The sequence below is a fragment of the Mesorhizobium sp. C432A genome (assembly GCF_030323145.1).
Classification (GTDB): Bacteria; Pseudomonadota; Alphaproteobacteria; order Rhizobiales; family Rhizobiaceae; genus Mesorhizobium.
In genome coordinates, this window is the sequence record NZ_CP100470.1 from 3,377,305 (window position 1) to 3,432,048 (window position 54,744).

A 54,744-nucleotide genomic window follows, 5' to 3' on the forward strand; every position below is an offset into this window, starting at 1 on the left:
CCCAACAGGACGAGGCTCTGAAAGCGGTGGCGCGCTGGCTGAAAGAGGGCCGGCCGCAGGTCTTCCGGCTGTTCGGCTATGCCGGCACCGGCAAGACCACGCTGGCGCGCTATTTTGCCGAGCATGTCGACGGGCAGGTGCAGTTCGCCGCCTTCACCGGCAAGGCGGCGCAGGTGCTGCGTTCCAAGGGCGCGGTCAATGCTCGCACCATCCATTCGTTGATCTACCGGCCGAAGGGCGAGGAATCGGTGTCGGACGAGGTGACCGGCAAGACCTCGATGTCGCCGACCTTCTCGCTCAACCGGCAAAGCCCTATTTCACGGGCGAAGCTGGTGGTCATCGACGAATGCTCGATGGTCGACGAGCAGCTTGGCCGCGACCTTCTGAGTTTTGGCACGCCGATCCTGGTGCTTGGCGATCCGGCGCAGCTACCGCCGATCTCGGGCGGCGGCTTTTTCACCGAGCATGAGCCGGATGTGCTCTTGACCGAAATCCACCGCCAGGCGCGCGACAATCCGATCATCCAGCTGGCGCTCGACGTGCGCGAGGGCCGCGAGTTCATGCGTGGCGACTACGGCACCGCGCAGGTCATCGGCAAGGAGGACGTCACCCAGGAGCTGGTGCTGAAGGCGGACCAGGTGTTGGTCGGCACCAACCGCACACGCCGCCGCTACAATCAGCGCCTGCGCGAGCTGAAGGGTTTCAATGCCGATTATCCGCAGGCCGGCGACAAGCTGGTCTGCCTGCGCAACGACCCCGCCAAGGGCCTGCTCAACGGTTCGCTGTGGAAGGTGATGACCTCGTCGCGCGAGACGGTGAAGCCGGGCATCAACCTTCTGGTCTCGCCCGAGGAGGACGATCCCGACCGCGGCGTCGCCAAGATCAAGCTGCTCAAGTCGGCTTTCGAGGATCCGGACGCCGATATCCCCTGGCAGCAGAAGAAGCGCTTTGACGATTTCGACTATGGCTACGCGCTGACCGTGCACAAGGCGCAGGGTTCGCAGTGGAACGACGTCGTTCTATTCGACGAGAGCTGGGCATTCAAGGAAACCCGCCAGCGCTGGCTTTATACCGCCATCACGCGGGCGGCAGAGCGGCTGACGATTGTTAGATAGCTGGCGTTAGATAGCCGGCGTCAGGTAGCAGCCGGCGCAGCAGGGCTGAGTGGCGTCGCGCCCAGCCATTGCCAGGCATCCGCTTCGTCCTCGGCCGCGAAGTGCCTGAACTCGATGGGTGGCGAAGCCGGAAGGAAGTTCCGCGCATCCGCTATCCAGTCGGGCTCACCGATCGTCGCGCACCGGGCGATATGCTCTAGCGCATGCACCGTACCTTGTTTCAGCGTCTCGTCGTCCATATCGATCCAGTCGACGCCCTCATGATCGACCAGCCGCACCAAGACGTCGATCCTCGGGTGCAGCGCGTAGGCAGCCTCCAGCAATCCAAACAGATTTTCGCCGTCGGCGGCCGAGACATGGCCGACGACGTCGATGGCGAAAAGGTCCTCACGGTCGGTTTCCAGGCGGCGGATCGCGGGCACGGATTGGAGAAAATTCATTGGCTGGGTTCCCCCTTGCGAGCAGATGTCACCACTGGAACACCCGAAAGCCCCTGTCTGTTCCCATCAAAGGCAGTATAGATGCGCTGCACAAACAGCCGGACCTCACGCCATGCCCGCGAAACTCTCGGTCAATCTCAACGCCATCGCCATGCTGCGCAACCGCCGCGACCTGCCGTGGCCGAGCGTCACCGGGCTCGGCCGCCTAGCGCTTGCCGCCGGCGCGCACGGGCTGACGGTTCATCCGCGGCCCGACGAGCGCCACACCAGGCATTCCGACCTGCCGGAGATCCGGGCGTTGATCGACGACGAGTTTCCCAAGGCGGAATTCAACATCGAGGGCTACCCGACCGAGGATTTTCTGGCGCTTGTGGAAAGGCACCAGCCGGAGCAGGTGACGCTGGTGCCCGACGATCCGGCGCAGGCGACATCAGACCATGGCTGGAACTTTGCCGCCGAGGCGGCGTTCCTTAACCCGATCGTCAAGCGTCTGAAAAAAGGGGGCTTCCGCGTGTCGCTGTTTTCCGATCCGGATCCCACCGGCGTCAATGCCGCGCGCGATACCGGCGCCGACCGCATCGAGCTCTATACCGGGCCCTACGGCAGCTACCATTCCGATTCCGCCAAGGCGCGGAAGGAGCTGGAAAGATTGGGAAAAACCGCGGATGCCGCACTCGCCGCCGGGCTCCAGGTCAATGCCGGGCACGATCTGGTGGTGAACAACCTTCCGGCATTGGCAAAGCGCATTCCGGCATTGGCCGAAGTGTCTATCGGACACGGGTTGACAGCCGATGCGTTGGAGTATGGCATGGCCGGCACGGTGGGGCGGTTTCTGAAGGCTTGCGGTTGGTAGCGGTGGAAGGCTCGTGTCGAAGGTGATATCGCATGACAGCAAGCAAGGCGCACCGCGCGGTGATCGGGGAGTAGTCGATGGCTCTTTCCAGCATCGGTAGCGAGGCTGAACCCGTCGAACAACCGAACCACTCCCACACTGAACAGCACAGCACCAAAGTTCTGATGCTGGGCGCGCTTGGCGTCGTCTATGGCGATATCGGCACCAGCCCGATCTATGCCTTCCGCGAGGCGCTTCACGCTTCGCCTGGTACCGACACGCGCATAGATGTCCTGGGCGTGCTGTCGCTGATCGTCTGGGCGCTGACGATTATCGTCACCATAAAATACGTCGCTTTCGTGCTTCGCGCCGACAACAAGGGCGAGGGCGGCACGCTGTCCCTGATGGCGCTGGCGCGCAGCGCCTATCCAAAAGGCGCCAAGCTTATCCTCGGCATCGGACTTTGCGGGGCGTCGCTTTTTTTCGGAGACGCTATCATAACTCCGGCCATTTCCGTGCTGTCGGCAGTTGAGGGCCTGGAAGTGGTGACACCGACGCTGGAGGCCTATGTCGTTCCGATCACCTTGGTCATCCTGGCATTTCTGTTCTCCGTGCAGCGCTTCGGCACGGGGAAGGTGGCGGCAGTATTCGGGCCGGTGACGGCGCTATGGTTCCTGGCCATCGGCGTTTCCGGGCTCTACCACCTGATGGATGATCCTTCGGTGCTGTTGGCGATCAACCCGTATTATGCGATCGCCTACTTAGCCGGCACGCCGACCGCCGCTTTCGTGACCGTTGGTGCAGTGTTCCTGGCGGTAACGGGGGCCGAGGCGCTTTATGTCGACCTTGGACATTTCGGGCGCAAGCCGATCGTGCTCGCGTGGTTTTCCGTGGTGTTTCCTTGCCTGCTGCTCAACTACTTCGGCCAGGGCGCCTTTGTATTGGCGAATGGCGGCAGGCCGACCAATCCATTCTTCGAGATGTTGCCGGATTGGGCGCTGATGCCAATGGTCGGCTTGGCAACGGCCGCCACCGTGATCGCCAGTCAGGCGGTGATCTCGGGTGCTTTTTCGCTGGCACGTCAGGCAGTGCAACTCAACCTGCTGCCCCGCATCGAGGTGCAGCACACGTCCGAAATGCAGAGCGGCCAGATTTATATGCCGCGCGTCAACCTGCTCATCGCCCTGGGAGTGATGCTGCTGGTTGTCGGCTTCGGCAGCTCGAGTTCGCTGGCTTCCGCTTACGGAATTTCGGTGACCGGCGAGATGCTGATGACAACCATTCTGCTGTTCGTTGTCATGCGCAATTTGTGGAAATGGCAGCTTGGGCTCGCCCTGGCATTGGCGCTGCTGTTCGGCACCATCGACATGGGTTTCTTCCTGGCGAATGTCGTCAAGATCGTGGAAGGCGGATGGGTGTCAATATCCGTTGCCTGCCTCATGGGGCTGATCATGACCACCTGGATACGCGGCAGCCGCTATCTCTTCGACAAGACCCGGCGCAACGAAATCCCGCTCGATTTCCTCGCCGGCAATCTGTTGAAGAAGAAGCCGCAGCTGGTGTCCGGCACCGCCGTGTTCCTGACCAGCGATCCGCAAAGCGCGCCGACAGCGCTGATGCACAGCCTGAAGCACTACAAGGTGCTGCACGAGCAGAACGTCATTCTGTCGGTGGTCACCGCACCGCAGCCGCTGGTGCCCGACAGCGAACGGGTCAAGATGGAGACAGTCAACGAGTTGTTCATGCGGGTGACGCTGACCTTCGGCTATATGGAGCAGCCCAACATTCCGCGCGCGCTGGCGATCTGCCGCAAGCAGGGCTGGAAGTTCGACATCATGACGACTTCGTTCTTCCTGTCGCGGCGCTCGCTCAAGGCATCGCCCAATTCCGGCATGCCGGTGTGGCAGGACAAGCTGTTCATCGGGCTCGCCCGCTCGGCGGCCGATGCGACGGAGTATTTCCAGATCCCGACCGGACGTGTGGTCGAGATCGGCACGCAGGTGGCGATCTGAGGTTTCCGGCAGCCTTTGACGCCACGCACCGGTCATTGCGGGGCAAGCCCTGCGCTGGGAACATGGTAGCCCTACCGTCACGGCACTTGATATTGCATCGCAGCAAGCGTAGAGCACCGCGCGCTTATCGGAGTGTCGTCCATGGCCCTTACCAATGCTGGTATTGAGGCAGAACCCGTCGAACAATCGAGCCATCCCGAAATCGAACAGCACAGCACCAAAGTTCTGATGCTGGGCGCGCTCGGTGTGGTCTATGGCGACATCGGCACCAGCCCGATCTACGCCTTCCGGGAAGCGCTTGTTGCGTCCTCCGGCGGCGAAATCGCCGAGCGCGGCGATATTCTGGGCGTGCTGTCGCTGATCATCTGGTCGTTGACGATTATCGTCACCATCAAATACATCATGTTTGTGCTCAGAGCCGACAACCGAGGCGAGGGCGGCGTGCTGTCGCTGATGGCACTGGCGCGCGGCAGTTTCCCGACCCGCTCGGCGATCATCCTGGCCATCGGTATTGTCGGCGCGTCATTGTTCTTCGGTGACGCCGTCATCACGCCGGCAATCTCGGTGCTTTCGGCGGTTGAAGGCATGAATGTCGTTACCCCGACCTTCCAGCCCTACGTCGTGCCGCTGACGCTGGTCATCCTTGCGATCCTGTTTTCGGTGCAGCGCTTCGGGACCGGCGGTGTGGCGCTGATCTTCGGGCCGATCACGGCGGTCTGGTTCCTGGCTATCGGTCTTTCGGGCTTGAACCACATCATCGCCGATCCCGAAATCCTGTGGGCGGTCAGCCCGCACTACATCGTCGCCTTCCTGATCAATTCGCCCGATGTCGCCTTCGTGACCATCGGCGCCATCTTCCTCGCCGTCACCGGTGCCGAAGCGCTTTATGCCGATCTGGGCCATTTCGGCCGCAAGCCCATCGTGCTCGCCTGGCTGGCCATCGTGTTTCCCTGCCTGCTGCTAAACTATGCCGGGCAGGGCGCTTTCGTGCTGGCGAAGAACGGTCACGTCGGCCACCCATTCTTCGAGATGAACGAAGGCTGGACGCTGATCCCGATGGTGGTGCTGGCCACTGCCGCGACGGTTATCGCCAGCCAGGCGGTGATCTCCGGCGCCTTCTCGCTGACCCGGCAGGCGGTGCAGCTCAATATGCTGCCGCGCCTCGAAATCCTGCACACGTCGGAACGGCAGTCGGGCCAGATCTACATGCCGCGCGTCAATGTTTTGCTGGCGTTGGCGGTGATGTTGCTGGTCGTCGGTTTCGGCGAGTCGAGCAAGCTCGCCTCCGCCTATGGCATCTCGGTGACCGGCAACATGTTGGTGACGACGGTGCTGCTGTTCGTCGTCATGACCCGCATCTGGAAATGGCGGCTGTGGGTGGCGGTCGCCATGACGGCGCTGTTCGGCTTCATCGACATCGGCTTCTTCGCCTCCAACATCGTGAAGGTGTTCGAGGGCGGCTGGGCGTCGCTTGCGGTGGCCTTCACCATCGTTCTGGCGATGTGGACCTGGGTGCGCGGCAGCCGCTATCTGTTCGACAAGACCCGGCGCAACGAAATCCCGCTCGATTTCCTCGCCGGCAATCTGCTGAAGAAGAAGCCGCAGCTGGTGTCCGGCACCGCCGTGTTCCTGACCAGCGATCCGCAAAGCGCGCCGACAGCGCTGATGCACAGCCTGAAGCACTACAAGGTGCTGCACGAGCAGAACGTCATTCTGTCGGTGGTCACCGCCCCGCAGCCGCTGGTGCCCGACAGCGAGCGGGTCAAGATGGAGGCAGTCAACGAGTTGTTCATGCGGGTGACGCTGACCTTCGGCTATATGGAGCAGCCCAACATTCCGCGCGCGCTGGCGATCTGCCGCAAGCAGGGCTGGAAGTTCGACATCATGACGACGTCGTTCTTCCTGTCGCGGCGCTCGCTCAAGGCATCGCCCAATTCCGGCATGCCGGTGTGGCAGGACAAGCTGTTCATCGGGCTCGCCCGCTCGGCGGCCGATGCGACGGAGTATTTCCAGATCCCGACCGGACGTGTGGTCGAGATCGGCACGCAGGTGGCGATCTGAGGGGTCTCGAAGGGATAAATCGTCGAGGAGGCTAATATGAGCGGCGAATTGGTGCTGGTCACCGGCGGGTCCGGCTTCCTCGGCGCTCACTGCATCCTCGAACTGTTGAAGGCCGGCTACCGCGTCCGCACCTCCGTGCGATCGGCCAGGCGCGAAGCCGATGTGCTCGCCATGCTCAAGGCAGGTGGCACGGAGCCCGGTGACGCCCTTTCATTCGCCCATGCCGATCTGATGGCCGACGCAGGCTGGCCGGCGGCGGTGGCCGGCTGCGATTACGTGCTGCATGTCGCATCGCCTTTTCCGCCCGGCGTGCCCCCGCATGAGGATGACCTGATCCTTCCGGCACGCGAGGGCGCGTTGCGCGTGCTGCGGGCGGCGCGGGATACCGGGGTCAGGCGCGTCGTGCTCACCTCATCCTTCGCGGCCGTCGGCTATGGCAAGATGCGCGCGGATGGGCAGCCTTTCAACGAGGAAAACTGGACCGATCCGGCAGGCAAGGTCAGCGCCTATGTGAACTCCAAGACGCTCGCCGAGCGCGCGGCCTGGGATTTCATCGCCGAGCAGGGCGGCGCGCTGGAGCTTGCGGTCGTCAATCCCGTTGGCATCTTTGGACCGGTGCTCGGCGCGGACCATTCGACCTCGACCGAATTTGTCCAGCGCATGCTGAACGGCGCCGTGCCTGGGCTGCCGCGCCTGTCCTTCGGCGTCGTCGACGCGCGCGACGTGGCGGATCTGCATGTTCGCGCCATGACCCACCCCGCCGCCAAGGGCGAACGGTTCCTCGCTGTCGCCGGCGATTTCATGACGGTGCGCGAGATCGCGCAGACCCTGAAGACGCGGCTCGGGCCGGCGGCGTCGCGCGTCTCGACGCGGGAGTTTCCCGATTGGCTAGTGCGCATCATCGGGCTGTTCAATCCGGAAGCGGCACAACTCGCAACGGAACTGGGCAAGATCAAGAACGCCACCAACGCCAAGGCGGTGCGCGTGCTCGGCTGGGCGCCACGCTCGCGCGAAGATGCTTTGATTGCCACGGGCGAAAGCCTGATCCGGCTGGGACTGGTCAAGCGACGTAAGTAATTGTGCGGGAGGCCGAACCTTAAGGGCTCGGCGTCCCGCAATGGCAGCTTTCAGCCGGCCAGTGCAGCCTTGTTCGTCTCCAGAAACTGCTTCAGCGGCACCGACTTTCGGCCGGAGAGTTTTTCGACCGCGTCGGTCACCATGCCGAGGTCACCGGCGCGGGCGGCGGCGTCGAATGAAACCAGCACCTTGGCGAAGGGTTCAGGCAGGCCGGCCGACTTCATTCCCTCGGTCAGGGCTTCGTCGGAAAGCTGGATGACCTTGATCGGCTTGCTGGTGACCTCGGTGACCAACGCCGCCACTTCGGCAGCCGTATACGCACTGGGGCCGGTGAGCGTGTAAGTCGCGCTTTCGCTGCTGTCCGAGGCGAGCCCCGCTGCGATCGCCGCCGCGAAATCGTCACGCGTGCCGTAGGAAATGGCGCCGTCGCCGGCGGAGGTGTACCACTGACCCGACGCCAGAACCTGCGGCAACGCCATGAACAGGTTCTCGTTATACCAGCCATTGCGGAATATCGTGTAGGGGATCCCGCTCGCCTTGATCGCCTGTTCGGTGTCGTAGTGGTCGGGCGCGAAAACAACCGGCGAACCAGGCTCGGGGTTGGGCATCGAGGTGTACAGCAGGTGGCCGACGCCAGCCTGTTTGGCCGCCGTCACCGCCGCAAGCTGCTGCTCGCGCCGCTTCCCCTGTACCTCAAGTTCGTTGGTCGAGATGACGAGTGCCCGGTCGGCTCCCGCGAAGGCCTCGGCAAGCGATTGCGGGTCGTTGAAGTCAGCGGCTCTGACGACGACGCCGCGCGCCGCCAGATCGGCAAGGTTGGCGGGTGTACGGGTGGTGGCGATGATGCGGTTTGCGGGGATCTTTAATGTGTCCAGCAGGTGGTTGATGACGCCGCGGCCAAGCTGGCCGGAAGCGCCGGTGACGAGAAGGGTTGCGGTCATGGGGGATCCTGAAATTGCGCCGGGTGGCGGGTGCTTCTGACAGTCTCAAAAAGAGACCAGCACTAAAATAAGAATTGACCGGCCACCGTAAAGAAGGCAGTTTTTAGGGAGGTAGGCACCGCCAGGGAACCAGCAGCCATGGACGGCAAGGTCGTCAATCTGAGAACCAAGCTCAATATATTCAAAGCCACCAGCGATGGCGCAAACATTGCCGATTGCCCGGTTCGCGACGTGATGCAGGGCGTGAACGGCAAATGGAGTTCGCTGCTGATGGCGGCGCTCGCCGAGCAGCCCTATCGTTTCGGCGAGTTGCGGCGCCTGGTGCCCGACATCTCGCAGCGCATGCTCACCCAGACGCTCCACGATCTGCAGCGCGACGGCTTTGTTCATCGCGAAGTGTTCCCGACCAAGCCGCCAAGCGTCGAATACAGCCTGACCGATCTCGGCCGTTCGATGTTCGGCGCCTTGCATCAATTGATCCTGTGGGCCGAACTCAACCATGGTGCGGTGCGCAAGGCGCGCGCTGCCTTCGACGCCGGTGGCTGATATTTTGGTCCATGCAGCAAAGGCTTGATTTGACAATGGCGCTGAAGGATTGTCCGGCCAGTAGTTGGGCGGGCAATGGAAAAATCTCTCGACATCGCGATTGCGGGCGCCGGCCCGGCGGGGCTCGCCACCGCGCTCTATCTCAAGCGCGCGGGCCACAACGTCACCATCTTCGAACGTTTCGAGGAACCCAAGCCCGTCGGTTCCGGACTGATCCTGCAGCCGACCGGGCTGAGCGTGCTCGCCGATCTCGGCCTGCTCGACGACATTCTGGCGCTGGGGAGCCGCATCGAGCGTCTGCATGGCGCCGATGCCTCGAGCGGCCGCACCGTGCTCGCCGTGCGCTACGATGCGCAGCCTGGCGGCCGTTTCGGGCTGGCGGTGCACCGGGCGGCGTTGTTCAACATGTTGTTTCGCGCCGCGCAGCGCCAAGGCATCGCCATCGAAACCGGTGTCGAGATCAGACGCTGGACGTCGGTGAGCGGGCGATCCTGATCTTCGACAAGAGCCGAACGGTGGGGGGCCGCAGGGCAGGGCCGTTCGATCTCGTGGTCGACGCCAGCGGCTCGCGTTCGAAGCTGCGCCGGTGCCTCAACGATCCGGCCCAGCCGCGGCAGCTCACTTACGGCGCGTTCTGGGCCTCGCTCGGTGGCGCCAAGGCTTCGACGAAAATGCGCTGCTGCAGCGCTACGACAAGGCCAGCGTGATGATCGGCGTCCTGCCGATCGGCCGACCGGAACCGGGCGGGGAAAAGATGGCGGCGTTCTTCTGGAGCCTGAAGCCGGCGGATGCCGAAAACGTGCGTGCGGCAGGGCTCGACGCCTGGAAGGCGAGACTGGTCTCGCTGTGGCCACAGTGCGAGGCGTTCACCAGCCAGATCGACAGCTTCGACCAGCTGTCGCTGGCGCGCTACGGCCATCACACGATGAAGCTGCCGGCCGGCCGCCGGCTGGCGGTGATCGGCGACGCCGCGCATTCGACCAGCCCGCAGCTCGGGCAAGGCGCCAACATGGCGCTGCTCGATGCGGCAGCGCTCAGCCATGCCTTGGCACAGACGGGCAACGTCGAGGCAGCGCTGGAAAGCTACGCCCGGGCGCGGCGATGGCACGTCCGGATCTTCCAACTGCTGTCGCTGGCGTTGACGCCGTTCTATCAGTCGGACGGCACGATGCTGCCCTTCTTCCGCGACAGGCTGGTGGCAACCATCGCCAAAATCCCGCCAGTGCCAAGCGTGCTTGCCTCGATGGTGGCCGGCACGCTGATCGATCCGTTCAGGCGGATCGGGCTAGAGGAGGTGCACTGGCCAGATCATCCGGCGGGATCAGGGTCGAGAGAAACGAATTTCTCGCACGCAGGAATAGACGCAGCCGCTGCGGATAGTCCGGCGCCACGGCACCCTTGATCGAGGCGCGTTCGCTCAACGCCTTGCGCCAGGCCTGGACCCGCAGCTTCCCGTCCAGCAGGCCGAAATTGCCGATCCGGTCGAAGGCGTCGAGATAGCGGAAGACCGGGCCGTAGACGGCGTCGACGAGGCAGAAGCGCTGGCCGCTGAACCACGGTCCGGCCTGGTCGGCCAATTCGTTCTCGACACGATCGAACATGGCTGACAGCGCTGCGGATTCCGCCAGGAAGGCGGCCTCCGTCGATGCCGAGTAGAACCGGCCGATGGCGTTCAATGTCGCCGAGCCGAACTCGATCCAGGCGCGATGCCTGGCGCGGGCGTAGGCGTCGGCCGGATGCAGAGGATTGGCTTGGGTCTCCTCGAGGAATTCGAGAATGACGGCGGATTCGAAGATCACTGTCTTCTCGCCGTTTGCGTGGACGATCAGCAGCGGCACCTTGCCCAGCGGCGAAATCGCCTTGAACCAGTCCGGCTTGTTGGCGAGGTCGATGGTGACGCGTTCGAACGGCACGCCCTTCTCAGTCAGCGAGATCGCGGCGCGCTGGACATAGGGGCATAGATGATGGCTGACGAGAATGAGCTTGCCAGTCATTTCATTCTTCTCAGGCATGTCACTCTCCCCAGACATAGTTCAACGCGCCGTCCTCGACGCGCGTCGACAGGAACATCAGTCGCGACGCTTTTGGCGCCGGACCTTCAAGCCGATCGCCGCTTTCCATATCGAAGGCGGCACCGTGCCATTGGCAGACCAGCTTGCCGTCCTTGCAGTCGAGCGGCCCGCCGAAATGCAGGCAGACATTGGCGGCGGCACGGACACGCTCGCCGCTGCGCCAGACATGGACCTCGCGGCCGAAGAACGGTGCGATCAGGCTGCCCGTCTGTGGGACGTCGGCGACTTTGCAAATTTCGTGTTTCATGGATCTTTCCCGGGTCGATGCAGTCGCATGCATATAGATGCAAGTGCATTGACCGTCAAGCTTGATGCAACTGCATCTACCGCCTAGGATGGGTCATGATCAAAACAACCACGCCTTCGCCCGAAGCCGTCAAGGCCTGGGCCCGTCTGATGCGGGTTTCGCGCCAGCTCATCGAAAAGGCGGAAGAGGCTTTGAAGACTAGCGGCTTGCCGCCGCTCGACTGGTATGACGTGCTGCATGAACTCGCCGAGGCGGGTGAGGGCGGGCTGCGGCCATTCCAGCTGACCGAGCGCACACTGTTTGCGCAGTATAACATCTCGCGGCTTCTGGCGCGCCTCGAGGCAGACGGACTGGTCGAGAAGCTCAGGGCTGCCGATGACGGCCGCGGCCAGACCATCTGCATCTCGGCCAAGGGCCGTCAGACGCGGCGACGGATGTGGGCTGTCTATGGACGGTCGATTGCGGAATTGGTCGGCGCAAAACTCTCCGCTGAGGAGCTGAAGATACTGGCGAGCCTGCTTGGAGAGTTGCGCCATCCGCCCGCCGATGATTGATCCGTCAGAATCTCGTGGTTTGCCCGGCGGCTCTCACGTCGACGATTTTTCTACCTGACCCCTTGCGTCGAGCACAGGATTGCGCAATATGCCGAACCGTAACGTACGGTACGCCGTTTGAGGCGATCCGGCGACCTCATCGAATGGGCAGGAAATTGTTGCAGGCAAGGGCCGAGATCGATACCAGCGAAGTGCTGACAGAGCGGCAAAAGGCCGTCCTGGACGCGGCTTTGCGGCTGCTGGTCGAGGAGGGCGACAATCTGACCATGACGGCGGTGGCGCGCCGCGCCAGCTGCTCGAAGGAAACGCTCTACAAATGGTTCGGCGACCGCGACGGACTGCTGACGGCGACCGTGCAGTGGCAGGCATCGAAAGTGCGCGTGGTGCCGGTCGACGGTGAGCGGCTCGATCTTGCCTCGCTGACGGCAAGCCTGGAAGGCTTCGCCTCGGACTGGCTGAAGGTGATTTCGAGCGATACCTCGATCGCGCTGAACCGCGTCGCGGTCGGCCATGCCGGATCCGGAAAGGACGATCTCGGCGCGATCCTGCTGGAGAATGGCCGTTTCGCGCTGGCCAGACGGTTGAAGCCGGTGCTGCTTGCCGGCAAGCAGGCCGGGCTGCTCGACTTTACGGACGCCGAAATGGCGTTCCGGACCTTTTTCGGGCTGGTCGCCCGCGACGTGCAGATCCGTCTGCTGCTCGGCGACAGGCTGGAATTGACTGAAGCGGCGATCGGCGGCGATGCCGCCCGGGCGACGCAGCAGTTTCTCGCTCTTTATGGAGCAAAAACCGGGCCGCAAGGCCTCTAATCTCTGTGGGAAGGAAGCAAAAGATGCGTGTCTATTACGATCGCGACGCCGATCTCAATCTGATCAAGGGCAAGAAGGTCGCCATTATCGGCTATGGCAGCCAAGGGCGGGCGCACGCGCTCAACCTCAAGGATTCCGGCGCCAAGGAAATCGCCATCGGCCTCAAGGCGGGATCGGCGACCGCCAAGAAGGTCGAGGCTGATGGCCTGAAAGTGATGAGCGTGGCGGACGCTGCCAAATGGGCCGATTTGATGATGATGGCGACGCCTGACGAATTGCAGGCCGACATCTACAAAAACGAAATCGCGCCAAACATTCGTGACGGCGCCGCGATTGCCTTCGCGCACGGCCTCAACGTGCATTTCGGCCTCATCGAGCCGAAGTCGACCGTCGATGTCGTCATGATCGCGCCGAAAGGCCCCGGCCACACGGTGCGCGGCGAATACCAGAAGGGCGGCGGCGTGCCGTGCCTGGTCGCCGTCAACCAAGATGCTTCCGGCAACGCGCTCGATCTGGCTCTGTCCTACGCCTGCGGCGTCGGCGGCGGCCGTTCGGGCATCATCGAGACCAATTTCCGCGAGGAATGCGAGACCGATCTGTTCGGCGAGCAGGTCGTGCTCTGCGGCGGCCTGGTCGAACTGATCCGCGCCGGTTTTGAGACGCTGGTGGAAGCCGGCTATGCGCCCGAAATGGCCTATTTCGAGTGCCTGCACGAGGTCAAGCTGATCGTCGACCTGATCTATGAAGGGGGCATCGCCAACATGAACTACTCGATCTCGAACACGGCCGAATGGGGCGAATATGTCTCTGGCCCGCGCATTATCACCGCCGAGACCAAGGCCGAGATGAAGCGCGTGCTGAAGGACATCCAGACCGGAAAATTCACCTCGGAGTGGATGCAGGAATACCGCGCCGGCATGTCGCGCTTCAAGGGCATCCGCCGCAACAATGACAGCCACCAGATCGAGGAAGTCGGCGCCAAGCTGCGCGCCATGATGCCCTGGATTTCCAAGAACAAGCTGGTCGACAAGGCCAAGAACTAACCCGCAGTCGTCGGGATTGGGAGCAAAGAGCCGGCGGAGCAATCCGCCGGCTCTTTCATGCCGGTTTATCGATCAGGACGCTCAGCCATAGTGCCAATGCGGCTTCGGCTCGGTGCCGGTGAACTCGACGCCGATGCGGTCGTCGCGGCGCCAGCGCACGATGGCCTTGTAGCCGATGCCGTCGACCGGCACATAGAGCAGGAACTCGTCCGGCACGCGCGCGTCTATAGACACTTTCAGCTCGGCGCCGCCGGCGTGCATGTTGCGCACCGTGCACTTGACCTCGGAATTGGTGAGGCCGGTCAGAATCGTCGCGCCTTTCAGCACGCGCTGCCGGTGTTTGTTTCGCAATTCGTTGTCGGCCATGACGGCACGTCCTTCGCGACCGGATCGGCGCGATCGTCAGATGGGGCACGATATCACGGATAGGCTGAGCCGATAAACATATGGTTAGCGGTGACCGAGACCAGCCGTCTTTCCCAAATGAAAACGGCGCCGCGATGGGGCGGCGCCGTCGTGTATTGTCGTTTATAGTTCAGCTGTAGGGCGACCAGCATTGCTGGCGCGGGCCACCATAGGGCTGGAACGTGTTGTCCCAGGCCCGGTAGGACCGATAGCGGTCGTAGCACCACTGTACATGGGCGCTGGACAGACGCTGCGTGCGGTAATAGCGGCGGGGCGCCGGCTGCACGTAATAGCCGTCATTGTAATTGCCGTTGTTGTAGTAGCCGTTGTTGTAGATGCTGCCGAGGCCGAGACCCAGGCCGAGGCCGAGAACTGCTGCGGCGCCGGTGTCAAAATCACGGCCGCGATGGTGGCGGTGATGGCGCCAGCGCCAGTTGTCGCCGCCGTTCCAGTTGCCGCCATTCCAGTTGCCGTTGTTCCAGTTGCCTGACCGGGCAAAGCGACGGCCGTCGTGGCGGCGCCACTGCCAATCGTTGAAGGAGCGGCGGTCATTGCCGCCCGCCCAGCTGTCGCGAACCGGTGTGATGTCAGACAATGCGGTGCTTGCCGGCACCGACAAGTCCGGCTGCAGGATCGGGCCCGCGGCGGATGGCGCCGTGAGACCCGAGAAAAGACCGAGCGCTAACAGCCCGGATTTGACTGTGGACGAAAAGAGCGAGCTCATTGCACTCTCCAAGTGATACAGGCCCCACGCCCGGATACCCCAGGGAAGTGGCCTATTGATGGACCTTGGCGTCTGAACGGAGGATGAACGGAAAGGTTCCATCAGCCATGACGAGCAGCCCTTGTTTTCATGGGCGCTTGCAGGCAAAGGTCAGCCCATGTCGCTGCGCCTCGCCACTTTCAATGTCGAAAACCTGATGAACAGGTTCGATTTCTCGGGCTTCCGCAACCAGCTCAACGAAGACCGCACGCTGGCGCTTTTCGACATCCAGAGCGAAGCCGAATACCGGATGCTGGAGCAGGCGCGCGCCATCGCACAGTCCGACGATACGCGCCAGTTGACCGCGCTCGCCATCGCCGCCACCCGCGCCGACATCATCTGCATGCAGGAGGTTGACAACATCGAGGCGCTGAAGGCGTTCGAGTATGGCTATCTCTTCAAGATGGTGGGCGAGGGTTACCGGCAGAAATACACCACCGCCGGCAATGATTCGCGCGGCATCGACGTTGCCCTGATGATGCGCAACGAGACAGCGCAAGGTCAGCCGATCGAATTCGTGCGCATGACCAGCCATGCCTATGTCACGTTCGAGCAGTTCGGATTGCACACGCCTGAACTCGAGGCGCTCGGCAACCTGGCCAATGAACGCATCTTCCGGCGCGATTGCCTGGAGGTCGACATCAAGGTCGGCGGCGTGCCACTGACGCTTTACCTCGTCCATTTCAAATCGATGGGCTCGCCGCGCAATGGGCTCGACGGCCGCGAGGCGACGATGCCGGTGCGCATCGCCGAGGCGCAAGCCGTGCGCCGCATCATCGAGGAGCGCTTCGGCAAAGAGCACGCAGCCGATAAAAACTGGGCGATCTGCGGCGACATGAACGACTACCGCCAGCGGGTGAAGATCGAGGGCGACGCTATCGACGGCTACCGCTTCCAGGTGATCGACGAGAGCCAGTCCTGTATCGATGTGCTCACCGCCGGCGGCTTTTGCGAGAATGTCGTCGAGCGGCGGCCGGAGATGGACCGCTGGAGTTTCTACCACACGCGCGGGCCGAAGGAGCGGCATCTGTGCCAGCTCGACTACATCCTGCTGTCGAAAGGGCTGGCGGCGAAGAATGCGACGGCGGTTCCCGACATCATCCGCAACGGCCAGCCCTGGCGCACCATCTTTCCGGCGGGACAGGCGGTGGAGCGCTTTCCGCGCGCCGGCTGGGACCGGCCGAAGGCGTCGGACCATTGTCCCGTCGCAATTACCCTGGACATGGCTTGAGCACGGTGAGCTTCGACCTGCCGCGCAACGTCATCCTGCCCGTCGACGAAATCGACGTCCGGCTCGACCCCGGCCCGCATCCGTTCGAGCGCGACAACGCGCAGGCGATCACTGACAACTGGCGGCGCGAGGTCACGGCCAATCCGGCGTTGTTCGACGGCACGGTGGTGCTGCTCTCGGCGCTCGCCTGGCGCGACAACCGGATCGTCGGGCGTTGTCACGCGGTGAAGTACTCGACCTTCCTGCTGTGGCGAAAGAACCGGCAGGGGACGGGCGCCGAGCATGCCTATGGCCACGCCATGCTGGTCGCCGGCGACAACGCCCTGGTGGCGATCCGCATGGGCGCGCACACGGTCCCGGCCGGCAGTGTCTACTTCGCTGCCGGCTCGTTCGAGCCGATCGATTTTCGCGATGGCCGCGTCGATGTCGATTTCAACATGATCCGTGAAGTGCGCGAGGAGACCGGGCTTGACCTGACAGGCGCTGCGCGCGGCAAGCGCTACCATGCGCTGTCGACTTCGACCGGCACGGTCCTCTTCCGCCGCTACCACGTCGATGCGCCGGCCGACGAGATTGCGCGGCGCATCGGCGCCTTCGTCGCGACCGAGACCGAGCCGGAGATCGAGGGGCCGGTGATCATCCGCCACGCCGCCGACCTGCCGGAAGGGCTGGCACCGCATATGAAGCCGCTGGTCGAGTGGCATTTTGGCGGTGGCGGGGGCTAACGGCGCGGATTGTTCTGCGCCGCCTTGCGGTCGTTGCGGGCGGCGACGAGGAACAGGATGACGCCGATGCCCAGCAATCCACCCATGACCATGCCCATCGTCTGGCCGACGACTGCCTGAAAATCGGCGGTGACACGATCGGGATTGGCCATGCCGTAGCGGGCGAGATACCACCAAAGTCCCGCAAGGGCGCCTTCGATGATCACCATCGTCAGAATCAGCCGCGCCTTCTTGCTCATTGCCGCTCCTTGACCAGATGCTTTGCTCTAAAATTAGCATCGCAGACCGGACGACAACAAGTATTGCCGATGTCGACAAGCACCCATCCTTGTGGATAGCGATTGGTTGCGGTGGAGCTGATCTGGCGCTTATTCGTGGCGCAGCGCGTCGATCGGGTCGAGCCTGGCGCCGCGCAGCGCCGGGAAGAAGCCGAACACCATGCCGATCAGCGCCGAAAAACCGACGGCGAGCAGGATGACCGCCGGGCTCGGCGCAAACGGTATGGCCAGCGTTGCCGAGGCGAGGCCGGCCAGCGCCAGGCCGATCAGGATGCCGATAATGCCGCCGAGCAGCGACAGCACCGTCGCCTCGACCAGGAACTGGATGAGGATGTGCTTTTCATGCGCGCCGATGGCGAGCCTGATGCCGATCTCGCGGGTGCGCTCAGTGACCGAGACCAGCATGATGTTCATGATCCCGATGCCGCCGACCAGCAGGCTGACGCCCGCGACGGCGCCCAGCATGCCGGTCATGGTGGTGGTGGCGCTGGCCATGGCGTCGGCGATCTGGGTCATGTCGCGGATCGAGAAATCGTCTTCGCGGTCCGGCGTGATGCGGCGGGTGTCGCGCAAAATGTCCTCGACTCGCGGCTGCAATTCGGTGGTCGGGGTGCGGTCGTCGGCGGCGACGTAGATGTTGTCGATGTCGCGGTTGCCGGCGATGCGGCGCTGATAGGCGGCAAGCGGCATCAAGACGACATTGTCCTGGTCCTGGCCGAAGCCGGTATAGCCCTTGGGTTCGAGCAGGCCGATGATCTTGCACGAGGTGCGGTTGACGCGGATGATCTCGCCCTCGGGTTCGCCGGCGCCGAAGAATTGCTGGCGCACCGTTTCGCCGATCAGGCAGACGCCGGTGCCGGAGCGTGTTTCCGAATCCGAGAACGGGCGGCCCGACACCAGCTTCCAGTCGCGGGCGTCGAGATAGGCGCTGTCGGTGCCGGTGACGCCCGAGGTCAGGCTCTCGGTGCCGAAAATGACGCGGACTTGTTTCTGCGACGCCGGCGCAATGGCGCGCGCTCCGGTCAGGTGGGCTACGAGGGCGGCTACATCCTTGTCGGCCAGAGGCCGTACCGCCTGGTCGAGCCCGCCTGGTCCGCCGGTGCCTGCCGGGCGGCCGGAACGGACGACGAGCAGGTTCGAGCCGAGCTTGGCGATGTCCGACTTGACCTTGGCCGTGGTGCCCGAACCGATGGTCAGCATGGCGATGACGGCGGCGACACCGATGACGATGCCGAGCAGCGTCAGGAACGAGCGCAGCACATTGCGGCGGATGGAGCGCAGAGAGAGGCGGACGGTTTCCCAGATCATGACGCCAACTCCGACTTGGCCGTGTCGGACGCGACGTGGCCGTCGAGGAAGCGGATGGTGCGCTCGGCATAATCGGCGACATCGGCCTCGTGGGTGACCATGGCGATGGTCAAGCCGAGCTCCCGGTTCAGCCGCGTCAACAACTCCATGATCTCATGCGTGCGGGCGGTGTCGAGATTGCCGGTCGGCTCGTCGGCGACGAGCAGCGTCGGCCTGGTGACGATGGCGCGCGCGATCGCCACGCGCTGTTGCTGGCCGCCGGAGAGTTCGGCCGGCGTGTGGTGTTCGCGCCCGACCAGGCCGACCTCCGCCAGCGCCTGCATGGCAAGATCGCGGCGCTCGCGGGCCGGCGCGCCGCGATAGATCAGCGGCAGCTCGACATTTTCCGCCGCCGTGGTGCGCGGCAACAGATTGTAGCCCTGGAAGACGAAGCCGATATAGAGATTGCGCAAAAGCGCCCGGCGGTTGCGGTCGAGCCGCCCGGCGTCGATGCCCATGAAGGAGTAGGTTCCGGCCGTCGGCGTGTCGAGGCAACCGATGATGTTCATCGCGGTCGATTTGCCCGAACCGGACGGGCCCATGATGGCGACGAATTCGCCACGCTGGATGGCGAGGTCGACGCCGGCCAGCGCATGGACCTTGGCTTCGCCCTGGCCATAGCTCTTCCAGACCGTGTCGAAACCGATGAGGCCCGCGGCCATGGCGTCAGCTCCGCAGCTGCGAGGTCGTGATAACCTCTGCACCTTCATCCAGCCCGGAGGTGATCTCGGTCAGTTCGCCGTCGGTGGAGCCGATCTTGACGTTGACCGGGTGCGGCCGGCCGTTCTCCAGCACATAGAGCGTGCGTGAGCCGTCGGTGGGCGCCTTCACCGGCTGGCGGCGGTTGCCGCCACGGCCCATGCGGCCGGTGAACAGATCGCTGAGGCTCCACGCGCGGGCAGCAGGTGCCGATGGCCGATAGCGAAACGCTGTTGAAGGCACGGTGAGCACGCTCTTGGCCTGCCTGGTGACGACCGAAACCGTGGCGGTCATGCCGGGCCGCAGCAAAAGCTCGTTATTGTCGACTTCCAACCGTGCATTGTAGGTGACGACGCCGTCGGTGGTGACCGAGGCGTAGGAGATGTCGCGGATCTCGGCGTCGAACGGCCGCTCCGGAAAGGCATCGACGGTGAAGCGTGCATGCTGGCCTGGTTTGACCGCGCCGATATCGGCCTCGTCGACCGCCGCCACCAATTCCATGTTCCTCAAATCGGCGGCGATGATGAACAGAACCGGCGCCTGCAGCGAGGAGGCGACCGTCTGGCCGGGGTCGACGGAACGCGTCAAGACGATGCCGTCGATCGGCGCATAGATGGTGCTCTTGGCAAGGTCGGTCTGCTGCGCCTTGAGATCGGCCTGGGCGATGGCGAGATTGGCCTGCGCACTATCGAGCGCCGCCTTGGAGCGGTCGCGCGTGGCAGTCGCCGCCTCGAGCGACTGATCGGTCGCCATGCCACGCCTGGTCAGTTCGGCCGCGCGGGTGAGGGCGCTTTCGTTCTCCTTCAGGGTTACCGTGGCGTCCTCGACATTGGCGGCAGCGGCCTTGGCCGAGGCTTCGGCGCGTTCGATCTGGACCTCGAGTTTCACCGTGTCGAGCGTCGCCAGCACGTCGCCCTTCTTGACCTGCTGGTTCTCTTCGGCCGAGACCGAGCGGATGATACCGGACAGCTCGCTTGAAATGTCGACCTGGGTGAGGGGCTGCAGCGTGCCGGTCGCCGAAACCGCGACGGTGAGGTCGGCAATGGTAGCCGGCGTGGTGGTGTAGTCGATCTTGGCCGGGGAGCCGGCAAACCACTGGTAGCCTGCCAACCCGGCGGCAAGTGCGATCAGCGCCAGCAGCGCGTAAAGCCAGCCCCGGCGGCGCGTCTTGCGCACGCCGCTCTGATCAAGCCCGAGCGCCGCCTCGATGGCGGAATCCGATTCCGTCTTTGGCAGATTGACAAGCTGGTCCACGCCGGACCCCTATGAAAGCGTAATGTCCCTAGTTGTGCACAGATCAGGCTTGGTGGTTCGAATATCAAATTAAATTTCGGCCATGTTCGGATTGAGGCGGAAGGTTTTTCAAGATGCAGACCCGCAATTACTTGCTCTACGATGTGTTTACGACGGAGCGGCTGGCCGGCAATCCGCTGGCTGTCGTGCTCGACAGCCAAGGGCTGGATACAGCCGCCATGCAGGCCATTGCGCGCGAGTTCAACCTGTCCGAATCGGTCTTCGTGCTGCCGCCGGACAATCCAAAACATCGCAACCGCATCCGCATTTTCACGCCCGACTATGAGATGCCGTTCGCCGGACATCCGACAGTTGGCGCCGCGATCGCGCTGGCCGAACTGACAGGCGAGGGCGACGCCGGCATTTTCGTGCTGGAGGAGAATATCGGCCCGGTGCGCTGCGCCGTCAGCCGGCACAATGGCGCCACCTTTGCGGAGTTCGACCTGGCCAAGCTGCCGGAACCGCTGAAGCTCGACGCCGATTCGCAAGCGATCGGCGCAGCCCTTGGCCTGGCGCCGCATGAGATCGGCTTCGAGAATCACCTGGTGTCGTTCTGGTCGGCAGGCGTGCCTTACGTCACCATCCCGGTCGCCAATCTGGAGGCTGCGGCCCGGGTCAAGCTCGACAACCAGGCCTGGTCGGAACTGGCGCCGCGCAAGAGCGAATGGGCTTTCGCCAGCCCGTATGTCTATTGCCGCCAGACGGTGAACCATGACAGCGCCTTCCATGTCCGCATGATCGTGCCGGGCACGCCGTCCTATGAAGACCCGGCGACCGGGTCGGCGGCGGCGGCCTTTGCCGGCGCCATCATGCAGTTCGATGGCCCGACCGACGGCATTTCGCAACTGTGGATCGAGCAGGGACTGGAGATGGGCCGCCCGTCACGTATCCGGCTCGAACTCACTGTCGAAGGCGGAAAACTGGCCTCCGCGCGCATTGGCGGCCATGCCATCAAGGTGGCGGAAGGCAGGCTGTTCGTGTGACCGCCAGCGGCAGTTCAGCGATTTGTCGGGAAATGATTCCGGCAGGGCTGGACAGGACCGGTATCGGCGGCTATATGCCCGCCAACGCCGGTTTTACCGGTCGAGTGGGTGCGTAGCTCAGTTGGTAGAGCAGCTGACTCTTAATCAGCGGGTCCACAGTTCAATCCTGTGCGCACCCACCAAATTTCTAGAAGAGTTGGTGGAAGACCTTGGGATGCCGGACGCGTTGACGCGCCTCGACATGCCTCAATCATGGGGCAGGTTTGCCTTAAAGTCGGCGGCCGGTAAGCCGGGTGCGCTATTTGGCGAAGGAGGGAAGGCCGCGCTGGATTAAGAAAGGCCCGGAAGCCGAAGCCGCCATCAATTAAAGCCAGTTTGAAACCACGGACTGGTGTCATACCCTAAGCGCGGACTATAATGATCCAGGAAGTTTTCGGCCCTATTTGACGGTCGCGCAACCACGGTGCCTGTCGATTTGCAATCCGGTTTCGCGGTCGGCTTGCTGCCAGCCTTCTTATGAGCTGTAGAACACGAGGTTGTAGCCTGAGCGGTGGCCACCTTTTTCTTCTCTTTCGCAACAGCTGCTCCGGTAACGGCCAATACTATTGCTACGCCAAAGACAACGAGTTTCATTGAAAACGCCCTCACCCTGCACAATCCGTAATGATTGCGCCTGGTCACCGTTACGTCAATCACATTTTGCCGGCAACGGCGGCGAATAGTGCCAGTAAAAAGAGCCTACCACAGAAGCAGCGGGCCAACCCCCAGGTGGGGAATCTTTCAGCGGCCGTGCTGTTCGAGCCACCAGCCCGGAATGCCAGTGACCGGCCCGACGATGGTCAGTGAAGGTTCGGGCCGGCGCCCTCCCGCCAAATCGCTCTAGCTACTTCTCCGAAACGCCAGCCTCGGCAAAGCTCGCCATCCTTACATGGCATTCCAGCGCCGAGCGGACGATGTTGACGGCGAGGCAGGCGCCGGAGCCTTCGCCGAGCCGCATGCCGAGGTCGAGCAGCGGTGGCAGGCCGAGCGCTTCGAGCAGGCGGCGGTGGCCGGATTCGGCTGAGACATGGGCGGCGATGGTGTGGGCGAGGCCTGAGGGGTGCAGTCGCGCCAGGGGTGCTGCGGCGGCCGTGCAGACGAAACCGTCGAGCAGCACCGGCACATTGTTGTGGCGGGCGGCGAGCGTGGCGCCGAAGATGGCGGCGAGTTCGCGACCGCCAAGGGCGGCGGCGATCTTCAGCGGGTCGGACAGCGCGTCGGCATGGCGCTTGAGGCCGGATTCAATGGCGGTGACCTTGCGCTTCAGCCCGGCATCGTCGACGCCGGTGCCGCGCCCGGTCCATTTTTCAGCGCCGCCGCCGAACAGGGCGGTCGAGATGGCGGCCGCCGGTGTGGTGTTGCCGATGCCCATCTCGCCGAAACAGACGAGGTCGAGGTCTTTCGTCACCGCGTCATAGCCAGCCGAGACGGCGGCGAGAAATGTCTTTTCATCCATCGCCGGCACGGCAGTGAAATCGCCGGTCGGATGATCGAGATCGAGCGGGATGACGTCGAGTTCCGCGCCGGCGATGCGGGCCAGCTGGTTGATGGCGGCGCCGCCGCCGGCGAAATTCGCCACCATCTGCACCGTCACTTCCGACGGGAAGGCCGACACGCCTTGCGCCGTCACACCGTGGTTGCCGGCGAACACGAAGACTTTGACGCGGTCGAGTTTCGGCATGTCGCGACCCTGCCAGCGCGCCAGCCAGGCGGCGAGAGTTTCCAGCCGGCCCAGGCTGCCTTGAGGCTTGGTCAGCGTGTCCTGGCGGCGGGCGACGGCGTTGGCGGCGGTATCGCTGCCGGCAGGCAGATCGAGACAGGCGGCGCGCAGTTCGTCGAATGATTTGAATGGCATGGGGAAGGAATCTCCGGGGAAGAATCAGGACAGGGAAACGGAAGCGACGAGCAGGACAGTGATCTCGCCCAGCTGCTGCAGGGCGCCGATCGTGTCGCCGGTGTGGCCGCCGATCTGGTTGAGGCAGAGCGCGCGCAAGGCGCTGAACACGAGAGCGAGCAAGGTCAGTGCGGCAAAGGCGCCGCCGAGCCCCAGGGTCAGAAGCGGGATGGCCCCGAGCACGGCGCCGAGAACAGCTGTCTGGGCCGAGACGGTCCCGGCGCCGGCAGACAGGCCGTCACTGCGCGCCGCCGGCGCCAGATGCATGAACGCGCCGAGCAGGCCGCGCGATGCGGCGTGGGCGGCGATCAGCGCCAAGAGCACGCCTGTCGGATTGGCCAGTTGCGACAGCGCGCTCCAGCGGATGAGCATCGACAGGCCAAGCGCCGAAGAGCCATAGGCGCCGATGCGGCTGTCGCGCATGATCTCCAGTTTTTTATCGCGTGTCTTGCCGCCGCCAAAGCCATCTGCGACATCGGAAAGCCCGTCCTCATGCAGGCAGCCCGTGGCGAGCAGGGTTGCTGCAAGCGCAAGGGCTGCTGCCGGGCCGGGGGCAAGGCCGAGCTGTACGCCCGCGGCGTAGACGACAGCACCAGCCACAGCGACGGCGAGGCCGGCGACAGGCGCCGCCCAGATCGCATCGGCCAGGCTGCGGCCACGAAGGTCGAAGACCGGCAGCGGCAGCCGGGTGAAGAAGACGAGGCAAAGCGCGACGTCGTCGAGCGCTTGCCGGGGCGAGGGCACGGAGGTCATGCACCCCTCGCAATGGCGTGGAAGAAGGTGCCGCTGACATGGCCGCGGCGATAGCCGGAGGCGCCGAGCGGATTGCCCTGGCCGTCGGCGAGATCGGCCAATGGCTCGTCATTGCCGGTCGCAATCATCTGCGCATAGTGGAATTCATGGCCGCGGATCAGCGCGCCTTGCGGCCCCAGCGGACAGGCGACGCGCAGGCGTGCCTCGCGGTAGCCGAGGTTCATCTTGCGCTTGGCAAAGCTGGTGGAATGGCCGAGCAGGCCAAGCATGGCGTGCGTCTCGCCGGCCGCGTCCTCCAGCGCTTCGCCCAGCACCATGAAGCCACCGCACTCACCATGGATCGGCTTGGTCTCGGCAAACCTGGCCATGCCAGCTCGAAAATTGGTTGCGGCCGCGAGGCTGCCGGCGTGAAGCTCGGGATAACCGCCGGGCAGCCAGCAGACATCGCAATCCTGCGCCGGTGCTTCGTCGGCGAGCGGCGAGAACGGCACGATCTCGGCGCCGGCCTGACGCCAGTGGCCGGCGACGTGCGGATAGAGGAAGGTGAAAGCGGCGTCTTCGGCGAGCGCGATTCGTTGGCCGGGCGGCTGCAAGGCATGTTCGAAACTGCCTGATGCCGGCGAAAACGGCGCGGCCAGCGCCATGATGGCGTCAAGGTCGAGGGATTTCTCGACCATGTCGGCGAGGCGGTCGAGATGCGTCATCAGGTCGGCATATTCGCCGGCCTGGACGAGGCCGAGATGGCGCTCCGGCAAATTGAGCGTGGGATCGCGCAGGATGGCACCGACGACCGGCAGGCCGAGCGTTTCGATCGCCTCGCTGCACAGCTTGCGGTGGCGCTCGCTGCCGAGACGGTTGAGCACGATTCCGGCCATGCGCACATCCGAGTCGTAGGTGGCAAAACCCTTGGCGACGGCGGCCGCCGTCGTCGACTGTCCCGAGACGTCGAGCACCAAAAGCACCGGCAGGTGGTAGAGCCGCGCCAGATCGGCGGCCGAGCCGGTGCGGCCTTGTCCGGCCGGGATGCCGTCGAACAGGCCCATGGCGCTTTCGAGGAAGAAAAAATCGGCGTCCTCGGTGGCATTGCCGGCCAACGCGTTGAGCAGGTCAGGCGACATCGCCCAGCTGTCCAGGTTGACGCCGGACAGGCCAGTGGCGGCGGTATGAAAACCCGGATCGATATAGTCGGGGCCGGACTTGGCGCCGCGCACCTTGATGCCGCGCCGGGCGAGCGCGCGCAAAATGCCGATGGTGACGCTGGTCTTGCCGGAGCCGGAACGCGGCGCGCCGATGATGATGGCGCGGGTCATGCATTACCCGCCAGTGCTGCGCGCATGGCGACGATGCCGCCGACGACAATGAGGGCCGGCGAGGCCAATTCCGCCGCGGCGGCCGCTTCGGAAATGGTGGCGAGTGTCGCGACGACGGTCCGCTCCTGCGGTGTCGTCGCCGAAACGATGACAGCCGCCGGCGTCGACGGCGCCAGCCCGCCTTCGAGCAGCGACGCGGCGATAACAGGCAGATTGGCCATGCCCATATAGATGACCACCGGCTGGCCGGTGCGGGCGATCGCGCCCCAGTCGAGATCGTCATCGGTGCCGGCGGCATGACCTGTCGCCAGAATGATCGCCTTGTTGATGCCGCGCATGGTTGCGGGAATGCCGGTGGCGGCCAGCGCGCTCAGCCCCGATGTCAGGCCGGGCATGACGCGGAAAGGGATTTTTTCGCGCGCCAGCGCCAGCGCCTCTTCGCCGCCGCGGCCGAAAATATAGGGATCGCCGCCCTTCAGCCGGACGACGCGGCGGCCCTCGCGTGCCAGCCGCACCAGCAAAGCGGTGATGTCGTCCTGCTTCATCGACGGCTTGCCGCCGCGCTTTCCCGCAAAGAACAGTTCGGCCTTTTCCGCGACAGCGACGACGTCGGGCGAGACCAGCGCGTCGTAGACCAGCGCATCTGCCTCGGCTAAAGCCGCCAGCACTTCCAGCGTCAGGCAGCCGGGATCGCCGGGACCGGCGCCGGCCAGCCAGACATGGCCCGGCTCAAGCCGGCGCGGCTTGAAGTTCAGCCGTGCAAGCGCCTGTTCGAGCGTCGGGTTTTCGCTTTTGGTCTTGCCGCTCACAATCCGTCCCGCCCGCGAAAACGCCGCTGGTAGTGGGCGTCGTACAATGAACTCTCGCCAAAACCTTCGGCTGCCAGCGAGCGGCCGACGAAGATGATCGCCGTGCGCTCCATGGGATCGGCGGCGAGCAGCGCCTCGATGGTCGCTAGCGTGCCGGTCAGCACGCGCTCGTCCGGCCATGAAGCGCGAAAGACGATCGCCACCGGGCAATCGCCGCCATAATGCGGCGACAATTCGGCGACGACGCGATCGATGGCGTGGATGGCGAGATGAATGGCCAGTGTGGCGCCGGTGCGGCCGAAGCCGGCCAGCGTTTCGCCCGGCGGCATTTTCGAGGCGCGGCCGGAGACGCGGGTCAGCACCAGGCTTTGCGCCACCTCGGGAATGGTCAGTTCGCGGCGAAGGGCTGCGGCTGCGGCGGCGAAAGAGGGAACGCCCGGCGTCAGCGTGTAAGGAATGCCGTGTTTTTCCAGCCGGCGGATCTGCTCGGCCACGGCGCTCCACACCGAGAGGTCGCCGGAATGCAGGCGGGCGACATCGTGGCCGGCCTGGTGGGCTGTCACATATTCGACCTCGATTTCGTCGAGTGACATCGGCGCCGTATCGATCAGTTTGGTCCCCGGTGCGCAGTGTTGCAGCAATTCCGGCGCGACGATCGAGCCGGCATGCAGACAGACCGGGCAGCTTGCCAGCAGCTTGGCGCCGCGCAGTGTGATGAGGTCGGCGGCACCGGGACCGGCGCCGATGAAATGCACGGTCATGGCGCGTCTCCGCTGATGGCGATGGCGCAGGTGACCGAGCCGAGCACGGTGCGCGGACCAAGCAGCTTTGCACCGGGGCCGGCAACGGCAAGGGCGGAGGCTTCTGAGACGGAGGGTGTGCCGGCGAGGTCTTGCGAGAGATCGGATTTGCTGAGTGCCTCCGACGAGACGGCCTGAAGTGCTGCGTCATCAACGATGATGACGGGAAGGTTGAGCGTGCGGCCAGCGGCAGAGATCGCTTCTTCGTCTTTCTTGAGCGCGGCGGTGGCCAAGGCCGACAGCGCCGTTATCGCCAGCCCGTGCGCTTCGAGGGCGGTTTCGATCGCCGCGAGCACGTCTTCGACGCTCACGCCCTTCCGGCTGCCGATGCCCGCCACCATCATGGCTTCACCCAGCTCCACTGGGTGACCGGCATGGCCGGGCGCCAGGCCTGCATCGAACCGACAGGAGAAGCGCGGGAAATGGTGATGCGGGTGAGGTCGCCGCCGCGCTTGATGTGCTCCGCGAGAAGCAGCGCCTCCATCTCCAGCGTCACCGCATTGGCAACGAGACGGCCACGGGATGGCAGCGCCTTGATGGCGGCGTTCAGTACGCCGGCGTCGCTGCCACCTCCGCCGATGAAGATCGCATCCGGCGTGTCCAGCCCGGCCAGTGCCTTGGGCGCCGACCCTTCCACCACGACAAGACCGGGCACGCCGCAATGCGCGGCGTTGCGGACGATGCGGGCGGCGCGGTCGCTGTTGGCCTCGATGGCGATGGCGCGCATCGAGGGATGGGCGAGCATCCATTCGATGCCGATGGAGCCGGAACCGGCGCCGATGTCCCACAGCAATTCGCCACGCCTCGGCGCCAGCGCCGCAAGCGTGATGGCGCGGATGTCGTGCTTGGTGATCTGGCCGTCGTGCTCGAACAGATGGTCGGCGCGGCCAACGGTCAGCGGCAGGATGCGGGCCTCTTGTGTCGATTCAAGCTCAAGCGCCAGCACGTTGAGCGGATTGATGTCTCTGAGATCGAAAGCGTCGGCACGTGCCGAGCGAAGCTTCTCGTTCGGTCCGCCCAGCGCTTCCAAAACCGTCAGCCGCGAAGCGCCGAAATCGAGCTCTACGAGCAGGCGCGCGATTGCTGTGGGTGCATCGCCGTCCGATGTCAGCGCCAGGATGCGCGCGCTGGGATGCAGCAGCGGCCGGATCAGGTCGAGCGGCCTTCCATGCAGCGAGATCGTCTCGATGTCCTGCAACGCCCAGCCGAGCCGGGCGGCAGCCAGCGAAATCGCCGATGGCGCGGGGATGACATGCATCTCTTCAGGCTTGACCTTGCGGGCAAGGGTGGCGCCGACGCCGTGGAAGAATGGATCACCGGAGGCGAGCACGCAGACGCGCCGGCCGGCCAGCGCCAGCACGTCAGCAATGCCGGCATCGAAGGGCACCGGCCATGGGCGCTGCTCACCCTTGATGAGCGAAGCTACCAGCGCCAGATGCCGCTTGCCGCCGAAGACGGTCTCGGCGTCAGCGATCTGCCGCTTGGCCTCGTCGCCGAGACCCGCTAAACCGTCCTCGCCGATGCCGACGAATGCAAGCCATTTTGGCGTGGGCTGTTTTTTTGACATGTCGCGCCGCCCCTCATCCGCCTGCCGGCACCTTCTCCCCGTGTAGTAATGGGGAGAAGGGAGACGCTCCGGCGCTGACGCCTCCCTCTCCCCGTTCTTCACGGGGAGAGGGTAGGGGTGAGGGGCAGCGCCGACGCTGTTCAACATGGTGCTCATGAAGAAGATTCTGATCCTTGGCGGCACGATAGAAGCGCGCCAATTGGCCGAAAAACTGGTGGAAGATTTCCGTGTCACCTTGTCGCTGGCCGGCCGCACCGAAAGCCCGGTCGCGCAAGGCGTGCCGGTGCGCAGCGGCGGATTTGGCGGCGCCGACGGGCTGGCCGCCTATCTCAGGGAGGCGGGCATCGACCTGCTGATCGACGCCACGCATCCCTATGCCGCGCGAATTTCCGCCAATGCGGCGCAAGCCGCGCAAATGACCGGCGTGCCGATCCTTGCTTTGCGCCGCCCTGGCTGGGAGCCTGTCGATGGCGACCGCTGGACGCAGGCCGATACGACAGGCGATGCGGTGCACGCGCTTGGACCGGCGCCGCGCCGTATCTTCCTGGCGCTTGGTCGCCAAGAGGTCGCGGCTTTCGAGGCGGCGCCGCAGCATCACTACCTCATCCGCAGCGTCGATCCGGTCGAGCCGAAACTGGCGGTGCCGGATGCGGCCTACCTTCCGGCGCGCGGGCCATTCCGCGAGGCGGATGAACGCGCACTGCTCGAGGAGCACCGCATCGATGTCGTCGTATCCAAGAACAGCGGCGGCGAGGCCACCTACGGCAAGATCGCCGCGGCGCGGGCGCTCGGTATCGAGGTGGTGATGGTGCGCAGGCCCTTCCTGCCGGAGGTGCCTTCGACCGAGACCGTCGATGAACTCGCCGCTCTTGTTGATAAATTTTGGGTCGATCATTTGCTCGACCCCGTCGCGGAGCGCGGCGTGTAGACCAGCGCCGGTTTGTCGCCGCGCTTGATGATCCGTGTTTCCGGCGAACCGATGATGATGCAGGTCGCCATGTCGGCCTTTTGCGCGTCGACATCGGCCAGCAAAAAGACCTCGATGCGCTCGTCCGGGCGGCCGGCGGCGCGGCCGAAGATGACCGGCGTGGTGCCGGGCAGGATGGCGCGCAGGCATTCGAAGGCACGGCCGAGCTGCCAAGGGCGCGCCTTGCTGATCGGATTGTAGAGCGCGATGACGAAGCCGGCGCCGGCGGCAGCGAGCAGGCGCAGTTCGATCAGCTCCCACGGTTTGAGATTGTCGGATAGCGAGATGGCGCAGAAATCATGGCCGAGCGGGGCGCCGATGCGGGCGGCGACAGCCAGCATCGCAGTGATGCCCGGCACGACGGCGACATCGACCGCGCGCCACTCGGCCGGACCGGCCTCGATCGCCTCACAGACCGCGGCGGCCATGGCAAAGACGCCGGGATCGCCGCCGGAAACGACGGCGACGTCATGGCCCTCGGCGGCCTTGACCAGCGCGTCCTTGGAGCGGGCGAGTTCCTCGCGATTGTCCGAGGCGACGCGGGTCTGGTCCGGGCGAAGATCAAGCCGGTCGAGATACGGCTTGTAGCCATAGAAGAACTTTGCCTCGGCGACGGCGCGGCTGGCTTGCGGCGTCACTTGATCGGCATTGCCGGGCCCAAGGCCGATGACGGTTAGGCGGCCGCTCATGGCTTGGCTCCCATGACGCCAGGCCGGCCGGACCAGCCGGCAACCAGCACGATGGCGAAATAGGGCGCCTTGTCGTCCGGCTTGTCGGCAAGCTTCATCGTGATGCTGCCGGCCATGGTGCCGCGCTCGACATAGACGGCGCGGGCGAGCTTGCCGGTGGCCTCCAGCGCCCGCCTGATCTTGGGCAGGTTGCGGCCGACCTTCATGATGACGGCGGCATCGGTGTCGGCGAGACGGCGTGTCAGTTCGAATTCGCTCATCGTGCCGGGCAAAACCGTCAGCACATCGTCGCCCTGGACGATCGGCACGCCGGTCTGCGACCAGCAGCCCGACATGGCGGTGACGCCGGGGATGACTTCGGTCGGGAAGCGATGGGCGAGGCGGACATGCAGGTGCATGTAGGAGCCGTAGAACAGCGGGTCGCCTTCGGAGAGCACGGCGACCATGCGGCCGGCTTCGAGGTGTTCGGCGACCTTCTCGGCCGACTCCTCGTAGAAATCGGTGATCTGCGAACGGTAGTCGTCGTGATCCTTGTCGATCTCGGTGGTGACGGGGTAGAGCAGCGGCAGTTCCAGCATATCCGGCCGGAAGCGCGCCTCGACGATGGCGCGCGCGTTGCTGTTGTTGCCGCGCTTGGCGAAGTAGGCGACTACATCGGCCTCGGCCAGGACGCGCGCGGCCTTCAGCGTCAGCAGCTCGGGGTCGCCAGGCCCCGTGCCGACGCCGACAAGACGGCCTTTTGCCAGATCTTCTTTGACGGCTGCGTTCACAGGCCAGGCCTCGCCAGCGAATTGAGCGCGGCTGCGGTCATGGCGCTGCCGCCAAGCCTGCCGCGCACGATGGCGTAGGGTACGCCATAGGAATTCTCGGCCAGCGCATCCTTGGATTCGGCGGCACCGACGAAGCCGACCGGCATGCCGATGATGGCTGCCGGCTTCGGCGCGCCGTCGCGCAACTTTTCCAGGAGATAGAACAGTGCCGTCGGCGCATTGCCTATGGCGACCACCGAACCGGCCATACGCTCGCCCCACAGATCGATTGCCGCCGCCGAGCGGGTGTTGCCGATCTCCTTGGCAATGTCGTGCGTGCGCGGGTCGCGCAAGGTGCAGATCACCTCATTGCCGGCCGGCAGCCGGGCGCGGGTGACGCCATGCGAGACCATTTCGGCATCGCAGAAGATCGGCGCGCCGGCCGCCAAGGCGCTGCGGGCGGCGGCGACGAAATCGCTGGAGAAAACAAAATGACTTGATGCTTCGACCTGGCCGCAGGCATGGATCATGCGGATGGCGACGTCGGCTTCCGCCTCGGAGAACCGGGACAGGTCGGCCTCGGCGCGGATGATGGCGAAGGAACGTTCATAGATCGCGTTGCCGTCATGGATGTAGTCGTAGGCGGCCATGCTCATTTCCGTTGTTCAGTTTGTCGGTAAGCCTTGGCGATTGCCGCCGGTCCGAGCCTTGTCAGGCAGGCGGCGGCGGTTTCACCTGGATATCGAGCGCTGCGGACCATCGCTGCGACGCGAACGATGCCGCGCGCGGCGTCATAGCCCGGCCTGTAGCCCGCAGGAAGGGCCTTTGCCGTCGCGTTCACGACAAGTCCGGCTCCGTTTTCGCCGCCGACCAATGTCAGCGCCGCCGGACCGGGGTGCGCGCAGCCCTTGGCGCAGCTGGAAATGTGCAGTGTGAAGTCGAGACTATCGGTCATTTCGGCGGCGATTGTCTCGGCGATGTCGCGCGTGGCGATTTGTCCGGATGCGCAGGCAGGAGTGCCGGGGCAGGCGGCGATGCGGGTGCGCGGGTCGGCGGCGGTGGTGACGAAGCCGAGGGCGGCGGCGGTGGCTCGCAGGGGGTGGTTTGCGGACGACGGTTGGCCGAGGAACAGCAAGGCGCGGCCGGGGGCGAGGCGGATTTCGGCGGTGCCGAGGGACAGGGCGCTTTGGGCGAGGGCGATGAGTTTTTCGGCCGGCATGCTGCCGAAGGGGAGGGCTATGCCGAGAGCGGTGGTGTCGTTGGATAAGGGGAAAAGACCGATAGGCCGGCGAACACCCCCCTCTGTCCTGCCGGACATCTCCCCCTCAAGGGGGGAGATTGCGTCTTCGTGGGCGATTTCGCCAATTTTCAGCGTCGAAAGTGGAGAGCCGCCGGCGACCCTGCTGATCTCCCCCCTTGAGGGGGAGATGTCCGGCAGGACAGAGGGGGGCGCGACGGAGTGCCAGCTTGCGAGAGAGGCCAATTGCCTCTCCGACAGATCCCTTGCATGCGCCTCACGGCCCTTTTCGGCAACCATCCGAAGCACTGCAAGGGCAATGTCGCGTGCGGCATCCGCGTCGACCGTCGCGAGCGGCTTCGCATTCTGTCCATCACCCGCGACAGACACCAGCCACTGAATTCCTGCGCCCACCCGCACCGCCTTCAGCCTGACATCAGCCGTCACCCCATCCATCGTCAACTGCCCGCCGCCATCGACAACCACCGAAACCTTCGGCCCTAGCCTTGGCGTCAGCCCAGCTTCCTCGACCGCAGCCCTGACCCGCTCAGCCAAAGATCGCGGATCGGCAATCTCCCGCGGATCGATGCCAGCCAGCGGCCCGGTCTCGACCGGCACGCCGGTACGCACTGCAATCCCCAGTGCATCGACCTCCGCCGCCAACAGCACCGCACTTTCCGCCGTCAGCCCGCGTATCTGCAGGCTGCCGCGCGCGGTCACTTCCATGATGCCGTTGCCGCGCTTCAAGGCGGATTCGCAGAGTCCGATCAGCGACTTGGGGGAAAGCCCTCCAGCAACCGGGTTGAGCCGCACCAGCAGGCCATCGCCGGTCTGCATCGGCGCCGAGAGAGTCGGACAGGCGCCGCGGCGCGAGAAGGCGTTCATGCCGCGACCCCGAGCGCCTCGGCCTCGGCGATCAGCGCCGCGAGATCGTCGTCGACCGAGTTGCGCAAGGGATGCCAGAGACCGCGCCGGCGCGCCGACAGGAAGCGCTCGGCGATGACTTTGGCAGCGGCCGGATTTTCACGCAGGATGAAGGCGCGGACATCGGGATCGCCGACATAGGCGTCATGCACGGCCTCGATCAACGCGCCCGAAATGGCGTGCGTGGTTTCGGCAAAGCTGATGAGGCGGTCGACGGTTTCGGCAAACTCGGAAGCGCCGCGCGGACCATGCCGCATCTGGGCGGCTATAAAGCGCGCATTAACGGCGCGGGCGCGCACCACGCGCGACACAGCCTCGCCGACCGAGCGCGGCTTGGGCTTCTGCGGATCCGTGGTGTCGAGCACGATCACGTCGGCATTGCGGCCCAGTGCCGCCAGCGCCGCCGAAAAACCGCCGATGAAAGCGACGTCGGCGGAGCCTTCAAGTATATCGCGGCCGGGGTCGTCACCGGTGTGGACGAGAAGATCGGCCTCGGCGACGCGGGTCTCGAAGGCACCGGGGGAAGCGATGCCTTCGCTCTTGGCGCCGCCATAGGCATGCGACGTCGCATCGAGATAGGCGCGGCCGATCTCTTCGCGCGCGGCCCAGTCGCCACTGGACAGCAGGTCCTCGACGCCGGCACCGTAGGTGCCGGGCGAGGTGCCGAAGATGCGCGGGCCGATCTTGCCATCGGCACGGGTTCTGGCGGCGAGCGGGTTTTCCGAATCGTCCTCGTCGCGCGCGGCAACGGCGTTGGCAGCGGCGTCGATCAGCGCGATCTGGGTCGGGAACATGTCGCGGAACAGGCCCGAAATGCGCCAGGTGAGGTCGACGCGCGGGCGACCGAGCGTGGCCGGCGGCAGCACTTCGATGCCGGTGATGCGGCCGGTGGCACTGTCCCATTGCGGCCGGCAGCCCATCAGCGCCAGGCCTTGCGCGATCTCCTCGCCGCCAGTGCGCAGCGAGGCCGAGCCCCAGAGGTCGATGACCAGCGAGCGCGGCCAGTCGCCATGCGATTGCATGTAGCCGCGCACGACTTCTTCCGCTGCCGATCGGCCCAGATCATAGGCGGTCGGCGTCGGCAGGGTGCGCGGATCGGAGGTGAAGAGATTGCGGCCGGTGGGCAGCACGTCGGAGCGGCCACGCGCAGGCGCCCCGGCCGGGCCGGCCTTGACGTGGCGGCCGTCGAGCGCCGCCAGCAGCGCGGCCTTCTCGGCTTCGGCGCTTTGCCGGCGCATGGCGTCGGGTTCGTCGTCTGGCGCGCGGCCGTAAATATGCAGGCCGTCCTTGATGGCGAAATCCTTGAGGTCGCAGAGCCAGGCGTCGATGCGGCGCAGCGCCTCGTCGGGCGCATCGGTTCCGGCGACGCCGGCTTCGGAGGCGAAGCCGGTCTTTTGCGCCGTGTCGACGATCAGCTTGGCCAGACGATCGCGGCGGCGGCGGTCGAGGCCGTCGGCCTGGGCATATTCGTCGACGAGGCGTTCGAGCTTGTGCTGCCCTTCGTCTAGGCCAGCAGCTGCCAGTGGTGGCGGCAGATGGCCAAGCGTGACGGCTGCTATGCGCCGCTTGGCTTGCGCCGCCTCGCCGGGATTGGAGACGATGAAGGGATAGATGACGGGCAGCGAGCCGGTGGCGATCTCGGGGAAGCAGTTTTGTGAGAGCGCAACCGTCTTGCCGGGCAGCCATTCCAGCGTGCCATGGGCGCCGACATGGATGAGAGCATGGATGCGGAGCGATTTGCGCAGCCACAGGCCGAAGGCCAGCAGATCGTGGCGCGGCGGCAGCGTCGGGTCGTGGTAATCGGCGCGCCGGTCGGCCGAGCGGCCACGGTCGGGGGCGAGAGCGACAGTGATGTTGCCGAAGGTGGCGGCGCGGAAGGGGAAGCCGCTCTTACCCTCCCCCTTGTGGGGAGGGTGGCCCGCAGGGCCGGGTGGGGGTGGTGCACCGCTACCCCCACCCCGTTTCGCGCCATCCGCTTCGCGAATGTCGCGAACCGACCCTCCCCACAAGGGGGAGCGTGAAGGAGCACCCCATGCCGCCTCGACTGCAGCCAGTGCCTCAGCCGGCAAATCCTTTGAGAAGTCCAGATACTCATCCAGCCCCAGCCCACCATCGCTCCGCTCCAACGCGTCCAGCAGCGCACGCGGCGTTTCTGGAATCCCGTCAACGCGATAGCCCTGCTCCTTCAGGTCATGCAGCATGGCCAGCACGCTGGACGGCACATCCAGGCCCACTGCATAGCCAGTGCGGCCGGGCGCGCTCGGATAGTCCGGAATGAGGATCGCCAACTTACGCGTCGCGCGGGGCGTCTGCTGCAACCGTGTGAACGCCGCTAGCCTGTCCGCCACTTGCGCCACGCGATCCGGTTCCGGGCGGTTGGCGAAGGCGCGGTGGCCGAGCGCCGGGTCGGTCTCGCTCTCGCCCTTGAAGGAAATCGCGCCGGCGAGGATGCGGCCGTCGAGTTCGGGCAGCACGACATGCATGGCGAGGTCGGCGGGCGCCAGGCCGCGCTGGTTGTTGTCCCAGACGTCGCGGCGGGTGGTGGCGACGATGACCTGGAAGACAGGCACGCCGGCGCGGTCGAAGAGCGTTTCGACGCCGGGTTCGGCGCCGGAAGCGAAGGCGGTTGCGGTGATGATGGCGGTGGGCTTGAGCGTGGCCAGCGCGGTTCCGACGAAGGCCAGGGAGGTCGGGTCTTTGAGGCTGGAGACGAAGATCGGGACCGGTCTCATGCCGCGCTGGCGGAGTGCATCAAAGAGGGCATCGATTGGCGCGACATCGGCGGCCAGCAGCATCGAGCGGTAGAAGAGGATGGGGATGATGGGAGAGTTGATGTTGTCTGCGCCGAGTTCCCGCCCACCCCCCTCTGTCCTGCCGGACATCTCCCCCGCAAGGGGGGAGATTGTGCTCTCATCGACGCTTTCGCCAATCGGGGATGTTGCAGAGGAATCTATTATCGGCTGGGCAGAAAAAGTGCCGAGGTCCGCGCCGGCTGATCTCCCCCCTTGCGGGGGAGATGTCCGGCAGGACAGAGGGGGGTGTGAAGGAACGCCGACATCGGCAAAATCCAACTTGCCAACGACGCCGCGGCCAGGCTCGTAGTAACCAGCTTTCGGCACGCTGACCGGCTCAGCCGCCGCCGCATCCTGCCCAGCCAACCCCGCCAGCCGCTGCATCAGTGCTGCCATATTCTCCGGTCCGCCCTCGCGGAAATAACCAAGCAGGACGTCCAGATCCTCGCGCGGCAGCGTCGAGGCTTCGATCAGCCTGAGATCCTCGTCGTGGCTCTCGCCCGGCAGCAGCGCCAGCTTGATGCCGTTCGCACGGGCAGTCGCGGCAAGCTGGTCGCAGCCATAGCGCCACCAGTCGTAGCCGCCGAGGATGCGCACCAAAATCACCTTGGCGTGGCGGGCGACGCTGTCGATCCAGAGGTCCACGGACATGGGATGGCGCAGGTCGCGCAGCGCCGCCAGCCGCATCGACGGCAGGCGGGCGGCATCGGCCTTCCACGCCGCCGCGAGGCCGGCGAGGTCGCTGTCGGTGAAGGACAGCGCCACGATATCCGCCGGCGTCTGCCCGAGATCGACGGGCTCGGCGAGATCGTCGAGCGAGGCGGATGTGGTGGTGAGTATATGCATTTCGGCTCGTGGTTTGGATCAGCCGGCGAGTATACGCTCGATCGCCGGGCGGTTCAGTCCTTTCAGGCCAATGACGACAAGACGCGAGCGGCGGTCGTCCTCAGCCGCCCAGGCGCGGTCATAGTAATGATTGACGCGCGGGCCGACGGCCTGCAGCAAAAGCCGCATCGGCTTGCCGCCGACATCGACGAAGCCTTTTACACGCAACACGTTTTCCTGTTCGGCGGCGGTGGCGACGCGCTTGGCCAGGTCGTCGGGATTGGCGATCGAGGGGATGTCGACGATGAAGGTGTCGAAATCGTCATGCTCATGATCGAAAGCGCCGTCGTGATGCGACTTGCGGTTCTCGATGTCGTCTTCGACGGCGAGACCGAGGCCAAGCAGCACCGACGGGTCGACCTTGCCATGCGCAGTCGGCACGATTTTTACCGCGCGGGCGGAATGTTCATTGATGATGGCGTTGGCGCGGGCCGAACCGGGGGCGTCCATCAGATCGCTCTTCGACAGGATGATCAAATCGGCGCAGGCGATCTGGTCCTCGAACACTTCTTCGACAGGATCGTCATGGTCGAGCGTCTCGTCCTGAGCGCGCTGTGCCTGCAAAGCGTCCATGTCGTTGGCGACGCGGCCTTCGGCCAGCGCCGGGCCGTCTACCACGGCGATGACACCGTCGACGGTTACCCGGCTCTTCACGCTCGGCCACTGGAACGCCTGGACCAGCGGCTTGGGCAGAGCCAGGCCCGAGGTCTCGATCAGGATGTGGTCAACCTTCGGTGTCAGCGCGAGGATCTTGTCGAGGGCGGGCACGAAATCGTCGGCGACTGTACAGCAGATGCAGCCATTGGCCAGTTCGACGATGTTTTCCTCGGGGCAGGTGTCGATGCCGCAGCCTTTCAGGATTTCCCCGTCGATGCCGATGTCGCCGAACTCGTTGACGATGATGGCGATGCGCTTGCCGCCGGCATTTTCCAGGAGATGGCGGACCAGCGTCGTCTTGCCGGCGCCGAGGAAGCCTGTAACGACAGTGCAGGGAACACGGGAGAGGTTGGCGGCCGGGTTTGAAGCGTTCATCGTCAGTCCTTCAGCATGTCGAGGGGTGGGATGCGGGCAACGAGGCCGCGCTTGAGGCTATCGGGCCGGCCGCGCCACGGGATGAGGCCGTCGGCCGAAGTCGCGAAGAGCTTTGCGCCGGTAACGAGGTCGGCGCCGCTGGTTGCGGTCAGATCGCCGAAGACATAGCTCCAGCAGCCATCGCGCAGGATCGCGGCGCTGAGGCGGCGCTTGCAATTGCCGAGACATTCGGCGGTGCGGACCCGGATATCGCCGGCAGCGGCGCGGCGTGTGTCCTCAGCCAGCAATTCGCCGGCGCGCGGATGGGCGTCGGAACCGGTCTCATCGCGGCAGGAGGCGCAGACGATGACGGTCACGCCGGTCAGGGCGTCGTTGTCGCCGGACGCAATGTCCGTTGTGCCAGCCGAAAAACTGCTGTTCTGGTCCAAAAACCGTGCTCCTTGCCCGGAAACCCGCCAGGCGATCGGATACTTTGTCTCAGACGGCAGGTCTCCTGGCTCGCGAGTCATTGCCTTGGTTAGCCGCCTTCCCGGTGTTACCCAGTGGCTTTCGGCCTTGGCTCTTCGCTTACAGTTGCGGGGACAGCCGCGGATTTGGGATTTTTTCGTCCCGCACCGCATTCCCTCTTGGCCCTTGCCGTTGCGGGCAGGGGACCGTCTGGAGCGGATTTAGGCTTTTGCAGGCAGCGGTGTCAACGCACGGCTACGACATGGCGATGTCGGCAGGGGCTGTCATGTCCCGGCTTCCGGCAGTGCCAGGATGACCTGTCGGATAGCTTGATAGCCATCGCTATAGTCCCAGTCATGACCGACAGCCAGATTCTGTCCCTCATGCCAAACCGCGTTGTCCAGAAGGACTTCGGCACTAATCAGCGTGCCCTTCAAGCCTGCCAGAAAGGTCCGGACAAAATGGCTTCCGGGGGTACCGAAGCTGTGAACAGCTTTTCCAGCTTGGCATAGAATGCTGGATAGCCTGGTGTCAGCGAGCATAGCTCGGTTGTGGCCTGGGAAATGACCGGGCCGCTATAGATTTTCCAGCGGGCATCTTTTCGCCAGATCTTCCAACTGGCGCTGCTTCGCTGCCAAAGCTCTATTTCGGCCTGCATGTTCTCGCAGACGTGATCGGCCAGTCCCTCAATGGCCACATGGAAAACACCACGGAGAAACTTTTCAAACGCCTGGTTCAGTTCCTGTTCGCGCGTGTCGCCGAAGCCAGCAAAGGATTCAATGACCGGCTGAACATCAAGCAGCGGAGAAAAAATGTAGATTTCCAGGACCAGCCGGTCAGAACTCGTCTCGAACACCTCAGCCTCAAACCGAAGCTGCTTCGATTGGAGCATGACGTCCCTATCTCTGCGGACTGCATCTATTCCATGCGCAATGAGGGCGCCATGGATCATGTCGAGCACTTTGTCCGATGCCATTGCACAACCTACGAGGCTTATTGAGGCGTCTATGACAGACGCTGCAAGGGTTGGCCATCTCTCTCGCTAGCCAATGCCGGCCCCAGATTGCCGGCCGGCGTCACTTCGATGCGCTCAAGGCCAAGCCAGCCCTGCATCTCCTTTAGTTCCTCGAAAAGCTGTGCGGTGGTCTCAGGCGGTGCGCCTGCTTCGGCATAGGCGGCGTGGACGCGTAAGACACTCGCAGGCCGGTCGGCCTTGAGGTCGACGCGGGCGACGATCTTGTCGCCGAGCAAGAAAGGCAGCACGTAATAGCCATATTGCCGCTTGTCGGCCGGGGTGTAGATCTCGATGCGGTAGCGGAAATCGAAGAGACGCTCGGTGCGCGCGCGCTCGAAGACCACCGGATCGAAGGGGGCCAGCAAGGCGCGGGCCTCGATCTTTCGCGGCAGGCGGGCGTCCCTATAGAGGTAAGCCGGCTTGTCCCAACCTTCGACGTTTACCGGCAGCAACTCGCCCATCTCGACCAGTTCCTCCAACCGGCCCTTCATGTCGGCCGGCGACAAGCGGAAATAATCGCGCAGGTCACCCGACGTCGCGATGCCGTGGGCGCGGGCAGAAATGCGCAGCAATTCGCGGTGCGCGTCCTCGGCGGCCGGCACCGGCAGATCGAGGATCGCCTGCGGCAGCACGCGCTCGGGCAGGTCATAGAAGCGTTCGAAGCCACGGCGGTGCGCCGTGGTGATGCGTCCGGCCCAGAAGAGCCATTCGAAGGCGTGCTTGGCGTGGCTCCAGCCCCACCAGCCGCCCGAACCTTTCTGGCCTTCCAGTGCCGAAGCGGCAATCGGGCCGCGCTCGGCGACCGCGCGGTAGATCTCTTCGATATAGGCGGCGTGCTCGCGGCCCCATTTGGCGAGGCCGAGATACATTTCGTCGCCTTGCTCGGCCCGCTGCATGCGCCAGCGCATCAGCGGGTAGGTCTCGACCGGCAGGAACGAGGCCTCATGCGCCCAGTATTCGAACACCGTGCGTTTGCGGGTGATGGCCGCATTGTCGAGCAAAGCCAGCGGGTAGGGGCCAAGCCGCGAATAGAGCGGCATATAGTGGGCGCGCACCACCGCGCTGACGGAATCGATCTGCAGCAAGCCGGTGCGCGACAGCACGCGGGCGAGGTGGCGGCGATCGGGCGTGCCGACCGGGCGGGGATCGAGAAATCCTTGCGCGGCGAGCGCGATGCGCCTGGCCGCGGGGAGTGAGATTTTGTCCTTCGTCAAAGTGTCTTGCCTCGAACCATTTTCCCGACTTTAGCCGGCGATTCCGGTCATGCTAGCAGGCAAATGGCGGGAGATGTGTCAGGAGACAAAAGTGGAGTGAAAGATGAAGGAAATCAAACAGGAGGAGATCGGACCAGTTTTTCCCGGCCTGCCGTCCAGCACTGTCTTTTGAACAAGGTTTGACTTGCTTCGCTGAAAGCCGTGCGCTAACCCTCGCCGCGTTGCAGCAAAGGCACCTAAAACGGTTCAGCGGTTAAACTGTCGCGCTTCCGCATTAGGGTTGGTTGCTGTAATCAAAGTGGATTGGCCGCCAACGGAAAGCCGAGCATGAACGTACTCCTCAGTTCATACCTGCCCATCGTCCTCTTCATCGCCGTGGCCGCAGTTGTAGGCCTGGCGCTTATCATCGCGCCGTTCCTGGTGGCTTATCGCAATCCCGATCCGGAGAAGCTTTCCGCCTACGAGTGCGGGTTCAACTCGTTCGACGATGCCCGGATGAAATTCGACATCCGCTTCTACCTGGTGTCGATCCTGTTCATCATCTTCGATCTGGAAGTGGCCTTCCTGTTTCCGTGGGCGGTGTCGTTCTCGAAGATCGGCATGCTCGGTTTCTGGTCGATGATGGTGTTTTTGGCGGTGCTGACCATCGGCTTTGCCTATGAGTGGAAAAAAGGAGCGCTGGAATGGGATTGAACGACAGTTCCGGAACGCTCGTCGCGCCGAAGCCCAAAGGCCTGATCGACCCCAATACCGGACGTCCGGTCGGTTCCGACGATCCGTTCTTCCTCGAGATCAACAATGAACTGGCCGACAAGGGTTTTCTGGTCACCTCGACCGAGGCGCTGATCACCTGGGCACGCAGCGGCTCGCTGATGTTCATGACCTTCGGTCTCGCCTGCTGTGCCGTCGAGATGATCCACACCTCGATGCCGCGCTATGATTCGGAGCGGTTTGGCGTGGCTCCTCGCGCGTCGCCGCGCCAGTCGGACATAATGATCGTGGCGGGAACGCTGACCAACAAGATGGCCCCCGCTTTGCGCAAGGTCTACGACCAGATGCCGGAGCCGCGCTACGTCATCTCGATGGGCTCCTGCGCCAATGGCGGCGGCTATTATCACTATTCCTATTCGGTGGTGCGCGGCTGCGACCGCATCGTGCCGGTCGACATCTATGTGCCCGGCTGCCCGCCGAGCGCCGAAGCGCTGCTCTACGGCATTCTTCTCCTGCAGAAGAAGATCCGCCGCACCGGCACGATCGAACGGTAGACCCATGGCCGCATCCCTGAGCGAACTGTCGACCTATCTCGGCGAAAAGCTGCCGGGCCGCGTCACCGATGCGGTGCTTGCCTATGGCGAACTGACGATCTCGGTTGCTACAGACAATCTGATCGAGGTGACAAGCTTCCTGCGTGACAATTCGGGCTGCCAGTTCATTTCGATCATCGATATCTGCGGCGCCGACTACCCGTCGCGCGTCAAGCGTTTCGATGTCGTCTATCATTTGCTTTCGCCGAAGCAGAATTTGCGCATCCGCATCAAGGTGCAGGCCGACGAAGAGACGCTGGTGCCGTCGCTCACCGCTGTCTATCCCGGCGCCGACTGGTATGAGCGCGAGGCCTACGATCTCTATGGCGTGCTGTTCTCCGGCCATCCGGACCTGCGCCGCATCCTCACGGACTACGGTTTCGAGGGCCATCCCCTGCGCAAGGACTTCCCGCTGACCGGTTTCGTCGAGGTGCGCTACGACGACGAAGCCAAGCGCGTGATCTACGAGCCGGTGGAATTGAAGCAGGAATTCAGGAACTTCGATTTTCTCTCGCCATGGGAAGGGACGGACTACGTCCTGCCGGGCGATGAGAAGGCGAAACAGTGAGTAGGAAGTAGTGAGTAGTCAGTAGCAAAAGATTTGGAGCAACGGATCGAATCTTATCGCGACTTGAAGGTGTGGCAATCGGCGATGACGCTTGCTGAGGATTGCTACCGTTTCACCAAAGAGTTTCCGAGGGATGAGATTTACGGCATGACCTCTCAGATGCGCCGATCGGCGGTTTCGGTCGCAGCGAACGTCGCGGAGGGATACGGTCGGGAGAACAGAGGGTCGTTCGTTCAATTTTTGCGCATGGCGCAAGGCTCGTTGAAGGAACTGGAGACACACATACTGCTGGCATGTCGGGTTGGCCTGCTGCGAAAAGACAATGAGATTGAGCTGCCGCTGCGATGCGAAGAGATTGGAAAAATGATGAGATCTCTTATCCGAACGGTGCAGGCCAAGCAGGCGGAATGAAGCAGGCATTGAGATTGATGATCACTACTCACTACTCACTACTGACTCTTCGCCAGAGGCGCCAGAATGGCTGAAACCTCCGTCCGCAACTTTAACATCAACTTCGGACCGCAGCACCCTGCGGCGCACGGTGTTTTGCGTCTTGTGCTGGAGCTTGACGGCGAGGTGGTCGACCGCGTCGATCCGCATATCGGCTTGCTGCATCGCGGCACCGAAAAGCTGATCGAGCACAAAACCTATCTGCAGGCAGTGCCCTATCTCGACCGGCTCGACTATTGCGCACCGATGAACCAGGAGCATGCCTTCGCGCTCGCCACCGAGCGGTTGCTCGGCATCGAAGTGCCGAAGCGCGGCCAGTTGATCCGCGTGCTCTATTCCGAGCTCAGCCGCATCATGTCGCACATCCTCAATGTGACGACGCAGGCGCTGGATATCGGCGCGCTGACGCCGCCGCTGTGGGGTTTCGTCGAACGCGAAAAGCTGATGGTGTTTTATGAGCGCGCTTCCGGTTCGCGCATGCATGCGGCCTATTTCCGTCCCGGCGGCGTGCACCAGGATCTGCCGGCGAAGCTGGTCGAGGACATCGGCAAGTGGATCGACCCGTTCCTGAAGTCGCTTGACGACCTCGACAGGCTGCTTACCGGCAACCGCATCTTCAAGCAACGCAATGTCGATATCGGTATCGTGTCGCTTGCCGACGCCTGGGCCTGGGGCTTTTCCGGCGTCATGGTGCGCGGCTCGGGTGCGGCCTGGGATTTGCGCAAGTCGCAGCCTTATGAATGCTATTCCGAGATGGATTTCGACATCCCGATCGGCAAGAACGGCGACTGCTACGACCGTTATCTCGTGCGCATGGAAGAGATGCGCCAGTCGGCGAAAATCATGCGCCAGTGCGTCGACCTTCTGCTCGGCAAGGAGAGCACCGGGCCGGTGTCGAACCTCGACGGCAAGGTGGTGCCGCCGAAGCGCCAGGCGATGAAGCGCTCGATGGAAGCGCTGATCCATCATTTCAAGCTCTACACCGAGGGCTATCGCGTGCCGGCCGGCGAGGTCTATGCTGCCGTCGAGGCGCCGAAGGGCGAGTTCGGTGTCTATCTCGTCTCCGACGGCACCAACAAGCCCTATCGCTGCAAGCTGCGCGCGCCCGGCTTCGCGCATCTGCAAGCCATGGATTTCCTCTGCCGCGGCCACATGCTGGCCGACGTCACTGCCGTCCTGGGTTCCCTCGATATCGTCTTCGGGGAGGTTGATCGGTGATGGCGGCAGCCAATCCTACAGTGCGCTCTCAGGTCGGTGTTCGAGGGAATGCCGACGCTGCCCTACCGCGGTGGCGCGAATTGGCAAAAGCCATGCTGCCGGTCGAGTTCGCAGAGGCTTCTTACAACTCGACTCAGCACTGTTCGATCTATGACTTCTTTTTTACCCTGCTACCCAAGACGCGCCTTGCCCACCGCGACAATGACGTCGACAAGCTGGGTAGAATGCACGGGTTCGCCCAATGGGCTGCCGTTCACCCGAACAAACAGATTTGGAATGCGGCTGGTGTCGCTTTTTACGAGCACTTGTTCGACGATGACATCGACGCTGATGCGGTCATGGCATGGATCTCGCCTCAAGTAAGGCAAACTGTTCTGGGGCTGTGGCAATACATGTTGCCCGCAGAGCGATTTGCGAGTGTTGCTCGATCTGCCGAACGCATTCCGTTTTCTCATCAGAAAGAATGTGAAACCGCAATAGCTCTCGTAGCAGAGCAGGGGCCCGATCGCTAAATGTCAGTCCGCCGTCTCGCAGAAGCAAGCGTCCAGCCAGCCTCCTTCGCCTTCAACCGGGCGAATGCGGCGGTTGCGAAGCAATGGATCAAGAAATATCCGAAGGGCCGCGAGCAGTCGGCGATCATTCCCTTGCTGATGATTGCGCAGGAGCAGGAAGGCTGGGTCACCAAGGCGGCGATCGAGACGATTTCGGACATGCTCGGCATGCCGCGCATTCGCGGCCTCGAAGTCGCGACCTTCTACACGCAGTACCAGCTCAATCCGGTCGGCACGCGCGCACATATCCAGGTCTGCGGCACCACGCCCTGCATGCTGCGCGGCTCGGAAGCGCTGATGGATGTGTGCCGCTCGAAAATCCATCACGACCAATTCCACACCAACGACAAGGGCACACTGTCGTGGGAGGAAGTCGAATGCCTCGGCGCCTGCGTCAACGCGCCGATGGTGATGGTCTTCAAGGATACGTTCGAGGATCTCACCCCCGAGCGGCTGGCCGAAATCATCGATCTTTACGATGCGGGCAAGGGCGCCTCGGTTCCCACGGGACCGCAAAACGGCAGAACCGGCTCGGAGCCGGCGCCTGGCCTGACGACGCTGAAGAGCGAAAAGGCGATCCTCAAAGCAACGCGCGACAAGGAAGCCAGGGCGGCGAGCAAGGCTGCCCACGCGGCGCCCGACGCAATCATTGCGGCGCCTGTTCCGGCTCCTGCCGCTCCTGCAGCGGCCGCCCCGGTCGCGCCATCCAACGCCGGCAAACCGAAAACCGATGCGCCGGAAACCAGCTCGGCGTTGAAGTCGCCCTCCAGGGCCAAGGTTGCACCGGCGGCGGAAAAAGCGGCGAGCGTCCCGGCGCCCCTGCATTCGGCCGCCAACGCCAACACCGCGGCGCCTGAAGTCGAGAAGGTCGCCAAGCAGCGTAATGGCCCGAAGACCACCTCCACGCCGGCAGCTGCCTTCATCGCTCCGGAATTCAAGGCGCCAGCGGCCAACGCCCCGGTGGCCCCGACCGTCAAGGCGCCGACAGCCAGACCCGCAAAGCCGTCGCTCGAGGACAAGAACCGTCCGGCCGGAATCGACAGGCCGGCTGCGGTCGACGATCTCAAGCTGATCTCGGGCATTGGCCCGAAGATCGAGGGCATCCTTCATTCGCTTGGCATCTTCACCTTCACACAGGTCGCATCCTGGAATAAGGCCGAGCGCGACTGGGTGGATGGATATCTCGCTTTCCAGGGCCGCATCGAGCGCGACGACTGGGGCAAGCAGGCCAAGGCGCTCGCCAAGGGCGGCGTCGCCGAATACATCCGCGTCTTCGGCAAGGAGCCACGTTGATGGCTGAAGCGCAAAGCACCGGATCTTTGCTGTCGCTGCGCAGCATTGTCATCGGCGTTGTCTGCATCGCTGCTGCCAACATCCTTCTGGAGGGGCTTCGGCGCCTCGTCGAATTGCCGTTTTCGGATACCCTGGAATCGATGGCCGCGACCGGCATAGGCGTGCTGGTGTGGGTCTCGATCGTCTTGCGGGGAAAGAGGTAAGTCATGCTGGCTGACAAAGACCGCATCTTCAACAACATCTACGGGCTCTTCGACAAGTCACTGGCCGGCGCGATGGCGCGCGGCGCCTGGGACAACACGCCCGGCATCATCGCCAAGGGGCGAGAGTGGATCGTCAATGAGATGAAGGCGTCCGGCCTGCGCGGCCGTGGCGGCGCCGGCTTCCCGACCGGGCTGAAATGGTCGTTCATGCCCAAGCAGAGCGATGGAAGGCCGAGTTATCTCGTTGTCAACGCCGACGAGTCCGAGCCCGGCACGTGCAAGGACCGCGATATCCTGCGCAACGATCCGCACACCCTGGTCGAGGGCTCGTTCATCGCCGGCTTCGCCATGGGCGCGGTCGCCGCCTACATCTATGTGCGCGGCGAGTTCATCCGTGAGCGCGAGGCGCTGCAGCGCGCCATCGACGAGGCCTACGAGGCCAGGCTGATCGGCAAGAACAACACGTCCGGATACGATTTCGACATCTACATGCATCACGGCGCCGGCGCCTATATATGTGGCGAGGAAACAGCACTTCTCGAAAGCCTCGAAGGCAAGAAGGGCCAGCCCCGGCTGAAGCCGCCATTCCCAGCCAATGTCGGCTTGTACGGTTGTCCGACTACCGTGAACAATGTCGAGTCAATCGCGGTCGCGCCGACCATTTTGCGCCGTGGCGCCGCCTGGTTCTCGTCCTTCGGCCGCCCCAACAATGTCGGCACCAAGCTGTTTTGCATCTCGGGCCATGTCAACAATCCGTGCACCGTCGAAGAGGCGATGTCGATCCCGTTCCGCGAGCTGATCGAGACGCATTGCGGTGGCATTCGCGGCGGCTGGGACAATCTCCTCGCGGTCATTCCGGGCGGCGCTTCGGTGCCGCTGGTGCCGGCCGAGCAGATCATCGATGCGCCGATGGATTTCGATGCTTTGCGCGACCTGAAATCCGGCCTCGGCACGGCGGCTGTCATCGTCATGGACAAATCGACCGATATCGTGAAGGCGATCGCCAGGCTTTCCTATTTCTACAAGCATGAGAGCTGCGGCCAGTGCACGCCATGCCGCGAAGGCACCGGCTGGATGTGGCGGGTGATGGAGCGGCTGGTGCGCGGCGAGGCGCAGAAGCGCGAGATCGACATGCTGCTCGACGTCACCAAACAGGTGGAGGGTCATACGATCTGCGCGCTGGGCGATGCCGCGGCATGGCCGATCCAGGGCCTGATGCGGCATTTCCGCGGCGAGGTGGAGCGGCGCATCGACGAGTTTTCGCGCAACGCGCACCGGGCCGAACCGGTGATGGTGGCGGCTGAGTAGATTTGAAATACGGGCGCAAGCCCGGGACTGACACAGCGGGGCGGGGCAAGCGAAGAAACGACCAGGAGATGTCTATGGCGCAGTATTCGAACCCTTTGATGCCCAATTTGGACCAGCTTGAAAAGATGAACCAGGATTTGACCAGGATGATGCCGAAGGAGATGGCCAGCGCCGTCAACCTTCTCGCGCATCCTGTCGCTGGTGCCGCCGCGATGTCGGCGCTGGGCTTCGGCCTTGCCAACCATGCATTTGGCGTGTGGCTCGGCGCCTTGTCGGGTGCTGCCGAGGCATCGCAGCGGATTTTCCAGCCGATCATCGACGATTTCGAGCAGCGCACCCAAGAGTTCTCCGAGACCGCGCCGGCCACCAAGGCGCGCGCGGCGACCAGAACCCTGATCGCCGAGGCGCAGAGTTTTGCCCAGGATGTGACCGATATTGCCGCTCGCACCGTCGATGCCGAGCCGGAGAAGACCGATGCCGTCGCCGAAGGCGCGACGATCGGATTGATGCCGGAGGATTTCAGACAGCCCAAGGCCATGGCGCGTCCGGCCAAGCCGTCGGATCTCAAGGCGATCACCGGCGTTGGGCCGAAGCTGGAAAAGGTGCTGAACGGCCTCGGCATCTGGACCTTTGCCCAGATCGCGGCGTGGACGCCGGAAGAGATCGCCTGGGTCGAGGACTACCTGTCGCTCACCGGCCGCATCGGCCGCGACGAGTGGACCCGCCAGGCCGCGGCGCTGACGCTGGCTGCCAAGGCGAAGAAGTAGGGGTGGCAGGCATGGAGATCCACGACAGGAGCGATGTTCTCGATGTGCGCAATGCCATCGTCAGCAACTCCAGATTTGACGATGTGAACTTGTCGAACACGCAGTTTCACAACGTCGACCTGTCGGCGGCCGTGGTGGACGACGCGAACCTCTCGAACGCGTTTTTCAGCAATGTGAATATGAGCAATCTGAAGATAGAAAACGCTGAAGTCGCCGGCATGATGATCAATGGCATCAGGCTGAGCGATCTGTTTCAGGCATATGAGACGGCGCAGACCGCCGGGGGCAATTGATGGCAAAGCTCAAGGTCGACGGGAAAGAGATCACTGTACCCGACCACTACACGCTGCTGCAGGCGGCCGAGGACGCCGGCGCGGAAGTGCCGCGCTTCTGCTTCCATGAGCGGCTGTCGATCGCCGGCAATTGCCGCATGTGCCTGATCGAGGTGAAGGGCGGGCCGCCCAAACCGCAGGCCTCCTGCGCCATGAATGTGCGCGACCTGCGTCCGGGTCCGAATGGTGAGGCGCCTGAAATCTTCACCAACACGCCGATGGTCAAGAAGGCCCGCGAAGGGGTGATGGAATTCCTCTTGATCAACCATCCGCTGGATTGCCCGATCTGCGACCAGGGCGGCGAATGCGACCTGCAGGACCAGGCGATGGCCTTCGGCGTCGATTCCTCGCGCTATCACGAGAACAAGCGCGCGGTCGAAGACAAGTATATCGGCCCATTGGTCAAGACGGTTATGAACCGCTGCATCCACTGCACGCGCTGCGTCCGCTTCACCACGGAAGTTGCAGGCATTTCCGAGCTTGGCCTGATCGGCCGCGGCGAGGATGCCGAGATTACCACCTATCTCGAAAGCGCCATGACCTCGGAGCTGCAGGGCAATGTCATCGACCTTTGCCCGGTCGGCGCGCTGACGTCGAAGCCTTTCGCCTTCCAGGCACGGCCGTGGGAGCTGACCAAGACCGAATCCATCGACGTCATGGACGCCGTCGGCTCGGCAATCCGCGTCGACAGCCGCGGCCGGGAGGTGATGCGCATCCTGCCGCGCGTCAATGAAGCGGTGAACGAGGAGTGGATTTCCGACAAGACCCGCTTCATCTGGGACGGATTGCGAACGCAGCGCCTCGACCGCCCCTATGTCCGCAAGGACGGAAAGCTGGCGCCGGCCAGCTGGGCCGAAGCGTTCGTTGCGATCAGGGATGCGGTGTCGAATGCCGCGCCCGAGAAAATCGGCGCGATTTCGGGCGATCTTGCCGCCGTCGAGGAAATCTACGCACTGAAGCAGCTTATGGCTGCGTTGGGCTCAAGGAACACCGATTGCCGCCAGGACGGCGCCGCACTCGATCCGGCGCTCGGCCGCGCCAGCTACATCTTCAACCCGACCATCGAGGGCATCGAGCAGGCCGACGCGGTGCTGATCATCGGCGCCAATCCGCGCTTCGAGGCCTCGGTGCTCAATGCCCGCATCCGCAAGCGCTGGCGGATCGGCAATCTGCCGGTCGGCGTCATCGGCGAGGTCGGCGACACGCGTTACGACTACGAACAGCTCGGCGCCGGTCCGGAGTCCTTGAAAGATCTGGCCGACGGCAATGGCAAGTTCTTCCAGGTGCTGAAGAAGGCGACGCATCCTCTGATCATCGTCGGCCAGGGCGCGCTGTCGCGTGCCGACGGCGCGGCGGTGCTCGGCCAGGCGGCGAAACTCGCCACGGCCGTCAACGCTGCGCGCGCCGACTGGAACGGCTTTGCCGTGCTGCACACTGCGGCCGCGCGCGTCGGCGGTCTCGATGTCGGCTTCGTGCCTGGCAAGGGCGGCAAGAACGTTGCCGGCATGCTGGGGGAGAGCGAGGTTCTGTTCCTGCTCGGCGCCGACGAGGTCGACATGTCCAAGACCGGCGGCGCCTTCGTCGTCTATGTCGGCACGCATGGCGACGCCGGTGCGCACCGCGCCAATGTCATCCTGCCGGGAGCCGCCTACACCGAAAAGTCCGGCACCTATGTCAACACCGAGGGACGCGTGCAGCAGACCAACCGCGCGGGCTTCGCGCCGGGCGACGCGCGCGAAGACTGGGCGATCCTGAGGGCATTGTCCGATGTGCTGGGCAAGAAACTACCCTTCGATTCGCTGCAGCAGTTGCGCGCCAAACTTTATGGCGAATACCCGCATCTCGCCCGCATCGATCATGTCGAAGCCGGCAATGCCGATGACGTCGCTAGGGTGGCGAAGCTCGGCGGGCGGCTGAACAAGGGCACTTTCACCTCGCCGGTCACGGATTTCTATCTGACCAACCCGATCGCGCGGGCCTCCGCCGTCATGGCGGAATGCTCGGCGCTGGCGAAAAACGGCTTCAGGCAGGCGGCAGAGTAGACATGGACACCTTCTTCTCCTTCTACGTGCTGCCGACGCTGATCATCCTTTTAAAGTCGGTCGTGCTGATCGTCGTTTTGCTGATCGGGGTTGCCTACCTGCTTTACGCCGACCGCAAGATCTGGGCGGCGGTGCAATTGCGCCGCGGCCCGAACGTCGTCGGCCCGTGGGGCACGCTGCAGGCTTTCGCCGATCTGCTGAAATTCGTCTTCAAGGAACCGGTCATTCCGTCCGGCGCCAACAAGGGCGTGTTCCTGCTGGCGCCGCTGGTGTCGGCCGTGCTGGCAATCTCGGCCTGGGCGGTCATTCCCGTCAATGCGGGCTGGGGGATCGCCAACGTCAATGTCGGCATCCTCTACGTCTTCGCCATCTCCTCGCTCGAGGTCTATGGCGTGATCATGGGCGGCTGGGCGTCCAACTCGAAATACCCGTTCCTCGGCGCGCTGCGCTCGGCGGCGCAGATGGTGTCCTACGAAGTCTCGATCGGCTTCGTCATCGTCACCGTGCTGCTCTGCGTCGGCTCGCTCAACCTGTCGGACATCGTGCTGTCGCAGCAGGATGGGCTGGGCACCAAGCTTGGCCTGCCCAACAGCTTCCTCGACTGGCACTGGCTGGCGCTGTTCCCGATGTTCGTCATTTTCTTCATCTCGGCGCTGGCCGAGACCAACCGCCCGCCCTTCGACCTGGTGGAAGCCGAGTCGGAACTCGTCGCCGGCCATATGGTCGAATACTCCTCGACGCCGTTCCTGTTGTTCTTCCTCGGCGAATACGTCGCCGTGGTGATGATGTGCGCGCTGGCCACCATCCTGTTCCTCGGCGGCTGGCTGCCGCCCTTCGACTTCGCCCCCTTCACCTGGGTGCCCGGCGTGATCTGGTTCGTGCTCAAGATCTGCCTGATGTTCTTCATGTTCTCGATGGTGAAGGCCTTCGTGCCGCGCTACCGCTACGACCAGCTGATGCGGCTGGGCTGGAAAGTGTTCCTGCCGATCTCCCTGTTCATGGTCGTTGCCACCGCGGCCTTCCTCAAGATCACGGGGTTTGCGTGATGTCCGCTTTTGGCCAGGCCGCAAAATCGCTGCTGCTGCAGGATTTCGTCAGCGCCTTCTTCCTGTCGATGCGCCAGTTCTTCGCGCCGAAGGAAACGATCAACTATCCGCACGAGAAAGGGCCGACCAGCCCGCGCTTCCGTGGCGAGCACGCGCTGCGCCGCTATCCCAATGGCGAGGAACGCTGCATCGCCTGCAAATTGTGCGAAGCGATCTGTCCGGCGCAGGCGATCACCATCGAGGCCGGCCCGCGCCGCAATGACGGCACGCGCCGCACCGTGCGCTACGACATCGACATGGTGAAGTGCATCTATTGCGGCTTCTGCCAGGAAGCCTGCCCGGTCGACGCCATCGTCGAGGGGCCGAATTTCGAGTTCGCGACGGAGACGCGCGAAGAGCTTTACTACGACAAGGACAGGCTGCTGGCGAATGGCGACCGCTGGGAGCGCGAACTGGCGCGCAACATCTCGCTGGACTCGCCTTACCGCTGACATTTGACGCATGGACGGGGCGAGGGCCCTCGTCTAAGGACAACGCAACTTGCCGGCCTGAGGCGGTCGCAGAAATCAAACAGGACGGATGTCCTGTTTGGACAGGAACCCGGGGGATCCCCAATGCTGAGTGGACTAGAGGCGGCCTTTTTCTACCTCTTCGCCTTTGTCGCGGTGGCGTCGGCCTTCATGGTCATTTCGTCGCGCAACCCCGTGCATTCCGTGCTGTTCCTGATCCTGACCTTCTTTAACGCCGCCGGCCTGTTCATGCTGACCGGCGCCGAGTTCCTGGCGATGATCCTGCTTGTCGTCTATGTCGGCGCGGTCATGGTGCTGTTCCTGTTCGTCGTCATGATGCTCGATGTCGACTTCGCCGAGATGAAGGAAGGCGCCCTGCAATATGCGCCGATCGGCGCGCTGGTCGGGCTGATCCTGGCGGCCGAGCTGATCGTGGTGCTCGGCGGCTACACCTTCGCGCCGCAACTGGCCTCGACGGTCTCCAAACCCATCCCGGATCTTGCCGCGCGGACAAACACCGCAGCACTCGGCGACATCCTCTATACCGACTACCTCTACTACTTCCAGATTTCGGGCCTCATCCTGCTGGTCGCCATGATCGGCGCCATCGTGCTGACGCTGCGCCACAAGGAAGGGATCAAGCGGCAGTCGATCGCAGCCCAGGTCGGCCGCACGCCGACGACAGGCATGGAAATCCGCAAGGTCAAGTCGGGCGAGGGGCTCTGACGATGTTCGGTCGTTTGAAGAAAAATACTGGGGAGAGCAGGTTGCCTCTTGGCGGGTTGATTCGACTGAAAAGGCCTGGGTATTCGTCTGGAATCGCGACGGGAATCTTACGCTGAACATCAAGAGCGAAGATTTCACATACGTTCAGGGGGCAGGCCGGAATGATGCAACAGTTATCTTCGAGCCTTCTGCCATAGACAGCCTTTTGGACGCCATCGTATCCGCGCGTTCAATGATTCAACAAATGCCGGGAAAGGTTTGATCTGGCCATGGTCGTCGGCATCGCACATTACCTGACCGTATCGGCGATCCTGTTCACGCTGGGCGTGTTCGGCATCTTCCTGAACCGCAGGAACATCATCGTCATCCTGATGTCGATCGAGCTGATCCTTTTGGCGGTCAACATCAATTTCGTTGCCTTCTCGGCGGCATTGGGCGATCTCGTCGGCCAGGTGTTTGCCCTGTTCGTGCTGACGGTCGCCGCCGCCGAAGCGGCCATCGGTCTTGCCATTCTCGTCGTCTTCTTCCGCAACCGCGGCTCGATCGCGGTCGAAGACGTGAACCAGATGAAGGGTTGACGGGGCTAACATGTATCAAGCGATCGTCTTCCTTCCGCTGCTCGGCTTCCTGATCGTCGGTCTGTTCGGCAATTCGCTGGGCGCCAAGGCATCGGAATACATCACCTCGGGCTTCCTGGTGATCTCGGCCGTGCTGTCCTGGGTCGCCTTCTTCTCCGTCGGCTTCGGCGAGGGCGAGGTGTTCACCGTGCCGGTACTGCGCTGGATCCAATCCGGCGGGCTCGACGCGTCCTGGGCGCTCAGGATCGATACGCTGACGGTGGTCATGCTGGTGGTGGTCAACACGGTGTCGGCGCTGGTCCACATCTATTCGATCGGCTACATGCACCACGATCCGAACCGGCCCCGCTTCTTCGCCTATCTGTCGCTGTTCACCTTCGCCATGCTGATGCTGGTGACGGCCGACAATCTGGTGCAGATGTTCTTCGGCTGGGAAGGGGTGGGTCTCGCCTCCTATTTGCTGATCGGCTTCTGGTACAAGAAGCCGTCGGCCAATGCCGCTGCGATCAAGGCCTTCGTCGTCAACCGCGTCGGCGATTTCGGCTTTGCGCTCGGCATTTTCGGCGTCTTCGTTTTGTTCGGCTCGGTCAATCTCGGCACCATCTTCGCCAATGCCGCGACGTTCATTCCGGCTGAAGGCGCACCACAAGGCGCCGCCGTGCTGACCTTCCTCGGCTATGCGCTGGACAAGCAGGCGGCCATGACCATCGTCTGCCTGCTGCTGTTCATGGGCGCTATGGGCAAGTCGGCGCAGGTGCCGCTGCACACCTGGCTGCCGGACGCGATGGAAGGCCCGACCCCGGTCTCGGCACTGATCCATGCCGCCACCATGGTGACGGCCGGCGTGTTCATGCTGGCGCGGCTGTCGCCGCTGTTCGAACTGTCGCATTCGGCGCTGACCGTGGTCACCTTCATCGGCGCCTTCACCGCCTTCTTCGCGGCGACCGTCGGCCTGGTCCAGAACGACATCAAGCGCGTCATCGCCTATTCGACCTGCTCGCAGCTCGGCTACATGTTCGTGGCGCTCGGCGTCGGCGCCTATGGCGCGGCGATTTTCCATCTGTTCACGCACGCCTTCTTCAAGGCGCTGCTGTTCCTGGGCTCGGGCTCGGTCATCCATGCCGTCTCCGACGAGCAGGACATGCGCAAGATGGGCGGCCTGCGGAAGCTCATTCCGAAGACCTACTGGATGATGGTGATCGGCACGCTGGCGCTGACCGGCGTCGGCATTCCGGTGACCGTCATCGGCACCG

58 protein-coding genes, 1 tRNA gene, 1 pseudogene and 1 riboswitch (2 of these 61 cut by a window edge) are annotated in these 54,744 nt (G+C 63.9%); of the genes and pseudogenes, 32 read left to right on the plus strand and 28 right to left on the minus strand.

What is annotated here, in order from left to right; translation table 11 throughout:
• Positions 1–1,115 carry the 3' portion of an ATP-dependent DNA helicase gene (locus NLY33_RS16300; protein WP_023668361.1) on the plus strand. It extends 13 nt beyond the left edge of the window, so the window shows 1,115 of its 1,128 coding nt (coding positions 14–1,128); its start codon lies off the left edge, out of view; it ends in the stop codon at positions 1,113–1,115.
• A 20-nt stretch (positions 1,116–1,135) separates the two neighbouring features.
• On the opposite strand, the gene NLY33_RS16305 is transcribed toward NLY33_RS16300, so the two are convergent.
• Positions 1,136–1,555 (minus strand): SpoIIAA family protein, encoded by a 420-nt coding sequence (locus NLY33_RS16305; protein WP_023682069.1) that lies wholly within the window; start codon positions 1,553–1,555, stop codon positions 1,136–1,138.
• A gap of 112 nt (positions 1,556–1,667) precedes the next feature.
• Between NLY33_RS16305 and NLY33_RS16310 the strand changes: the two genes are divergently transcribed.
• The 4 genes from NLY33_RS16310 to NLY33_RS16325 all read left to right on the plus strand — a co-directional run bounded on the left by NLY33_RS16310 (position 1,668) and on the right by NLY33_RS16325 (position 7,537).
• A complete protein-coding gene (locus tag NLY33_RS16310; protein ID WP_023702989.1) occupies positions 1,668–2,408 on the plus strand; it encodes a pyridoxine 5'-phosphate synthase in 741 nt (246 codons plus the stop codon).
• A gap of 77 nt (positions 2,409–2,485) precedes the next feature.
• Positions 2,486–4,399 carry a potassium transporter Kup gene (locus NLY33_RS16315; protein ID WP_023823130.1) on the plus strand — a complete coding sequence of 638 codons (1,914 nt, stop codon included), beginning with the start codon at positions 2,486–2,488 and terminating at the stop codon, positions 4,397–4,399.
• A 141-nt stretch (positions 4,400–4,540) separates the two neighbouring features.
• Positions 4,541–6,460, plus strand: a complete 1,920-nt coding sequence (locus tag NLY33_RS16320; RefSeq protein WP_286438802.1) for a potassium transporter Kup — start codon at positions 4,541–4,543, stop codon at positions 6,458–6,460.
• Between the two features lie 36 nt (positions 6,461–6,496).
• Complete coding sequence (locus NLY33_RS16325; RefSeq protein WP_023706161.1) at positions 6,497–7,537, plus strand: SDR family oxidoreductase; 1,041 nt, start codon at positions 6,497–6,499, stop codon at positions 7,535–7,537.
• 50 nt (positions 7,538–7,587) lie between these two features.
• Here NLY33_RS16325 and NLY33_RS16330 read toward each other — a convergent pair whose 3' ends face one another.
• Complete coding sequence (locus NLY33_RS16330) at positions 7,588–8,478, minus strand: SDR family oxidoreductase (protein ID WP_023706160.1); 891 nt, start codon at positions 8,476–8,478, stop codon at positions 7,588–7,590.
• A 138-nt stretch (positions 8,479–8,616) separates the two neighbouring features.
• On the opposite strand from NLY33_RS16330, the gene NLY33_RS16335 reads away from it, so the two are divergent.
• On the plus strand, positions 8,617–9,024 hold the full coding sequence (locus NLY33_RS16335) for a winged helix-turn-helix transcriptional regulator (RefSeq protein WP_023690335.1): 408 nt from the start codon (positions 8,617–8,619) through the stop codon (positions 9,022–9,024).
• A gap of 75 nt (positions 9,025–9,099) precedes the next feature.
• Positions 9,100–10,333: pseudogene (locus NLY33_RS16340) on the plus strand (FAD-dependent oxidoreductase); the annotation flags it as partial.
• On the opposite strand, the gene NLY33_RS16345 reads toward NLY33_RS16340, so the two are convergent.
• A complete protein-coding gene (locus tag NLY33_RS16345; RefSeq protein WP_032891365.1) occupies positions 10,296–11,036 on the minus strand; it encodes a glutathione S-transferase family protein in 741 nt (246 codons plus the stop codon). The pseudogene NLY33_RS16340 and the gene NLY33_RS16345 overlap by 38 nt on opposite strands.
• Before the next feature lies 1 nt (position 11,037).
• On the minus strand, positions 11,038–11,343 hold the full coding sequence (locus NLY33_RS16350; RefSeq protein WP_023668375.1) for a Rieske (2Fe-2S) protein: 306 nt from the start codon (positions 11,341–11,343) through the stop codon (positions 11,038–11,040).
• Positions 11,344–11,438: 95 nt separating this feature from the next.
• On the opposite strand from NLY33_RS16350, the gene NLY33_RS16355 reads away from it, so the two are divergent.
• The 3 genes from NLY33_RS16355 (at position 11,439) to ilvC (ending at position 13,749) form a co-directional block, all read left to right on the plus strand.
• Positions 11,439–11,897, plus strand: a complete 459-nt coding sequence (locus NLY33_RS16355) for a MarR family winged helix-turn-helix transcriptional regulator (protein ID WP_023706155.1) — start codon at positions 11,439–11,441, stop codon at positions 11,895–11,897.
• A gap of 143 nt (positions 11,898–12,040) precedes the next feature.
• Positions 12,041–12,706: a TetR/AcrR family transcriptional regulator gene (locus tag NLY33_RS16360; RefSeq protein ID WP_245261035.1), complete on the plus strand. Its 666-nt coding sequence runs from the start codon at positions 12,041–12,043 to the stop codon at positions 12,704–12,706.
• Positions 12,707–12,729: 23 nt separating this feature from the next.
• Positions 12,730–13,749 (plus strand): ketol-acid reductoisomerase, encoded by a 1,020-nt coding sequence (ilvC, locus tag NLY33_RS16365; protein ID WP_013531065.1) that lies wholly within the window; start codon positions 12,730–12,732, stop codon positions 13,747–13,749.
• A gap of 81 nt (positions 13,750–13,830) precedes the next feature.
• On the opposite strand, the gene NLY33_RS16370 is transcribed toward ilvC, so the two are convergent.
• The gene (locus tag NLY33_RS16370; protein ID WP_023685169.1) at positions 13,831–14,115 is read right to left on the minus strand and encodes a PilZ domain-containing protein; all 285 of its coding nucleotides are present in this window, start codon (positions 14,113–14,115) and stop codon (positions 13,831–13,833) included.
• A gap of 169 nt (positions 14,116–14,284) precedes the next feature.
• Entirely contained in the window at positions 14,285–14,878 is a 594-nt protein-coding gene (locus tag NLY33_RS16375; protein ID WP_023706153.1) for a BA14K family protein, read from the minus strand.
• Between the two features lie 157 nt (positions 14,879–15,035).
• Between NLY33_RS16375 and NLY33_RS16380 the strand changes: the two genes are divergently transcribed.
• Both NLY33_RS16380 and NLY33_RS16385 read left to right on the plus strand, forming a co-directional pair.
• The gene (locus NLY33_RS16380; protein ID WP_023706152.1) at positions 15,036–16,148 is read left to right on the plus strand and encodes an endonuclease/exonuclease/phosphatase family protein; all 1,113 of its coding nucleotides are present in this window, start codon (positions 15,036–15,038) and stop codon (positions 16,146–16,148) included.
• A gap of 5 nt (positions 16,149–16,153) precedes the next feature.
• On the plus strand, positions 16,154–16,873 hold the full coding sequence (locus tag NLY33_RS16385; RefSeq protein WP_023668380.1) for an NUDIX hydrolase: 720 nt from the start codon (positions 16,154–16,156) through the stop codon (positions 16,871–16,873).
• Here the strand turns inward: NLY33_RS16385 and NLY33_RS16390 are convergent.
• The 4 genes from NLY33_RS16390 to NLY33_RS16405 all read right to left on the minus strand — a co-directional run bounded on the left by NLY33_RS16390 (position 16,870) and on the right by NLY33_RS16405 (position 20,451).
• Positions 16,870–17,112 carry a hypothetical protein gene (locus NLY33_RS16390; RefSeq protein ID WP_023690325.1) on the minus strand — a complete coding sequence of 81 codons (243 nt, stop codon included), beginning with the start codon at positions 17,110–17,112 and terminating at the stop codon, positions 16,870–16,872. The two genes, NLY33_RS16385 and NLY33_RS16390, sit on opposite strands and share 4 nt — an antisense overlap.
• A gap of 129 nt (positions 17,113–17,241) precedes the next feature.
• A complete protein-coding gene (locus NLY33_RS16395) occupies positions 17,242–18,459 on the minus strand; it encodes an ABC transporter permease (RefSeq protein ID WP_023685173.1) in 1,218 nt (405 codons plus the stop codon).
• Positions 18,456–19,160 (minus strand): ABC transporter ATP-binding protein, encoded by a 705-nt coding sequence (locus NLY33_RS16400; protein ID WP_023685174.1) that lies wholly within the window; start codon positions 19,158–19,160, stop codon positions 18,456–18,458. Before NLY33_RS16400 ends, NLY33_RS16395 begins: the two co-directional genes overlap by 4 nt.
• A 4-nt stretch (positions 19,161–19,164) precedes the next feature.
• The gene (locus NLY33_RS16405) at positions 19,165–20,451 is read right to left on the minus strand and encodes an efflux RND transporter periplasmic adaptor subunit (RefSeq protein ID WP_023706151.1); all 1,287 of its coding nucleotides are present in this window, start codon (positions 20,449–20,451) and stop codon (positions 19,165–19,167) included.
• Positions 20,452–20,564: 113 nt separating this feature from the next.
• Between NLY33_RS16405 and NLY33_RS16410 the strand changes: the two genes are divergently transcribed.
• Both NLY33_RS16410 and NLY33_RS16415 read left to right on the plus strand, forming a co-directional pair.
• Positions 20,565–21,473 carry a PhzF family phenazine biosynthesis protein gene (locus NLY33_RS16410; RefSeq protein WP_023706150.1) on the plus strand — a complete coding sequence of 303 codons (909 nt, stop codon included), beginning with the start codon at positions 20,565–20,567 and terminating at the stop codon, positions 21,471–21,473.
• 106 nt (positions 21,474–21,579) lie between these two features.
• Positions 21,580–21,655: transfer RNA gene (locus NLY33_RS16415), tRNA-Lys, on the plus strand.
• 178 nt (positions 21,656–21,833) lie between these two features.
• On the opposite strand, the gene NLY33_RS16420 is transcribed toward NLY33_RS16415, so the two are convergent.
• From NLY33_RS16420 to NLY33_RS16455, 8 genes are all read right to left on the minus strand, one after another.
• Positions 21,834–22,106 carry a hypothetical protein gene (locus NLY33_RS16420; protein ID WP_156932593.1) on the minus strand — a complete coding sequence of 91 codons (273 nt, stop codon included), beginning with the start codon at positions 22,104–22,106 and terminating at the stop codon, positions 21,834–21,836.
• A gap of 250 nt (positions 22,107–22,356) precedes the next feature.
• On the minus strand, positions 22,357–23,367 hold the full coding sequence (gene cobT / locus NLY33_RS16425; protein ID WP_023706148.1) for a nicotinate-nucleotide--dimethylbenzimidazole phosphoribosyltransferase: 1,011 nt from the start codon (positions 23,365–23,367) through the stop codon (positions 22,357–22,359).
• A gap of 24 nt (positions 23,368–23,391) precedes the next feature.
• On the minus strand, positions 23,392–24,159 hold the full coding sequence (locus tag NLY33_RS16430; protein ID WP_031196366.1) for an adenosylcobinamide-GDP ribazoletransferase: 768 nt from the start codon (positions 24,157–24,159) through the stop codon (positions 23,392–23,394).
• Positions 24,156–25,469, minus strand: a complete 1,314-nt coding sequence (locus NLY33_RS16435; RefSeq protein ID WP_023706146.1) for a cobyrinic acid a,c-diamide synthase CobB — start codon at positions 25,467–25,469, stop codon at positions 24,156–24,158. Before NLY33_RS16435 ends, NLY33_RS16430 begins: the two co-directional genes overlap by 4 nt.
• Entirely contained in the window at positions 25,466–26,278 is an 813-nt protein-coding gene (gene cobA, locus NLY33_RS16440; RefSeq protein WP_023706145.1) for a uroporphyrinogen-III C-methyltransferase, read from the minus strand. The genes NLY33_RS16435 and cobA overlap by 4 nt, the downstream gene beginning before the upstream one ends.
• Positions 26,275–27,039 (minus strand): precorrin-4 C(11)-methyltransferase, encoded by a 765-nt coding sequence (cobM, locus tag NLY33_RS16445; RefSeq protein WP_023690316.1) that lies wholly within the window; start codon positions 27,037–27,039, stop codon positions 26,275–26,277. Before cobM ends, cobA begins: the two co-directional genes overlap by 4 nt.
• Positions 27,036–27,422, minus strand: coding sequence for a cobalamin biosynthesis protein (locus NLY33_RS16450; RefSeq protein WP_023706144.1), 387 nt, complete (start codon positions 27,420–27,422; stop codon positions 27,036–27,038). The genes cobM and NLY33_RS16450 overlap by 4 nt, the downstream gene beginning before the upstream one ends.
• Positions 27,419–28,645: a bifunctional cobalt-precorrin-7 (C(5))-methyltransferase/cobalt-precorrin-6B (C(15))-methyltransferase gene (locus NLY33_RS16455; RefSeq protein WP_023706143.1), complete on the minus strand. Its 1,227-nt coding sequence runs from the start codon at positions 28,643–28,645 to the stop codon at positions 27,419–27,421. The genes NLY33_RS16450 and NLY33_RS16455 overlap by 4 nt, the downstream gene beginning before the upstream one ends.
• Positions 28,646–28,799: 154 nt before the next feature.
• Here NLY33_RS16455 and NLY33_RS16460 point away from each other — a divergent pair, with 154 nt between their 5' ends.
• Positions 28,800–29,573 carry a cobalt-precorrin-6A reductase gene (locus NLY33_RS16460; protein WP_033002276.1) on the plus strand — a complete coding sequence of 258 codons (774 nt, stop codon included), beginning with the start codon at positions 28,800–28,802 and terminating at the stop codon, positions 29,571–29,573.
• On the opposite strand, the gene NLY33_RS16465 is transcribed toward NLY33_RS16460, so the two are convergent.
• From NLY33_RS16465 to NLY33_RS16505, 10 genes are all read right to left on the minus strand, one after another.
• Positions 29,537–30,301, minus strand: coding sequence for a precorrin-3B C(17)-methyltransferase (locus NLY33_RS16465; protein WP_023706141.1), 765 nt, complete (start codon positions 30,299–30,301; stop codon positions 29,537–29,539). The genes NLY33_RS16460 and NLY33_RS16465 overlap by 37 nt on opposite strands.
• Positions 30,298–31,071, minus strand: coding sequence for a precorrin-2 C(20)-methyltransferase (locus tag NLY33_RS16470; protein ID WP_031196364.1), 774 nt, complete (start codon positions 31,069–31,071; stop codon positions 30,298–30,300). Before NLY33_RS16470 ends, NLY33_RS16465 begins: the two co-directional genes overlap by 4 nt.
• Positions 31,068–31,700, minus strand: coding sequence for a precorrin-8X methylmutase (locus NLY33_RS16475; protein ID WP_023685188.1), 633 nt, complete (start codon positions 31,698–31,700; stop codon positions 31,068–31,070). The genes NLY33_RS16470 and NLY33_RS16475 overlap by 4 nt, the downstream gene beginning before the upstream one ends.
• A gap of 2 nt (positions 31,701–31,702) precedes the next feature.
• On the minus strand, positions 31,703–33,172 hold the full coding sequence (gene cobG, locus NLY33_RS16480) for a precorrin-3B synthase (protein WP_023706140.1): 1,470 nt from the start codon (positions 33,170–33,172) through the stop codon (positions 31,703–31,705).
• A complete protein-coding gene (gene cobN, locus NLY33_RS16485) occupies positions 33,169–36,849 on the minus strand; it encodes a cobaltochelatase subunit CobN (RefSeq protein WP_286438803.1) in 3,681 nt (1,226 codons plus the stop codon). Before cobN ends, cobG begins: the two co-directional genes overlap by 4 nt.
• Positions 36,850–36,867: 18 nt before the next feature.
• The gene (gene cobW, locus NLY33_RS16490; RefSeq protein WP_023698338.1) at positions 36,868–37,920 is read right to left on the minus strand and encodes a cobalamin biosynthesis protein CobW; all 1,053 of its coding nucleotides are present in this window, start codon (positions 37,918–37,920) and stop codon (positions 36,868–36,870) included.
• Positions 37,921–37,922: 2 nt separating this feature from the next.
• Positions 37,923–38,348 carry a DUF1636 family protein gene (locus NLY33_RS16495; RefSeq protein ID WP_023690949.1) on the minus strand — a complete coding sequence of 142 codons (426 nt, stop codon included), beginning with the start codon at positions 38,346–38,348 and terminating at the stop codon, positions 37,923–37,925.
• A 38-nt stretch (positions 38,349–38,386) separates the two neighbouring features.
• Positions 38,387–38,593, minus strand: a riboswitch (cobalamin riboswitch).
• Positions 38,594–38,651: 58 nt separating this feature from the next.
• Positions 38,652–38,909, minus strand: a complete 258-nt coding sequence (locus NLY33_RS29510) for a DUF6348 family protein (protein ID WP_353620295.1) — start codon at positions 38,907–38,909, stop codon at positions 38,652–38,654.
• Positions 38,801–39,343 carry a DUF6348 family protein gene (locus NLY33_RS16500; RefSeq protein ID WP_286438804.1) on the minus strand — a complete coding sequence of 181 codons (543 nt, stop codon included), beginning with the start codon at positions 39,341–39,343 and terminating at the stop codon, positions 38,801–38,803. Before NLY33_RS16500 ends, NLY33_RS29510 begins: the two co-directional genes overlap by 109 nt.
• Before the next feature lie 29 nt (positions 39,344–39,372).
• On the minus strand, positions 39,373–40,596 hold the full coding sequence (locus NLY33_RS16505; protein WP_286438805.1) for a winged helix-turn-helix domain-containing protein: 1,224 nt from the start codon (positions 40,594–40,596) through the stop codon (positions 39,373–39,375).
• A 327-nt stretch (positions 40,597–40,923) separates the two neighbouring features.
• On the opposite strand from NLY33_RS16505, the gene NLY33_RS16510 reads away from it, so the two are divergent.
• The 17 genes from NLY33_RS16510 to nuoL all read left to right on the plus strand — a co-directional run.
• Complete coding sequence (locus NLY33_RS16510) at positions 40,924–41,289, plus strand: NADH-quinone oxidoreductase subunit A (protein ID WP_023670825.1); 366 nt, start codon at positions 40,924–40,926, stop codon at positions 41,287–41,289.
• Complete coding sequence (locus NLY33_RS16515) at positions 41,280–41,861, plus strand: NuoB/complex I 20 kDa subunit family protein (RefSeq protein ID WP_023670824.1); 582 nt, start codon at positions 41,280–41,282, stop codon at positions 41,859–41,861. Before NLY33_RS16510 ends, NLY33_RS16515 begins: the two co-directional genes overlap by 10 nt.
• A 4-nt stretch (positions 41,862–41,865) precedes the next feature.
• Positions 41,866–42,468, plus strand: a complete 603-nt coding sequence (locus NLY33_RS16520) for an NADH-quinone oxidoreductase subunit C (RefSeq protein ID WP_023685194.1) — start codon at positions 41,866–41,868, stop codon at positions 42,466–42,468.
• Between the two features lie 33 nt (positions 42,469–42,501).
• Complete coding sequence (locus NLY33_RS16525; RefSeq protein WP_031196361.1) at positions 42,502–42,879, plus strand: four helix bundle protein; 378 nt, start codon at positions 42,502–42,504, stop codon at positions 42,877–42,879.
• Between the two features lie 66 nt (positions 42,880–42,945).
• Positions 42,946–44,136: an NADH-quinone oxidoreductase subunit D gene (locus tag NLY33_RS16530; RefSeq protein ID WP_023685196.1), complete on the plus strand. Its 1,191-nt coding sequence runs from the start codon at positions 42,946–42,948 to the stop codon at positions 44,134–44,136.
• Positions 44,136–44,648: a DUF7674 family protein gene (locus NLY33_RS16535; RefSeq protein ID WP_023700376.1), complete on the plus strand. Its 513-nt coding sequence runs from the start codon at positions 44,136–44,138 to the stop codon at positions 44,646–44,648. The genes NLY33_RS16530 and NLY33_RS16535 overlap by 1 nt, the downstream gene beginning before the upstream one ends.
• The gene (locus tag NLY33_RS16540; RefSeq protein WP_023670821.1) at positions 44,649–45,980 is read left to right on the plus strand and encodes an NADH-quinone oxidoreductase subunit E; all 1,332 of its coding nucleotides are present in this window, start codon (positions 44,649–44,651) and stop codon (positions 45,978–45,980) included. It begins immediately after the preceding gene.
• Positions 45,980–46,183, plus strand: a complete 204-nt coding sequence (locus NLY33_RS16545; RefSeq protein WP_023670820.1) for a hypothetical protein — start codon at positions 45,980–45,982, stop codon at positions 46,181–46,183. The genes NLY33_RS16540 and NLY33_RS16545 overlap by 1 nt, the downstream gene beginning before the upstream one ends.
• A gap of 3 nt (positions 46,184–46,186) precedes the next feature.
• Positions 46,187–47,491, plus strand: a complete 1,305-nt coding sequence (gene nuoF / locus NLY33_RS16550; RefSeq protein WP_023670819.1) for an NADH-quinone oxidoreductase subunit NuoF — start codon at positions 46,187–46,189, stop codon at positions 47,489–47,491.
• A 74-nt stretch (positions 47,492–47,565) separates the two neighbouring features.
• On the plus strand, positions 47,566–48,258 hold the full coding sequence (locus tag NLY33_RS16555; protein ID WP_023685199.1) for a helix-hairpin-helix domain-containing protein: 693 nt from the start codon (positions 47,566–47,568) through the stop codon (positions 48,256–48,258).
• A gap of 11 nt (positions 48,259–48,269) precedes the next feature.
• Positions 48,270–48,551 carry a pentapeptide repeat-containing protein gene (locus NLY33_RS16560; protein ID WP_023685200.1) on the plus strand — a complete coding sequence of 94 codons (282 nt, stop codon included), beginning with the start codon at positions 48,270–48,272 and terminating at the stop codon, positions 48,549–48,551.
• Positions 48,551–50,632, plus strand: coding sequence for an NADH-quinone oxidoreductase subunit NuoG (gene nuoG, locus NLY33_RS16565; protein WP_023698336.1), 2,082 nt, complete (start codon positions 48,551–48,553; stop codon positions 50,630–50,632). The genes NLY33_RS16560 and nuoG overlap by 1 nt, the downstream gene beginning before the upstream one ends.
• Before the next feature lie 2 nt (positions 50,633–50,634).
• Positions 50,635–51,678, plus strand: a complete 1,044-nt coding sequence (nuoH, locus tag NLY33_RS16570) for an NADH-quinone oxidoreductase subunit NuoH (protein ID WP_023685202.1) — start codon at positions 50,635–50,637, stop codon at positions 51,676–51,678.
• Complete coding sequence (gene nuoI, locus NLY33_RS16575) at positions 51,678–52,169, plus strand: NADH-quinone oxidoreductase subunit NuoI (protein WP_023685203.1); 492 nt, start codon at positions 51,678–51,680, stop codon at positions 52,167–52,169. The genes nuoH and nuoI overlap by 1 nt, the downstream gene beginning before the upstream one ends.
• A 123-nt stretch (positions 52,170–52,292) precedes the next feature.
• Positions 52,293–52,913 carry an NADH-quinone oxidoreductase subunit J gene (locus NLY33_RS16580; protein ID WP_023706138.1) on the plus strand — a complete coding sequence of 207 codons (621 nt, stop codon included), beginning with the start codon at positions 52,293–52,295 and terminating at the stop codon, positions 52,911–52,913.
• 269 nt (positions 52,914–53,182) lie between these two features.
• Positions 53,183–53,491, plus strand: a complete 309-nt coding sequence (gene nuoK, locus NLY33_RS16585; protein WP_023670810.1) for an NADH-quinone oxidoreductase subunit NuoK — start codon at positions 53,183–53,185, stop codon at positions 53,489–53,491.
• A 10-nt stretch (positions 53,492–53,501) separates the two neighbouring features.
• Positions 53,502–54,744, plus strand: partial view of an NADH-quinone oxidoreductase subunit L gene (gene nuoL, locus NLY33_RS16590; protein WP_023706137.1) — the 5' portion only. Its footprint extends 731 nt past the window's final position; 1,243 of the gene's 1,974 nt are visible here — the first part of the coding sequence; its start codon is at positions 53,502–53,504; the stop codon falls past the right edge of the window.

Coding starts and splice junctions, on each gene's coding strand:
- NLY33_RS16305 (WP_023682069.1), bottom strand. CDS start 1,555: ATGAATTTTCTCCAATCCGTGCCCGCGATCCGCCGCCTGGAAACCGAC.
- NLY33_RS16310 (WP_023702989.1), top strand. CDS start 1,668: ATGCCCGCGAAACTCTCGGTCAATCTCAACGCCATCGCCATGCTGCGC.
- NLY33_RS16315 (WP_023823130.1), top strand. CDS start 2,486: ATGGCTCTTTCCAGCATCGGTAGCGAGGCTGAACCCGTCGAACAACCG.
- NLY33_RS16320 (WP_286438802.1), top strand. CDS start 4,541: ATGGCCCTTACCAATGCTGGTATTGAGGCAGAACCCGTCGAACAATCG.
- NLY33_RS16325 (WP_023706161.1), top strand. CDS start 6,497: ATGAGCGGCGAATTGGTGCTGGTCACCGGCGGGTCCGGCTTCCTCGGC.
- NLY33_RS16330 (WP_023706160.1), bottom strand. CDS start 8,478: ATGACCGCAACCCTTCTCGTCACCGGCGCTTCCGGCCAGCTTGGCCGC.
- NLY33_RS16335 (WP_023690335.1), top strand. CDS start 8,617: ATGGACGGCAAGGTCGTCAATCTGAGAACCAAGCTCAATATATTCAAA.
- NLY33_RS16345 (WP_032891365.1), bottom strand. CDS start 11,036: ATGCCTGAGAAGAATGAAATGACTGGCAAGCTCATTCTCGTCAGCCAT.
- NLY33_RS16350 (WP_023668375.1), bottom strand. CDS start 11,343: ATGAAACACGAAATTTGCAAAGTCGCCGACGTCCCACAGACGGGCAGC.
- NLY33_RS16355 (WP_023706155.1), top strand. CDS start 11,439: ATGATCAAAACAACCACGCCTTCGCCCGAAGCCGTCAAGGCCTGGGCC.
- NLY33_RS16360 (WP_245261035.1), top strand. CDS start 12,041: ATGGGCAGGAAATTGTTGCAGGCAAGGGCCGAGATCGATACCAGCGAA.
- ilvC (WP_013531065.1), top strand. CDS start 12,730: ATGCGTGTCTATTACGATCGCGACGCCGATCTCAATCTGATCAAGGGC.
- NLY33_RS16370 (WP_023685169.1), bottom strand. CDS start 14,115: ATGGCCGACAACGAATTGCGAAACAAACACCGGCAGCGCGTGCTGAAA.
- NLY33_RS16375 (WP_023706153.1), bottom strand. CDS start 14,878: ATGAGCTCGCTCTTTTCGTCCACAGTCAAATCCGGGCTGTTAGCGCTC.
- NLY33_RS16380 (WP_023706152.1), top strand. CDS start 15,036: ATGTCGCTGCGCCTCGCCACTTTCAATGTCGAAAACCTGATGAACAGG.
- NLY33_RS16390 (WP_023690325.1), bottom strand. CDS start 17,112: ATGAGCAAGAAGGCGCGGCTGATTCTGACGATGGTGATCATCGAAGGC.
- NLY33_RS16395 (WP_023685173.1), bottom strand. CDS start 18,459: ATGATCTGGGAAACCGTCCGCCTCTCTCTGCGCTCCATCCGCCGCAAT.
- NLY33_RS16400 (WP_023685174.1), bottom strand. CDS start 19,160: ATGGCCGCGGGCCTCATCGGTTTCGACACGGTCTGGAAGAGCTATGGC.
- NLY33_RS16410 (WP_023706150.1), top strand. CDS start 20,565: ATGCAGACCCGCAATTACTTGCTCTACGATGTGTTTACGACGGAGCGG.
- NLY33_RS16420 (WP_156932593.1), bottom strand. CDS start 22,106: ATGAAACTCGTTGTCTTTGGCGTAGCAATAGTATTGGCCGTTACCGGA.
- cobT (WP_023706148.1), bottom strand. CDS start 23,367: ATGCCATTCAAATCATTCGACGAACTGCGCGCCGCCTGTCTCGATCTG.
- NLY33_RS16430 (WP_031196366.1), bottom strand. CDS start 24,159: ATGACCTCCGTGCCCTCGCCCCGGCAAGCGCTCGACGACGTCGCGCTT.
- NLY33_RS16435 (WP_023706146.1), bottom strand. CDS start 25,469: ATGACCCGCGCCATCATCATCGGCGCGCCGCGTTCCGGCTCCGGCAAG.
- cobM (WP_023690316.1), bottom strand. CDS start 27,039: ATGACCGTGCATTTCATCGGCGCCGGTCCCGGTGCCGCCGACCTCATC.
- NLY33_RS16450 (WP_023706144.1), bottom strand. CDS start 27,422: ATGATGGTGGCGGGCATCGGCAGCCGGAAGGGCGTGAGCGTCGAAGAC.
- NLY33_RS16455 (WP_023706143.1), bottom strand. CDS start 28,645: ATGTCAAAAAAACAGCCCACGCCAAAATGGCTTGCATTCGTCGGCATC.
- NLY33_RS16460 (WP_033002276.1), top strand. CDS start 28,800: ATGAAGAAGATTCTGATCCTTGGCGGCACGATAGAAGCGCGCCAATTG.
- NLY33_RS16465 (WP_023706141.1), bottom strand. CDS start 30,301: ATGAGCGGCCGCCTAACCGTCATCGGCCTTGGGCCCGGCAATGCCGAT.
- NLY33_RS16475 (WP_023685188.1), bottom strand. CDS start 31,700: ATGGCCGCCTACGACTACATCCATGACGGCAACGCGATCTATGAACGT.
- cobG (WP_023706140.1), bottom strand. CDS start 33,172: ATGAACGCCTTCTCGCGCCGCGGCGCCTGTCCGACTCTCTCGGCGCCG.
- cobN (WP_286438803.1), bottom strand. CDS start 36,849: ATGCATATACTCACCACCACATCCGCCTCGCTCGACGATCTCGCCGAG.
- cobW (WP_023698338.1), bottom strand. CDS start 37,920: ATGAACGCTTCAAACCCGGCCGCCAACCTCTCCCGTGTTCCCTGCACT.
- NLY33_RS29510 (WP_353620295.1), bottom strand. CDS start 38,909: ATGCTCGCTGACACCAGGCTATCCAGCATTCTATGCCAAGCTGGAAAA.
- NLY33_RS16500 (WP_286438804.1), bottom strand. CDS start 39,343: ATGGCATCGGACAAAGTGCTCGACATGATCCATGGCGCCCTCATTGCG.
- NLY33_RS16510 (WP_023670825.1), top strand. CDS start 40,924: ATGAACGTACTCCTCAGTTCATACCTGCCCATCGTCCTCTTCATCGCC.
- NLY33_RS16515 (WP_023670824.1), top strand. CDS start 41,280: ATGGGATTGAACGACAGTTCCGGAACGCTCGTCGCGCCGAAGCCCAAA.
- NLY33_RS16520 (WP_023685194.1), top strand. CDS start 41,866: ATGGCCGCATCCCTGAGCGAACTGTCGACCTATCTCGGCGAAAAGCTG.
- NLY33_RS16530 (WP_023685196.1), top strand. CDS start 42,946: ATGGCTGAAACCTCCGTCCGCAACTTTAACATCAACTTCGGACCGCAG.
- NLY33_RS16535 (WP_023700376.1), top strand. CDS start 44,136: ATGGCGGCAGCCAATCCTACAGTGCGCTCTCAGGTCGGTGTTCGAGGG.
- NLY33_RS16540 (WP_023670821.1), top strand. CDS start 44,649: ATGTCAGTCCGCCGTCTCGCAGAAGCAAGCGTCCAGCCAGCCTCCTTC.
- NLY33_RS16545 (WP_023670820.1), top strand. CDS start 45,980: ATGGCTGAAGCGCAAAGCACCGGATCTTTGCTGTCGCTGCGCAGCATT.
- nuoF (WP_023670819.1), top strand. CDS start 46,187: ATGCTGGCTGACAAAGACCGCATCTTCAACAACATCTACGGGCTCTTC.
- NLY33_RS16555 (WP_023685199.1), top strand. CDS start 47,566: ATGGCGCAGTATTCGAACCCTTTGATGCCCAATTTGGACCAGCTTGAA.
- NLY33_RS16560 (WP_023685200.1), top strand. CDS start 48,270: ATGGAGATCCACGACAGGAGCGATGTTCTCGATGTGCGCAATGCCATC.
- nuoG (WP_023698336.1), top strand. CDS start 48,551: ATGGCAAAGCTCAAGGTCGACGGGAAAGAGATCACTGTACCCGACCAC.
- nuoH (WP_023685202.1), top strand. CDS start 50,635: ATGGACACCTTCTTCTCCTTCTACGTGCTGCCGACGCTGATCATCCTT.
- nuoI (WP_023685203.1), top strand. CDS start 51,678: ATGTCCGCTTTTGGCCAGGCCGCAAAATCGCTGCTGCTGCAGGATTTC.
- NLY33_RS16580 (WP_023706138.1), top strand. CDS start 52,293: ATGCTGAGTGGACTAGAGGCGGCCTTTTTCTACCTCTTCGCCTTTGTC.
- nuoK (WP_023670810.1), top strand. CDS start 53,183: ATGGTCGTCGGCATCGCACATTACCTGACCGTATCGGCGATCCTGTTC.